The sequence below is a fragment of the Micromonospora sp. NBC_01699 genome, from assembly GCF_036250065.1.
GTDB lineage: Bacteria > Actinomycetota > Actinomycetes > Mycobacteriales > Micromonosporaceae > Micromonospora_G.
The window spans coordinates 6,385,731-6,443,118 of the sequence record NZ_CP109199.1 but is presented as its reverse complement, the minus strand read 5'-3'; the positions used below and the strand labels follow the sequence as shown (position 1 = coordinate 6,443,118).

Annotated in this window: 54 protein-coding genes and 4 pseudogenes (1 of these 58 running past the window's edge); 34 read left to right on the top strand and 24 right to left on the bottom strand. The window is 69.2% G+C overall.

Annotation, left to right across the window (positions count from 1 at the left end):
• The 4 genes from OG792_RS26165 to OG792_RS26150 all read right to left on the bottom strand — a co-directional run.
• A protein-coding gene (locus OG792_RS26165) for a CHAT domain-containing protein (RefSeq protein WP_329111430.1) crosses the window boundary here: on the bottom strand, positions 1-2,064 show its 5' portion. It extends 183 nt beyond the left edge of the window; only the first 2,064 of its 2,247 coding nucleotides appear in the window; it begins with the start codon at positions 2,062-2,064; the stop codon falls past the left edge of the window.
• Positions 2,065-2,214: 150 nt separating this feature from the next.
• A complete protein-coding gene (locus OG792_RS26160) occupies positions 2,215-3,486 on the bottom strand; it encodes a tetratricopeptide repeat protein (protein WP_329111428.1) in 1,272 nt (423 codons plus the stop codon).
• Between the two features lie 542 nt (positions 3,487-4,028).
• Positions 4,029-4,820 (bottom strand): SIR2 family NAD-dependent protein deacylase, encoded by a 792-nt coding sequence (locus OG792_RS26155; RefSeq protein WP_329103241.1) that lies wholly within the window; start codon positions 4,818-4,820, stop codon positions 4,029-4,031.
• A gap of 37 nt (positions 4,821-4,857) precedes the next feature.
• Positions 4,858-5,100, bottom strand: coding sequence for a MerR family DNA-binding transcriptional regulator (locus OG792_RS26150; protein ID WP_329103239.1), 243 nt, complete (start codon positions 5,098-5,100; stop codon positions 4,858-4,860).
• 137 nt (positions 5,101-5,237) lie between these two features.
• On the opposite strand from OG792_RS26150, the gene OG792_RS26145 reads away from it, so the two are divergent.
• The 3 genes from OG792_RS26145 to OG792_RS26135 all read left to right on the top strand — a co-directional run bounded on the left by OG792_RS26145 (position 5,238) and on the right by OG792_RS26135 (position 6,834).
• Complete coding sequence (locus OG792_RS26145) at positions 5,238-5,591, top strand: MFS transporter (RefSeq protein ID WP_329103237.1); 354 nt, start codon at positions 5,238-5,240, stop codon at positions 5,589-5,591.
• Positions 5,572-6,246 (top strand): MFS transporter, encoded by a 675-nt coding sequence (locus OG792_RS26140; protein ID WP_329103234.1) that lies wholly within the window; start codon positions 5,572-5,574, stop codon positions 6,244-6,246. Before OG792_RS26145 ends, OG792_RS26140 begins: the two co-directional genes overlap by 20 nt.
• Before the next feature lie 183 nt (positions 6,247-6,429).
• Positions 6,430-6,834 (top strand): VOC family protein, encoded by a 405-nt coding sequence (locus OG792_RS26135; protein WP_329103232.1) that lies wholly within the window; start codon positions 6,430-6,432, stop codon positions 6,832-6,834.
• 108 nt (positions 6,835-6,942) lie between these two features.
• Here the strand turns inward: OG792_RS26135 and OG792_RS26130 are convergent, their stop codons facing one another.
• The 3 genes and pseudogenes from OG792_RS26130 to OG792_RS34805 all read right to left on the bottom strand — a co-directional run.
• Positions 6,943-7,674, bottom strand: a complete 732-nt coding sequence (locus tag OG792_RS26130) for an AfsR/SARP family transcriptional regulator (protein ID WP_329103230.1) — start codon at positions 7,672-7,674, stop codon at positions 6,943-6,945.
• A 161-nt stretch (positions 7,675-7,835) separates the two neighbouring features.
• A complete protein-coding gene (locus OG792_RS26125) occupies positions 7,836-8,000 on the bottom strand; it encodes an MmyB family transcriptional regulator (protein WP_329103228.1) in 165 nt (54 codons plus the stop codon).
• A gap of 65 nt (positions 8,001-8,065) precedes the next feature.
• Positions 8,066-8,188 (bottom strand): annotated as a pseudogene (locus OG792_RS34805) (helix-turn-helix domain-containing protein); the annotation flags it as partial.
• A 171-nt stretch (positions 8,189-8,359) separates the two neighbouring features.
• On the opposite strand from OG792_RS34805, the gene OG792_RS26115 reads away from it, so the two are divergent.
• Together OG792_RS26115 and OG792_RS26110 are read left to right on the top strand one after the other, a co-directional pair.
• Positions 8,360-9,292 (top strand): SDR family NAD(P)-dependent oxidoreductase, encoded by a 933-nt coding sequence (locus OG792_RS26115; RefSeq protein ID WP_329103226.1) that lies wholly within the window; start codon positions 8,360-8,362, stop codon positions 9,290-9,292.
• A gap of 18 nt (positions 9,293-9,310) precedes the next feature.
• Positions 9,311-9,865 (top strand): hypothetical protein, encoded by a 555-nt coding sequence (locus OG792_RS26110; protein ID WP_329103225.1) that lies wholly within the window; start codon positions 9,311-9,313, stop codon positions 9,863-9,865.
• A gap of 225 nt (positions 9,866-10,090) precedes the next feature.
• On the opposite strand, the pseudogene OG792_RS26105 reads toward OG792_RS26110, so the two are convergent.
• Positions 10,091-10,329, bottom strand: a pseudogene (locus tag OG792_RS26105) (SAM-dependent methyltransferase); the annotation flags it as partial.
• Positions 10,330-10,505: 176 nt separating this feature from the next.
• Here OG792_RS26105 and OG792_RS26100 point away from each other — a divergent pair.
• From OG792_RS26100 to OG792_RS26090, 3 genes and pseudogenes are all read left to right on the top strand, one after another.
• Complete coding sequence (locus OG792_RS26100; protein ID WP_329103223.1) at positions 10,506-10,721, top strand: hypothetical protein; 216 nt, start codon at positions 10,506-10,508, stop codon at positions 10,719-10,721.
• Positions 10,718-11,371, top strand: a pseudogene (locus OG792_RS26095) (NUDIX domain-containing protein); the annotation flags it as partial. The gene OG792_RS26100 and the pseudogene OG792_RS26095, both read left to right, overlap by 4 nt.
• 7 nt (positions 11,372-11,378) lie before the next feature.
• Positions 11,379-11,843, top strand: a complete 465-nt coding sequence (locus OG792_RS26090) for an NrtR DNA-binding winged helix domain-containing protein (protein WP_329111625.1) — start codon at positions 11,379-11,381, stop codon at positions 11,841-11,843.
• A gap of 162 nt (positions 11,844-12,005) precedes the next feature.
• Here OG792_RS26090 and OG792_RS26085 read toward each other — a convergent pair whose 3' ends face one another.
• The 5 genes from OG792_RS26085 to OG792_RS26065 form a co-directional block, all read right to left on the bottom strand.
• Positions 12,006-13,310 (bottom strand): MFS transporter, encoded by a 1,305-nt coding sequence (locus OG792_RS26085; RefSeq protein WP_329103220.1) that lies wholly within the window; start codon positions 13,308-13,310, stop codon positions 12,006-12,008.
• Between the two features lie 347 nt (positions 13,311-13,657).
• Positions 13,658-14,176 (bottom strand): hypothetical protein, encoded by a 519-nt coding sequence (locus OG792_RS26080; RefSeq protein ID WP_329103218.1) that lies wholly within the window; start codon positions 14,174-14,176, stop codon positions 13,658-13,660.
• A 32-nt stretch (positions 14,177-14,208) separates the two neighbouring features.
• Positions 14,209-15,999, bottom strand: coding sequence for an ABC transporter permease (locus OG792_RS26075; protein WP_329103216.1), 1,791 nt, complete (start codon positions 15,997-15,999; stop codon positions 14,209-14,211).
• Position 16,000: 1 nt separating this feature from the next.
• Positions 16,001-16,741 carry an ABC transporter ATP-binding protein gene (locus OG792_RS26070; protein WP_329103214.1) on the bottom strand — a complete coding sequence of 247 codons (741 nt, stop codon included), beginning with the start codon at positions 16,739-16,741 and terminating at the stop codon, positions 16,001-16,003.
• The gene (locus OG792_RS26065) at positions 16,738-17,277 is read right to left on the bottom strand and encodes a PadR family transcriptional regulator (protein WP_329103212.1); all 540 of its coding nucleotides are present in this window, start codon (positions 17,275-17,277) and stop codon (positions 16,738-16,740) included. Before OG792_RS26065 ends, OG792_RS26070 begins: the two co-directional genes overlap by 4 nt.
• A 247-nt stretch (positions 17,278-17,524) precedes the next feature.
• Between OG792_RS26065 and OG792_RS26060 the strand changes: the two genes are divergently transcribed.
• From OG792_RS26060 to OG792_RS26045, 4 genes are all read left to right on the top strand, one after another.
• The gene (locus tag OG792_RS26060) at positions 17,525-18,517 is read left to right on the top strand and encodes a MerR family transcriptional regulator (protein WP_329103210.1); all 993 of its coding nucleotides are present in this window, start codon (positions 17,525-17,527) and stop codon (positions 18,515-18,517) included.
• Positions 18,518-18,851: 334 nt separating this feature from the next.
• Entirely contained in the window at positions 18,852-19,589 is a 738-nt protein-coding gene (locus tag OG792_RS26055) for a VOC family protein (protein WP_329103208.1), read from the top strand.
• A 170-nt stretch (positions 19,590-19,759) separates the two neighbouring features.
• Positions 19,760-20,497 (top strand): GOLPH3/VPS74 family protein, encoded by a 738-nt coding sequence (locus OG792_RS26050; protein WP_329103207.1) that lies wholly within the window; start codon positions 19,760-19,762, stop codon positions 20,495-20,497.
• 206 nt (positions 20,498-20,703) lie between these two features.
• On the top strand, positions 20,704-21,420 hold the full coding sequence (locus OG792_RS26045; RefSeq protein ID WP_329103205.1) for a hypothetical protein: 717 nt from the start codon (positions 20,704-20,706) through the stop codon (positions 21,418-21,420).
• Between the two features lie 204 nt (positions 21,421-21,624).
• On the opposite strand, the gene OG792_RS26040 is transcribed toward OG792_RS26045, so the two are convergent.
• From OG792_RS26040 to OG792_RS26030, 3 genes are all read right to left on the bottom strand, one after another.
• Positions 21,625-22,077, bottom strand: coding sequence for a hypothetical protein (locus OG792_RS26040; protein WP_329103202.1), 453 nt, complete (start codon positions 22,075-22,077; stop codon positions 21,625-21,627).
• Positions 22,078-23,633: 1,556 nt separating this feature from the next.
• Positions 23,634-24,590: a hypothetical protein gene (locus tag OG792_RS26035; RefSeq protein WP_329103200.1), complete on the bottom strand. Its 957-nt coding sequence runs from the start codon at positions 24,588-24,590 to the stop codon at positions 23,634-23,636.
• Positions 24,587-24,943, bottom strand: coding sequence for a PadR family transcriptional regulator (locus tag OG792_RS26030; RefSeq protein ID WP_329103198.1), 357 nt, complete (start codon positions 24,941-24,943; stop codon positions 24,587-24,589). Before OG792_RS26030 ends, OG792_RS26035 begins: the two co-directional genes overlap by 4 nt.
• A gap of 339 nt (positions 24,944-25,282) precedes the next feature.
• Between OG792_RS26030 and OG792_RS26025 the strand changes: the two genes are divergently transcribed.
• Positions 25,283-25,960 (top strand): YoaK family protein, encoded by a 678-nt coding sequence (locus OG792_RS26025; RefSeq protein ID WP_329103196.1) that lies wholly within the window; start codon positions 25,283-25,285, stop codon positions 25,958-25,960.
• A 110-nt stretch (positions 25,961-26,070) separates the two neighbouring features.
• Here OG792_RS26025 and OG792_RS26020 read toward each other — a convergent pair whose 3' ends face one another.
• Both OG792_RS26020 and OG792_RS26015 read right to left on the bottom strand, forming a co-directional pair.
• Positions 26,071-26,511: a MarR family winged helix-turn-helix transcriptional regulator gene (locus tag OG792_RS26020; RefSeq protein ID WP_329103193.1), complete on the bottom strand. Its 441-nt coding sequence runs from the start codon at positions 26,509-26,511 to the stop codon at positions 26,071-26,073.
• Between the two features lie 220 nt (positions 26,512-26,731).
• Positions 26,732-28,510, bottom strand: coding sequence for a beta-N-acetylhexosaminidase (locus tag OG792_RS26015; protein WP_329103191.1), 1,779 nt, complete (start codon positions 28,508-28,510; stop codon positions 26,732-26,734).
• 237 nt (positions 28,511-28,747) lie between these two features.
• Here OG792_RS26015 and ppdK point away from each other — a divergent pair, with 237 nt between their 5' ends.
• Positions 28,748-31,483: a pyruvate, phosphate dikinase gene (gene ppdK / locus OG792_RS26010; RefSeq protein ID WP_329103189.1), complete on the top strand. Its 2,736-nt coding sequence runs from the start codon at positions 28,748-28,750 to the stop codon at positions 31,481-31,483.
• 39 nt (positions 31,484-31,522) lie between these two features.
• On the opposite strand, the gene OG792_RS26005 is transcribed toward ppdK, so the two are convergent.
• Positions 31,523-32,029, bottom strand: a complete 507-nt coding sequence (locus tag OG792_RS26005; RefSeq protein WP_329103187.1) for a roadblock/LC7 domain-containing protein — start codon at positions 32,027-32,029, stop codon at positions 31,523-31,525.
• Between the two features lie 501 nt (positions 32,030-32,530).
• On the opposite strand from OG792_RS26005, the gene OG792_RS26000 reads away from it, so the two are divergent.
• The 4 genes from OG792_RS26000 (at position 32,531) to OG792_RS25985 (ending at position 36,249) form a co-directional block, all read left to right on the top strand.
• Entirely contained in the window at positions 32,531-32,893 is a 363-nt protein-coding gene (locus OG792_RS26000; RefSeq protein ID WP_329103185.1) for a VOC family protein, read from the top strand.
• Between the two features lie 83 nt (positions 32,894-32,976).
• On the top strand, positions 32,977-34,206 hold the full coding sequence (locus tag OG792_RS25995; protein WP_442932502.1) for a deoxyguanosinetriphosphate triphosphohydrolase: 1,230 nt from the start codon (positions 32,977-32,979) through the stop codon (positions 34,204-34,206).
• 93 nt (positions 34,207-34,299) lie between these two features.
• Positions 34,300-35,328 carry an alpha/beta hydrolase gene (locus OG792_RS25990; protein WP_329103180.1) on the top strand — a complete coding sequence of 343 codons (1,029 nt, stop codon included), beginning with the start codon at positions 34,300-34,302 and terminating at the stop codon, positions 35,326-35,328.
• Between the two features lie 81 nt (positions 35,329-35,409).
• The gene (locus OG792_RS25985; protein WP_329103178.1) at positions 35,410-36,249 is read left to right on the top strand and encodes a siderophore-interacting protein; all 840 of its coding nucleotides are present in this window, start codon (positions 35,410-35,412) and stop codon (positions 36,247-36,249) included.
• Positions 36,250-36,253: 4 nt separating this feature from the next.
• Here OG792_RS25985 and OG792_RS25980 read toward each other — a convergent pair whose 3' ends face one another.
• Positions 36,254-37,456, bottom strand: coding sequence for a low temperature requirement protein A (locus OG792_RS25980; RefSeq protein WP_329103176.1), 1,203 nt, complete (start codon positions 37,454-37,456; stop codon positions 36,254-36,256).
• Positions 37,457-37,471: 15 nt separating this feature from the next.
• Positions 37,472-38,365 carry an NAD-dependent epimerase/dehydratase family protein gene (locus OG792_RS25975; RefSeq protein ID WP_329103174.1) on the bottom strand — a complete coding sequence of 298 codons (894 nt, stop codon included), beginning with the start codon at positions 38,363-38,365 and terminating at the stop codon, positions 37,472-37,474.
• A gap of 157 nt (positions 38,366-38,522) precedes the next feature.
• Between OG792_RS25975 and dnaG the strand changes: the two genes are divergently transcribed.
• Together dnaG and OG792_RS25965 are read left to right on the top strand one after the other, a co-directional pair.
• Complete coding sequence (gene dnaG, locus OG792_RS25970; RefSeq protein WP_329103172.1) at positions 38,523-40,391, top strand: DNA primase; 1,869 nt, start codon at positions 38,523-38,525, stop codon at positions 40,389-40,391.
• Between the two features lies 1 nt (position 40,392).
• The gene (locus OG792_RS25965) at positions 40,393-40,932 is read left to right on the top strand and encodes a hypothetical protein (RefSeq protein WP_329103170.1); all 540 of its coding nucleotides are present in this window, start codon (positions 40,393-40,395) and stop codon (positions 40,930-40,932) included.
• Positions 40,933-41,029: 97 nt separating this feature from the next.
• Here the strand turns inward: OG792_RS25965 and OG792_RS25960 are convergent, their stop codons facing one another.
• Positions 41,030-42,079: a sugar phosphate isomerase/epimerase family protein gene (locus OG792_RS25960; RefSeq protein WP_329103168.1), complete on the bottom strand. Its 1,050-nt coding sequence runs from the start codon at positions 42,077-42,079 to the stop codon at positions 41,030-41,032.
• A 332-nt stretch (positions 42,080-42,411) separates the two neighbouring features.
• Between OG792_RS25960 and OG792_RS25955 the strand changes: the two genes are divergently transcribed.
• A complete protein-coding gene (locus tag OG792_RS25955; RefSeq protein ID WP_329103166.1) occupies positions 42,412-43,344 on the top strand; it encodes an ABC transporter ATP-binding protein in 933 nt (310 codons plus the stop codon).
• A gap of 89 nt (positions 43,345-43,433) precedes the next feature.
• Here OG792_RS25955 and OG792_RS25950 read toward each other — a convergent pair whose 3' ends face one another.
• Complete coding sequence (locus OG792_RS25950; RefSeq protein ID WP_329103164.1) at positions 43,434-43,772, bottom strand: winged helix-turn-helix transcriptional regulator; 339 nt, start codon at positions 43,770-43,772, stop codon at positions 43,434-43,436.
• A gap of 422 nt (positions 43,773-44,194) precedes the next feature.
• Here OG792_RS25950 and OG792_RS25945 point away from each other — a divergent pair.
• Positions 44,195-44,278, top strand: a pseudogene (locus OG792_RS25945) (DUF397 domain-containing protein); the annotation flags it as partial.
• Positions 44,279-44,420: 142 nt separating this feature from the next.
• Here the strand turns inward: OG792_RS25945 and OG792_RS25940 are convergent.
• Positions 44,421-44,867: a hypothetical protein gene (locus OG792_RS25940; protein ID WP_329103163.1), complete on the bottom strand. Its 447-nt coding sequence runs from the start codon at positions 44,865-44,867 to the stop codon at positions 44,421-44,423.
• A 304-nt stretch (positions 44,868-45,171) separates the two neighbouring features.
• Here OG792_RS25940 and OG792_RS25935 point away from each other — a divergent pair, with 304 nt between their 5' ends.
• The 12 genes from OG792_RS25935 to OG792_RS25880 all read left to right on the top strand — a co-directional run bounded on the left by OG792_RS25935 (position 45,172) and on the right by OG792_RS25880 (position 57,074).
• Entirely contained in the window at positions 45,172-45,564 is a 393-nt protein-coding gene (locus OG792_RS25935; RefSeq protein ID WP_329103161.1) for a hypothetical protein, read from the top strand.
• A gap of 115 nt (positions 45,565-45,679) precedes the next feature.
• Positions 45,680-46,849: a low temperature requirement protein A gene (locus OG792_RS25930; RefSeq protein ID WP_329103159.1), complete on the top strand. Its 1,170-nt coding sequence runs from the start codon at positions 45,680-45,682 to the stop codon at positions 46,847-46,849.
• Between the two features lie 39 nt (positions 46,850-46,888).
• The gene (locus OG792_RS25925) at positions 46,889-47,290 is read left to right on the top strand and encodes an ArsR/SmtB family transcription factor (RefSeq protein WP_329103157.1); all 402 of its coding nucleotides are present in this window, start codon (positions 46,889-46,891) and stop codon (positions 47,288-47,290) included.
• Complete coding sequence (locus OG792_RS25920) at positions 47,287-47,946, top strand: SRPBCC family protein (protein WP_329103155.1); 660 nt, start codon at positions 47,287-47,289, stop codon at positions 47,944-47,946. Before OG792_RS25925 ends, OG792_RS25920 begins: the two co-directional genes overlap by 4 nt.
• An 87-nt stretch (positions 47,947-48,033) precedes the next feature.
• Positions 48,034-48,813: an ABC transporter permease gene (locus OG792_RS25915; RefSeq protein ID WP_329103153.1), complete on the top strand. Its 780-nt coding sequence runs from the start codon at positions 48,034-48,036 to the stop codon at positions 48,811-48,813.
• Positions 48,814-48,826: 13 nt separating this feature from the next.
• Entirely contained in the window at positions 48,827-49,633 is an 807-nt protein-coding gene (locus OG792_RS25910) for an ABC transporter permease (RefSeq protein ID WP_329103151.1), read from the top strand.
• 77 nt (positions 49,634-49,710) lie between these two features.
• Entirely contained in the window at positions 49,711-50,730 is a 1,020-nt protein-coding gene (locus OG792_RS25905; RefSeq protein WP_329103149.1) for a YihY/virulence factor BrkB family protein, read from the top strand.
• Between the two features lie 158 nt (positions 50,731-50,888).
• Positions 50,889-52,067 (top strand): ROK family protein, encoded by a 1,179-nt coding sequence (locus OG792_RS25900; RefSeq protein ID WP_329103146.1) that lies wholly within the window; start codon positions 50,889-50,891, stop codon positions 52,065-52,067.
• Positions 52,064-53,626, top strand: coding sequence for a sugar ABC transporter ATP-binding protein (locus tag OG792_RS25895; protein ID WP_329103144.1), 1,563 nt, complete (start codon positions 52,064-52,066; stop codon positions 53,624-53,626). Before OG792_RS25900 ends, OG792_RS25895 begins: the two co-directional genes overlap by 4 nt.
• Entirely contained in the window at positions 53,623-54,693 is a 1,071-nt protein-coding gene (locus OG792_RS25890) for an ABC transporter permease (RefSeq protein WP_329103142.1), read from the top strand. The genes OG792_RS25895 and OG792_RS25890 overlap by 4 nt, the downstream gene beginning before the upstream one ends.
• A 95-nt stretch (positions 54,694-54,788) precedes the next feature.
• Positions 54,789-55,838 carry a substrate-binding domain-containing protein gene (locus tag OG792_RS25885; protein ID WP_329103140.1) on the top strand — a complete coding sequence of 350 codons (1,050 nt, stop codon included), beginning with the start codon at positions 54,789-54,791 and terminating at the stop codon, positions 55,836-55,838.
• 18 nt (positions 55,839-55,856) lie between these two features.
• Entirely contained in the window at positions 55,857-57,074 is a 1,218-nt protein-coding gene (locus OG792_RS25880) for a Gfo/Idh/MocA family protein (RefSeq protein ID WP_329103138.1), read from the top strand.
• Positions 57,075-57,388 lie beyond the last annotated feature (314 nt).

The window sequence follows — 57,388 nt, the reverse complement described above, 5'->3', positions numbered from 1 at the left end:
GCCGAGTTGGACGGCGCGTGTGATGTGGCCGGTGGCCTCCGGGTGGTTGTGGACGGCCTTGACGGTCTCGGCGGGTACGGGCAGTTCGACGACGTTGACCTTGGCGAGCATCTTTTGCAGCTCGGGGGTTTGGGAGTTGAGGAGGTTCCTCGCCAGGATCGTTTCCCGGCGGAACCGGTCGGCTTCCCGCTCGATGGCGGTGATGAGGCCGTCGATGTCGAGGCTGGTGTCGGCGACGATCAGGTCGAGCCAGTCGAGTAGGCGGGGGTTGCCGGCCGCGGCCTGGATGGCGCGCTCGCGGATGTCAGGGTCGATGGTCGAGCCGGGGCGCAGGTTACGCAGGTTCGCGAGTTTCTTGGCCTGTTCGGTTCCGGTGAGGGTTTCGAGTGACTCGACGACGATCGTGGTTGCGGCGGGAGCGGGGAAACGGTAGCGGCTGGTGATGATGACTCGGCTGGGGCTGCCGGTTTCGCGGATGGCCTTGAGTAGGGCGGGCAGGATGTCGGCCATCTCGGCGGAGAGCACGTGTGTGCCGTCGCGTTTGTCGAGGTTGCCGTCCTCGAAGTCGTCGAACACGAACAGGCAGGGGGTCTGCCCGAGAGGTCCGTCGACATCGAGCAGGTGGCGCAGGCGGGCGGCGAGGGGGGCCTCGTTGTTGTCGAGCAGTTGGGCTGCCTCGATCTCCTGCTCAAGGGTGGGGAGTTTGACCTTGGTGGCGAGTTCTCGGAACCTGGTCAGGTCGACGCCGCCGTACCAGACGACACGCTGGTGGGTGGGCATGCGTTCCAGCAGCCGGGAGGCAAGACTGCTCTTGCCGAGGCCGCCCATACCGTGCAGGACGAGGGCCTGCGCCGCGCCGTCGTGACCGTGGGGTTGTTTGAGGGTACGCAGGCAGCGCTGGATGACCCGTCGTCGTCCCACGAAGGCGGCCCGGGTGGCGACCCGGGACAGCTGGGTCTGCGGGTCGAGGAAGTCCTGGTCGGCGGGCCGGATGTGGATCCGTGCACGCCCCTTGGTGTGTAGAGGGGTGACCATGGGCGCCAGCGGGGAGTTGTCGGCGTAGACGCGCAGCAGGTGCCAGTTGCCACGCTTGTGGGCGTACAGGTGCTGTCGGGCTTCGACGAGGGCCCGGTCGAGGGGCTCACCGTCAGCCAGTGTGCGGTAGAACTCGGTCGCGGAGACGTCGCCGACCGGCAGCGCCCACCCCAGTACGGCGGGGGCTCCGGCACGGACGAGGCTTTCGCTCATCGAGGGGAACGTGCCGGCGTCGGGGGCGTTCCCGGTGAGGCAGCCGGAGACGAACACCAGGCGGGGCCAGTGTCCGGCCATGGCCCGGGCGATCTGGTCAGCGGTGGCGTGGGCGAGCCCGCCGAACTCGTCCTCCACCAGGAAGGTGGGTTGGCCGTTCGCGTTGATGGTGGCGTGGCCGCTCAGATGCAGGACGTCGAAATATCCCGCGCCGTAGTCACGACTGAGAAAGCGAAGCCCTTCCAGGGTGCCGCTTTCCTCGACGACCAGGTCGGTGCCGGTACGCGAGGTCGCCGACAGGATGGCCGCCTCCTCCGCCTCGTAGTTGAGCACGGGTTCGACACCCTCCGGGGAGGTGGCCATGAACAGCACCCGCAGGGGTCGGTTTCCAGGGGCGATCGGGGTCTTGAGGGCCGTGTTGGTGCCGATGGCCCGTACCGGTAGCAGCGGAGCGTGGCTGGCGACGGTCAGGTACGAACCCTCTCTGGCGAGCAGTTCCCAGGGCAGGTGCCGTAGCCGTTCCGCGGCCGTGATTCGAAGCGTGGCACCGGACGGATGGTCCAGGACCGGGGTCAGCCACCGTTCATCGCCGTCGAGAAAGGTGGCCAGTTTCGTACCGAGGGCACGTAGCTGCGGGGCACCGAACACCTTCTGAGCGACCGCATCCTGGCTGTAATCGCGTTCAACCATCGCGATCAGGTGATCGATAGCTGTGTTGTCCAGGCCACGGGTCTTCGGCGGGCCTCCGCCGGTCGACAGGCGCAGTTCCCAGTAGCTCGACGTCTGCTCGAAGATCTTCAGCTCGTAGCTGTTCATCTCGCTCACCCGGCTTGTCTCCGCCCTCAGCTCTGCTGCGATTCGTCCTGCCGGAAAACGATCTCCAGCTGGCCCCGACTGACGTTGGCCGAGTCGACGTCGGCTAACACGGTCCCGATGACCCCCAGGTGTGGCAGTGGCCACTGTCCATCATTTCCTTGTCTGTTCGAGCTCGACGAGGAACGCGCGCATCTGGTCGAGTGCCGGATGGCTTGTCTGCTCGGCCAAAGCGATGGCCTGGCGCTGGAACTCGGTGGCGTCGTCCACTCGCGCCATCTGCAAGAGCACAACGGCCATATTGAAGTGTGTCGCTGCCTGTGATCCGCGATCACCGATCATGCGAAATATCCCGAGGACTTCGTCCAAGGTGTCCTTCGCCTCGGCGAAATGGCCCTGCTGCGACCGGATTGCACCGATATTGTTGAGGATGGCCGCTTCGCCGGCGCGGTCGCCGACGTCCCGTTGGATGGGGAGGGCCCGTTGGTAGTAGGTCAGGGCCTGCTGCTGGTCCCCGAGGTTGTCGTACACGAAACCGATGTTGTTGAGGGTGCTCGCTTCGTCGGCGCGGTTGCCGATTTCCCCCAGGATGGGGAGGGCCTGTTGGTAGTAGGTCAGGGCCTGCTGCTGGTCCCCGAGCCCGTTGTATGCGGCGCCGATGTTGTTGAGGCTGGTTGCTTCGCCGGCGCGGTCGCCGATCTCCCGTTGGATGGGGAGGGCCTGTTGGTAGTAGCTCAGGGCCCGTTGCTGGTCCCCGAGCCCGTTGTATGCGGCGCCGATGTTGTTGAGGCTGGTTGCTTCGCCGGCGCGGTCGCCGATCTCCCGTTGGATGGGAAGGGCCTGTTGGTAGTAGGTCAGGGCCTGCTGCTGGTGCCCGAGGTGATCGTGGACGCGACCGATGTTGTTGAGGGTGGTTGCTTCGCCGGCGCGGTCGCCGATCTCCCGTTGGATGGGGAGGGCCTGTTGGTAGTAGGTCAGGGCCCGTTGCCGGTCCCCGAGCCCGTTGTATGCGGCGCCGATGTTGTTGAGGGTGGTTGCTTCGCCGGCGCGGTCGCCGACGTCCCGTTGGATGGGGAGGGCCCGTTGGTAGTAGGTCAGGGCCTGCTGTCGGGCCCCGAGGTGGTGGTGGACGCGACCGATGTTGTTGAGGGTGGCGGCTTCGTTGCTGCGGCCACCGACCTCGCGGTACAGATGCAGGGCTCGCTCGTAGTTGTCCAGGGCCTGTCGGGGTTGCCCCGTGGAGGATTGGGCCCAGCCCAGGCTGTAGAAGGCATCGGCGTCCGGGCCGAGAGTCAGGGTGGCGTTCGTGAGGGCGGCGACGTCCGCGAACCGGGACCTGGGCAGCCACACCCCCGCCAACCGGTTACTGACATCCCGAGCAATCACCGTCTCCCGAGAGGCCACCGCCAGCCGGTGCACCTCCATCAACTGCACGACGGTCGCGGCCGTCCTACCGCGCTCCAGAGGCTCCGGTTTCCCGGCCCGCCCGCTGTCGGCCGCCGAGTCTGGACCATCCGTCAACCTGGCACCGTCCCTGCCTCGCTGCGACCCCCGACACCACACAATCTCGACGAGTGGCTCGCGGAGAAGCGAACCGTACACAGTTCCGACAACCAGAACCAGCAAGTCCTCGCAATCGGCGTTGCCAACCACACGACACCGACGAAGGCCACGTCCCAAACTGATTTGTAGACTCTCACCGTCGCCCTCCAACCCGAAGTCCACAGCGACCCGAAACGCCCACGCCGCACCACGCAGCCCGGCCACGGCCGGTCACCGTCGTCTGGCAAACGGAACCACTCCACAACGGCCAGCACGATACAACCGACACCGATCCGGTAAACCGCGGCGACCATGATCCGACACCCGAGACCACGCCCCAGGGCGGCCTGTCTGATCACAGCCGTCGCCGATGACGCTCACGCGACCATCCGACAACACTCTTGGCCCAGACGTACGGGCGTTGGTCATTCCTTTTCGGTGATGTCCCGTGCGGCCTCGACCAGGACCGGGAGAATCTGCGCGGCGGGTCCGCGCAGATTGACGGCGCAGATCCGGTCGAGCGACGTCGGTTGCGGGTTTATCTGTATGACGGAGGCACCGGAGCGTGCCGCGATCCGGGGGATCTCCGCGGCCGGGTACACGAGGCCGGAGGTGCCGATGGTCAGCAACACGTCGCACGCGGTGGCGACTTCGACCGCCGCGGTTAACGCCGCCTCGGGTAGCGCCTCACCGAACCACACCACGCCGGGACGGACGAGCGCTCCGCAGTGCGTACAACGGGGTGGCGCCATCCGGCCGCCGTCTCCCGGGTCGACTGCCTCGTCGCCCTCCGTGTCCGGAAGGACGGCCGGGTGGGCGGCCTCTGACACACAGCGGGGTGCGAAGAGACTGCCGCGCAGGTGGACCGGCGCCCGGGAGCCAGCCCGCTCGTGCAGGTCGTCCACGTTCTGGGTAATGACGACGCTGCCGGGGATCAGGTCCTCGATGGCAGCCGTGGCCAGGTGCGCGGGGTTGGGCTGAGCGCGGCGTACCCGTGCACGCCGCCACTCGTACCAACCCCAGACCAGATCCGGGTCGGCGTGGAACGCCTCCGGGGTGGCGAGTCGCTGGGCGTCGAAGCGAGCCCACAGGCCGGTGAGGTCGTCACGGAACGTCGGCACGCCGCTCTCGGCCGAGATTCCGGCGCCGGTGAAGACGACGACCCGACGAGCCTGACCGAGGAGTGCGGCGACACCCGACGGCAGGCCACTTTCCATCCGGAAGATTCTGCCATTACACCGAGGCGCTTCCGGGTCAACGTCCCGCAGTCCGCCTGGGGGAGATAGGGCGACGAGGTTGGTGCGGGCGCGGGCGGCGACGTCGTCGGGTGCGGCGTCGATGACTGTCGGAGTATTCGCGGTAGCCGCTGGGACAGCGGGTGGGCCGGAGCAGTTCCTGTTGTTCGTAGTAGCGCAACAGGCGTTCGTGGACGTCGGTGCGGCGCGACAGTTCCCCGATCCGCACGTGACCTCGTTCACTCGGGCTGGACTCTGACATTCGTGTCAGAGTCCAGCGTCCGGTTCATGCGGAAGAGTTACGCCATTCTGGCGGCGCTGTGCGCCAGTGTTTTTGTCGTCGGCACCTCCGAGTACCTGATTGCCGGGTTGTTGCCGTAGGTCGGCGAGGACCTCGGCGTGTCGGTGGGCACGGCCGGGCAGGCCGTGACGGCGTACGCCCTCGGGGTCGTGATCGGCGGGCCGTTGGTGACGATCGCGACGGCGCGGCTGCCACGCAAGGGTCTGGCCCCGGGGCTGATGCTGCTGTTCGCGGCGGGCAGTGCGTTGAGTGCGTGGTCGCCGTCGTTTCCGGTACTGCTGGCCGGGCGGGTGGTGTCGTCGCTGAGCCATGCCGCGTTCCTGGCGTTGGCGCTGATGACGGCGATGCGGGCGGTGCCGGCCGAGCGGGTCGGCCGGGCGATCGCGACGGTGGTCTCCGGGTTCACCGTCGCCACCCTGCTCGGGGTGGCCGTTGGGTGCGCTGCTGGGTGAGCGCGCCGGGTGGCGGTTGCCGTTCGTGGTGTTGACGGTACTGGCGCTGGCGGGCACCGGGTTGCTGGCGGCGGTGCTGCCGAAGCAGGCCGCGCAGCGGGCCGGTATCGGGGAGGAGCTGCGGGTGGTGACACGGCGACCGGTGCTCGTGTCGATCGCCACGACCGCGGTGGGTTTCGCTGGTGTGTCAACGGTTTTCACCTATCTTGCGCCGCTGCTGACGCAGGTCAGCGGGTTCGCCGCGCCGGTCGTGTCCGTCCTGCTGCTGGCCTACGGCGCGGGCAGCTTCGCCGGAAACCTCGCCGCTGGCCGGCTGACCGACCGGTCGTTGAGCGGGACCGTACGCGGAGTGTTCGGCGGGCTGACCGGGGTGCTGGCGCTGTTCCCGTTCATCGTCGTGTGGAAGCCGTCGGCGGTGCTGGCGGTGCTGGCGCTGGGACTGTTGGCGACCGCGACGATCGCCCCGCTTCAGGGCCTGATCCTCAGGCACGCCGGTGCGGCGCCGATGCTGGCGGTGTCGGCCAACGTTGGCGCGTTCAACCTGGGTGCGGCCCTCGGCGCGGTGCTCGGCGGCGCCATCGTCACCCTCGACGGGACGCTCAGACGTGGTGCTCCCTTCGTGGCAGTGCGGGGCTGGCAGGGGCCGCAGGGATAGCGTGTGCTCCGCTCTGCCTCGATCGACCACCACGACACCCACCTCGGCAGGTCCGGACGGCAGCCTGGTCACATGCATGACGCCGGGTGGCGCTCGGGTCGCGGCAGAGCGTACGCCCGTCTTGACCTAAAGTTTGGTTGAGCTTGCATGGTGGTCGTCGACTGAGAGAACGGAGCTACTCGAATGATCGACCCTACGTCGGCGATTCGCCTTGCTCGGCCTACCGGTGATCTGGCGGCGGCTGAACGGTTCTATGTTGAGGGGCTCGGGTTGCATGTGCTTTATCGTGCACTTGCCGAGTCTCCCGGCGAGCATGATCTGGTCATGCTCGGCTGGCCACAAGCGTCATGGCATCTCGAACTTGTCGGTGGCCCCGAACTGGAGGTCCCACCGTCACCGACAGCCGAAGACCTGCTGGTGCTGTATCTGTCCGCGCCGGTCGATGAGTCTTTGATCGCCAGGCTTGAGAAGGCCGGCGGCCGGCGGATCGCCCAGGGCGCGTATTGGGACCGATGGGGTGTCACGGTGGAGGACCCTGACGGATACCGACTGGTGCTGTCCAGCCGCGCCTGGTCCAACACCAGGTAGCCGATTGCACGCGTCTCGGCACAACCGTGCACCGGAAGCGCTCCTGCGCCTCGCATGATGACGCGCGGTCGACGGCAGATCCGGACTTCCGACCTTGACGACCGCGCGTCAGCGTTCTGCCTCCTCCACGTACACCGCGCCGTTGCGCAGGTACGCCGTCCAGCTGTGCACCTTGTCGAGCCAGGTCGGGTTCGCGTGCTCGGCGAGCGCCAGCCAGGCGCAGGCGCGGTGAAGGCCGCTTTCGGTAGTGAGTGCCGTCCGGGCCTGGGCGCGGTCTGCGCTGGGAACGGCGTACAGCCTGAGGGAGCAGCGTGGACGCTTGGGTGGCCGGTGAACCAACTGGTCGCGATCCGTTTTGGCGGCATGGGCGGCCGCGATCCAACGGATGTAGAGAAAGTCGGCCGCCTGCGCATCTCGGCCGAGGTGGCGAGCCAGGTGCTCGGCGCGCTCCAGCACATCGAACGCCGAGCCCTGGTACTGCGCCTGCCGCCTGACGACGATGGCGAGCAGCGAGAGGGCAGACTGTTCCAGCGCCGCCAACCCCGCGGAGCGTGCCAGTTGTACGGCTGACTCCGGTTGCCGGTTCGCAGCCTCGAACGCGGCCATGTTCGCCGCGCGGCGGGCCGCGCGTACCAGCGCCTCCGTGGTGCGGGCCGGGTCCGCGAGAGCGCTGGCCGGAGAATCCTCACCCCAGATCAGATCGATCAGCCTACTGGTGCTGACCGGCTGGCCCGCCCGGGCCAACAGCAGGGCGAACAGATATGCCTGCCGCGGTGGACCGGCGTCCAGCTCCGTGACGCCGCGCCAGAGCCGCAACGGGCCGAGTATCTGGATACGCACGGGGCTGCCCAAGGCCGGTCGAACCTCCTAGCCGGCGACGGATCGGCCATCCAAGCCGCTGAACTCCCAGCTTGTCGACAGGTAGCCGAGAGTACCGACGCTCGGTCGTACCATCGCCGATTCCCGCTGGTCACCTGCATCGGCCAGAACGCGGGTCGAGGCTAGTCAACGAGCATCTGGGTGCCCAGGACGACGGCGAGGGCGAGGCGTTCGGCGTCCTCGGTGCCCGGCTCGGCGGTATAGACGGTGATGCGCAGATCGTCCAGGGCGACGACGAGCGTGTCGCAGTCCAGGGTGATGCGCCCGACCGCCGGGTGGTCGACCATCGGTACAGCAGGTCACGTTCGGTCTCGGCCAGGCGCAGCGCCCGGGCCAGGGCCTCCACCACCTGCGCCGAGGGCGTGGTCGCGCGGCCCTGTTCGAGCCGGGTCAGGTAGTCGGTCGAGATGCCGGCGAGCGCGGCCAACTCCTCGCGGCGCAGCCCGCTGGCCCGGCGGCGGCGCCCGACCGGCACGCCGACGTTCTCGGGCGCTACCCGGTCCCGCCAGCGGCGCACCGTACGGCCGAACTCCCACGCTTCCACGCCGTCCAGTATTCGCGAGCCCGCCGGGGTTGTCCTGGTCCTGGCAGTCCTACGAAAACCGAACGACTGCCTGACGCCGCGCCGCGCTCGCAGACTGACACCATGACTTCCACCGGACCCGGAACCGTTCTGATCACCGGCCCGACGCGTAACCTGGGCCGCCACGCGACGCTGGCCCTGGCCGAGCGGGGCGCCGACCTGCTGCTGGTCGGCCGCGCCGGGCCGGACCTGACCGCGGTCGCCCGCGAGGCCCGCGCGCGCGGCGCTCGCGTCCGCGAGATCGACTGCGACCTGTCGCGACTGGCCGCGGTACGCGCCGCCGCGGCCACCGTGCGCGACCTGCTCGCCGCCGGCACCGTACGCCCGCTGCGCGCGCTGGTCGCCAACGCCGGCGCCATGTCGGTCGATACCCGCCGGGCCTCCGCCGACGGCTACGAAATGACCTTCGCCGTCAACTACCTGGCGCACGCGCAGCTCATCGGCGACCTGCTCGGCTCGTTCACCGCCCCGGCCCGGGTCGTGCTCGTCGGCTCGAATACCTACAGCGCCAACGTGTGGCGCCGGCTGCTGCGCGTGCCGGAGGCCAGGTGGGCCGACCCGGTCGAACTCGCCCATCCCGCCGACGGCGACACGAACCCGGGCATGACCGAGTCCGGGATCGCCTACTCCAACGCGAAGCTGGCAATCCTGTACTTCGCCCACGAGCTGCAACGTCACGCTGGCGCCAAGGTCAACGTGTCGGTGTTCGAGCCCGGCTGGATGCCGGGTACCGCGCTGGGCCGTGGCGCTCCCGCGGCATTCCAGGCAATCGGCCGCGCCCTCGGCCACCTTCCGGGTGTGTCGACCCCACAACGCTCAGGGCCGCTGCTGGCAGCGATAGCCGTAGACGAGAAGTGGGCGCACTTGCGCGACGGCGCGTTCGTGGTGAAGACGAAGCCGACCGAGGTGCAGTTCGTCGCCCACGACCGCGACCGGGAGCGGCGTTTGTGGGCGGCCACCGCAGAGCTGCTGGAACGGGCGAGAGCGGCGCTCTAGCGTTGATCTTGACTGTCCGTGGTCCCGACGACGCCCGATGCCGTCGTGCATCACCATGCCCGGGTCGCGGCAGAAGCGGATACCCGATCCGGTCCGGATGGCGAGGAAAATGTTCGTATGCCTGCTGAAGATCTCCGTCCGCTGTTCACGGCGCTTAGCGCGGCCAAGGTTCACGCCGGGCTGACAATGCATGTGGTCGGTCAGGTTCCCCGCCTTGCCCTGGACGCGGATACGATCGGGCTGCTCCGCGACGGGCTGGGGTTCTTCGATATGGAGATCCGGTGGGTGGCCCATCTCAATGACTCCGACGTGCTCCGGCTCTGGCGATCATGGACTGGCTATCAGGTCTATGAGGCTCAGGTCGAAGTCGATCGTTCAGGGACTCGGGCGAGCTTCACCTACTTGAAGGTGGAGCAGCACACAGACCGTCACAGCGGACGTCTGCCCGAAGAACCGAGCCTGTTCGAGCGTGTGCTGATCTCAACGGTCAACCACCTCAGATACTTCCGGGCCGGCCACACGCCGTACGGACCGTCACCGAACGCCGGACCCGCACCAGTCCCGTGGCCATGACAGCAGGCCCGCGTGAAGTGCGCAGCCCCGAGCTGCACGGCTTTCGTCAGCGGTCACGAGCGGATCGCGGCATGAGCGGAAATGTGATCCTGTGCTGCTGATGGCAGCTGAGGCGGCACGCCATGGTCATGCAGAGCCGACCCGCTCACCGGATCCGACGGTCTGTCACCCCAGGTGATTCCGCCAGGTCGCCCTGGGCACCACCATGCCGGGGCAGGGCTACAGCTACGCGCTCCCGAAGGCGGTCTTGCGGACCAGCATGTACCCGTATGGAGGCCCCGATTCTTCAGGCGGGTGCTGCCTTCGATGACCAGGGCGAAACCGGCGGCGGCGATGCGTTCCCCCATCTCTATGGCCGAGAGCCAGTACCGATCGAAGTCGACACCAAGATCGGTGCTGAACCCGTTGCGACGCAGGGTGCCGTCGCCGTGTTTGAAGGCCGTCACCAGGTATCCGCCCGGCTGTGAGCGATCCGTCACCGAGCGCCGCGACCAGCGTTCAGGGGGGACGGTGTTCGTCGCCGTCCGACGGAGGACTGACGAACCGTGGTGGCCGGCAAGTGACGTACCGACGTGGGCACCGGCGTCGTGGGTTTTGGCCGGCGCGACCATTACGCCGTTAGCGACGGAGGCCCCAGCGTGTGAACATCGTCGGCATGAACCGTCATCCGTTGCGAGCCCTGTCGATTCTGGCCGTCTTCGGCCTGGCTTTCGTCATGATCTTCAAGGGGTACGACGCCGCAGTCATCACGGCCGTGGTGACGGCCACGGCGCTGGCAGCAGCCGATCTTGCGGGCCGGCTCGGATCGGACAAGAAGGGAATTGGATCCGAACAGAAGGGTCAGGACTCGCTGTGACGGCACAGGCAATCTCGTTGATCGGTAGTTTCCGGCAGTATTACCGAGAAGTGCGGCGAGCGGCCGAGGCCTTTGTTAACGCCGGACTGGAGGTGCGGTCGCCGACGATTTGCGAGATAGCAAACGAAGGCGCGGAGTTCGTGAGGTTCAAATCCGACCCTCCGACCTCATCGGACCACCATATCCAGGCGGCTACGTTCGATAAGATCCTCTCGTCGGACGTGATCTACGTAGTCGCGCCGAACGGTTACGTCGGCCCAACGACGAACCTGGAACTTGGCCGGGTCTTGGAGCGCGGCCTGCCGGTCTTCTACTCCGAACGGCCAAAGGATCTGCCGATACCGGTGCCAGACAGCGCCGTGCTCCAGCCGCGCGGCCTCATCGACCTGCTCGCGCGGGAACGACTGCCCCGGCCGCGGGTCCGTCCGTACGCGACGGCTGACCGGGTCGTACTCAGCGTGCGAGACGTGCGGCTGCACGTGCTTCTCGTCCGTCGCGGTACCCAGCCGTACCGTGGCATGCTCGCGTTGCCCGGCGGTTTTGTCCGTCCAGGCGAGAGTCTCGCCGAAACTGCTCGCCGGGAGTTCGCCGAGGAGACCGGCATCGAAGATGCCGACCTGCCGCTGCGGCAGCTCCGCACGTATTCGGACCCGGAGCGTGACCCGCGCGGCGTCGTTCATACCACCGCCTTCCTGGCAGTTTCCGCAGCCCAGCCCAGCCCAGCCCGAGCCTGCAGGCGGAAGCGACGCTGCCAGCGCAGACTGGGTCGAGATCGAGCCGACACTGCGCACACGGCTGGCCTTCGACCACGCCGTGATGCTGGATGACGCCGTAGCCGAGGTCCGCAGCCTCGTCGAGTACACCCCGCTCGCGCTGAGCTTCTGCCCGGACCTGTTCACGCTCACCGACCTACGCCGGGTGTACGAGGCGGTGTGGAATGTCGAACTCGACGCCGGCAGCTTCAACAAGAAGCTTACCGACCCGCACCGAGGGCTTACCGAGCCGACGTCTCTTACCCGCCAGGGCGACCACGGCCGCCCGAGCAAGCTATATCGGCGTGGGCCGGCGTCGTGCGAGTCGTACATCTCGCCGCCCATACTGCCGCCGCGGCGCATCGACTGAGCGCACATCGCGGACGAGTGCGGCCAGGCGCTGGTGAAAGCTGGAGGGCGCGGGTCGCTTTGATCACGTGCGCGCTCATCGGCAGATTCGGATGCCGGGCGTCATGAACGCTGACAGGGTGCGACCGCTCGGCGTTTGCCTGCGTGCGCGGTCGGCGGCAGATCAGTGCGTCTGATCATGAGCCGCATCCGGTGATGGAAGCGTCGGTCCCAGGCGGGCGAGCGGGGACATCGCCATCACCACGGGTGACAACAGCATGCCGGCGGCCGTGACCAGTAGAGCCGTGCGTATTCCCCAGTGTTCGGCGAGGAGGCCGCCGAGCAGTGAGCCGAAGGGCGTCAGGCCCATGCCGGCGAAGGTGATCGTCGCGGTGACGCGGCCCTGCATCGGGTCCGGGGTGGCGGCCTGCCGGACGGCGATGATGGCGACGTTGACCAGTTGGCCGAAGGCTCCGAACACGAGGTTGATCGCGATCAGTGCGGAAACGGTGGACACGGAGGTGCCGTGCAGTGCGGGCACGCACAGCATCACGCCGTCACCGATGACTGCCGCTGCGACGAGCACCGGTCCGTAACCGAGGCGGGTCGGGAGGCGGGCGGCGAGTAGGGAGCCCACGACCGCGCCCGGCCCGGTCGCGGCGAGCGCCAGTCCGATGGCGGTGCCGGACAGGTGCAGTTCCCGTGGCAGGAAGAGCAGGTAGCTGGTCATCGTGGCCGCGAAGAAGAATTGGAATGCGGCCGAGGCGAGGCATACGGCACGTAGCGAGGTGTCGCGGACGACGAAGCGGAGGCCCTCCTGGAGCTGCCGCCAGATCCGTCGGGAACCGCCCGGGTGCTCCGGGATCGACTCGTAACGGCGGATACGGGAGATGCCCAGGACCGACACCACGAAGAACAGGGCGCTGGACGCGGCGGCGATCGGCGCCGACAGCAGGGACATCATCGTCCCGCCGAGGGCGGGACCGCCGATCTGGGCCACGGACCGGCTTGCCTCGATCGCGCTGTTGCCCCGCAGCAGTTGATCGCGTCCCACCAGGCGTACGACAGAGGCTTGGTAGGAGACGTCGAAGAACACCGACAGGGCCCCGACGGCGAAGGCGATGGCCACCAGTGCTGGCAGGCCGAGGCCGCTCACGAGCGCGGCCACGGCGGCCCCGCCCAACGCCAGGGCTCGACCGAGGTCGGCCAGGACCATCACGGTACGGGTGCGCCACCTGTCCACCCACACGCCGACGAACAGCGCGAGCAGCAGTTGCGGTGCCTGCCCCACCGCGCGCAGGACGCCGAGTTGGTCCGCGCCGACGTCGAGGGTCAGGACAGCGATCAACGGCAGGATCACCAGGCTCGCATGCTCGCCCAGTTGCGAGGCCGTCTGGCCCAACCAGAGGCTGCGGAAGTCGGAGTTGCGCCACAGGCTCGGCGTAACGGATCGAGTGGAATCGGAGACGGCGGAGTAACCAGACGACACAAAGACCCCTTGGAGCGCTGCGGACAGGGCGCACCGACCGCCGTACGACAAACGCACTGACGGGGCAGGTTGAGAAGGCTTGCTGTGCCGCGCGATTCAAGGGCAGCACGCGATGACGGGCCGATTACGGCCCAGGACGTCAACGCGCGCTCGGACGACCGGGCATGTCTCAGCTCCTCGTGGGTAACTCGTCGGCCACACTAGCCGCCGGCGGTCCGGCGGGAAAGGCGAATACTCCTACGGACGGTTACCGAGTCCTGGACACCGACCCGCGCGGTCTCCGGCCGGACAAGGTCGGAGGCTGCCTCGTCAGCGCGGGTGACCCGGGTGGTGTCAGCCTGGGGGCGTCAGTCGAGCGAGGCCACGAACTCCTCGGCCCGGCGGGCGAACAGGTGGGTCTCGCGATCGGCGGACCAGGCTCGGGCCGCTTCGGCGGCGGCCCGTACGACGTCGGCGGACTCGCCCCGAGCATGCAACAGGCGTGCTCGCAGCAGGCGGATGAGTCCTTCGGCGTAGCGCTGGCCGTGGGCCTCCAGCGCCCGGTCGGCCCGGTCGAGGGCGGTGCCGGCCTCGTCCGGCCTCCCGGCGGCCAGCCACATCTCGGCGAGCAGTCCGTTGTGGTACGCGATGCCCCACCTCGGCGGGTCGACCAGTGTCGCGGCCAGCAGTTGCTCGGCCTCCGCCGCGATCCCGGCCGGATCGTCGCTGGTGAGGGCCCGAGCCCAGTACCAGTTCAGCCGTACGTAGTGCTTCTGCTGGACGGCGGTGCGGCCGGTGCCCATGGCCATCCACCGCTCGATCGTGCGCATCACCCAGCCCGCGTCACCGGCCATGGAGGCGATGATGGTGATGTAGTAGGCAGGCACGGGGAAGCGCCGCCCGGGACCGGTGACGGGTGTCAGGTCGGTGCGGACCGGAGGGTGTCCGCGACGGGATGACGCGCGGCGGCCAGGGCGGGGATGGCGGTGAGCGCGGCGACGGCGAGCAGGATTCCGAGTGCCGTGGCGAGCATCCAGGAGGCGGGTACGTACTGGAAATCGCCGCTGCCGAAGAATACGTACAGTCCGATGCCGATCGGCATTCCGGCGGCGGCGCCGGGTATGGCGGGTAGCAGTTGTGCTACCGCCAGGCCGGTGCCGGCCTGTCCGGGAGTCGCACCGAGCGCGCGGGCGACGGCCAGCGGTTGCCGGGTGTCGAGGACGGCGGTCCAGCTGCTCACGATGGTGTTGAGCAGCGCGAGTACGCACGCCACGACGGCGACGAGGAGTATGGCCTGGACGATTCGCTCGTCGCGGCGGTCGGGGAGTGTCGAGTAGCCGAGTGGTACCGGGGTGTGATCCTGCGCCTTCGCCATGAGCACGGCGGCGAGCGTGGCCGAGGTGATCAGGGTGTTCACCGTGACGAGCCGGGCGCGGTGCGGCCGGCGCGCATTGATGCGTACCCCGATCAGCAGGGGGGTGGGCAGCCGGCGGGACAGCCAGATGGCCCACCGGCGACGGCGTGGTGGCGTGGCGGCGTCGGCCAGCGTGTGAATGGTGCTGGTGGCGGCGGCGCGGATGACCGGTAGCAGGGTCGCCGCGAGGGCGATGCCGAGGGCGAGGGCGGTGGCGGCGGCCACCACGCGCAGCGGTGGGTGGATGCCGACGGAGCCGATGAGTCCGGCGGTCGGGCGGAACAGTGGGGGAGCGGCGAGCCAGCCGGCGGTGAGGCCGGTGCCGGCGGCGGCGAGTCCGATCACGAGGTATTCGGCGAGGTGGACGGCGGCGATCATGGCGGGCCCGGCGCCGACGGCCTTGAGCAGCCCCACCCGGCGGCGCTGGCCGATGATCCGACCCGCGACGATGCCGGCGACGCCGGCCAGCGCGAGGACGGTCAGCAGCCAGCTGCCGATCAGCAGGGCCTCCTGCGCCTTGTGGTTCAGCCGGCCGTTGACCTCCGCGATTTCCTGCCAGGTTTTGAAGCGCCACCCGCGAAACCCGGGGTCGCCGTGCGACGGGTCGATGACCGAGATGCCGGCTCGCGGGTCCGCCAGCTTCAGGTTCAGGCCGTACGTCAGCGGCTGAGTGCCGGCGAGCGTGGCGATGTCGCCTCGATCGACCCAGACCAGGCCGCCGGCCTCGCTCAGGATGCTGCCCGGCAGGTGCCAACCGGCGTACGGGTATGCGGGCCTGGCCGCGGTGATCGCGATCCCGGTCACGTGCAGTGGGTGGCCGTCGACGCTGATCGTGTCGCCGGTCCGTACGTCGAGGGCGTCGGCGAAGGCTCGCTCGACGACCACGCCGCCGGGGCGTACCCAGGTTCCGTTGGTCACCGCCGGTCGGTCGAGTGTGGCCGGGGTGCCGTCGCGGCCCTCGATGACGACCCGGACGGTCAGGTCGCGGGCGGTCAGTGCCTTGAACAGCAGCGGGTAGGGGCCGCTGTGTCCGGTGACGCCGGGTGCCGTTGTCAGTGGTGTGAGCGCGGCCAGGGCCTCCGGGCCGGTGCGTGCCGGCTCCACCACCAGGTCCGGGCCCGCGGTGGTGGCTCTGGTCTGCTCGTACGGGCGGCTGACGAGTTCGTTGAGGGCGAGGCCGAGGGTCAGCGTCGCGGTCGCGGTGGTGATGGCGACCAACAGCAGTACGGTCTCGGTCCGGCGCCGGCGCAGGTCCCGGACCAGCAGTCGGCAGATGAGCAGTAGGCGACCGGTCACGTCAGCGCCGTCCGTCGTAGACGGTGCTGGTGCTGGTGAGCCGGCTGTCGTCGGCGAGCAGGCTGTCGTCGGCGAAGGCCCCGTCGCGCATGGAGATCACCCGGTCGGCGACCGCCGCGATCCGGGCGTCGTGGGTGACCACCACCAGTGTCTGCCCGGTGCTGCGCAACTCCTCGAACAGGCGCAGCACGTCCAGGGTGGCGGCGCTGTCCAGATTGCCGGTGGGTTCGTCGGCCAGCACGATCAGCGGTTCGTTGCTCAGCGCGCGGGCGATGGCGACGCGTTGGCGCTGCCCGCCGGACAACGCCGAGGGCAGGTACGCGGCGCGGTCGGCCAACCCGACCCGGTCCAGCAGGTGCAGCGCACGTCGGCGGGCCCGACCGGGCGGCTGACCGGCCAGCAGCGCGGCCGTCTCGACGTTCTCCACCGCGGTGAGTTCGTCCATGAGGTGGAACGACTGGAAGACGAACCCGACGGTGTTGCGCCGCAGCCGGGCCAGGGCCCGTTCGCTCATCGTGTCGATCCGGTGGTCGGCCAGCCACACCTGCCCGTCGGTCGGGCGCTGCAACCCGCCGAGCAGGTGCAGCAGGGTCGACTTGCCGCAACCGCTCGGTCCCATGATCGCCAACGCCTGCCCGTCGGGCACGTCCAGGTCGACCTCGTCGACCGCGCGTACCAGCGCGTTGTTCCAGCCGTACCGTTTGGTGAGCCCGCGCGCCCGTAACGCCGCAGATCCGGTCATGCCCCCGCCTTCCGTTCGGTCCGATCGCGCTCGGTCCACACCCGCTCGCACGCCTGTAGCCACTCCAGGTCGGCCCGCAGCCGCAGCACCACACCCTCCAACAGCAACCCGGCCACCGGATCCACCGACCGGTCCAGCGCGGCCCGCTGGGTGTCGCGCAGCCGGCGCAGCACCTCACGTCGCTGCGCGTCGACCAACGCCACGGGATCGGCCAGCCGACCGGCCGCGGCGGCCACCAGCTTCAGGTGGAACTCGGTGAGGTCCGGCTTCGGCCAGCTCACCTCGGCCAACCAGCCGGCGACCCGCTCCTGCCCCGCCGGGGTCAGCGCGTAGACCCGGCGGTCGGGCCGGTCCGGCAGGCCGTCGGCCCGTTCCGAGGTCACCAGTCCGGCCTTCGCCAGCCGGGCCAGGGTCACGTAGATCTGCCCCGCGTTCATCGCCTCACCGAGCGGGCCGAGCACGACACGCATCCGACTTCGCAGCTCGTACCCATGCGCCGGCTCCTTCGCCAGCATGGCCAGCACCACGTCCTGCACCCGGGCACACCCCTTCGGACAGACAGACCGCTAATAGATAACCGGTAGCTATAGAGGTGTCAAATCCACCGGCGGGTGCGACGGACCCGGCAGGATGGCGGCATGACCGCCGTGACATTCCGTAACTAGCGACACGACCTCGGCGGAATGGCCCGGTCGACCTCGCCTGGGCCGTCTCCCGAGATTGCCGGGCGACCTGATCGGGGGGCTTGTATCTCAAGCCGCTTGAGATCGCACAGTGGTCGTCGTGGACATGAACGAGCTGTACGCCATCGGGGATGTCGCCCGGCGGACCGGCCTGAGCGTCAGCGCCGTCCGGTACTACGCGGACGCCGGTGTCGTCACGCCGGCCGCCAGCACCCCGGCCGGCCACCGCCTGTACGACGTGTCCGCCATCGCCCGGCTGGAACTGGTCCGGACGCTGCGGGAACTCGACGCCGGCCTGGACGAGATCCGGCGGGTGCTGGCCGGCGAGGCGACGCTGCGCGAGCTGGCCGCCACCCACCTGGCCCTGCTGGCACGGCAGGAGGCACGGCTGCGCAGCCGTCGCGCGGTGCTGTCGGCCATCCTGCGGCAGGACTCCACGGCCGAACAGGTCACGCTGATGCACAAGCTGGTTGGCATGCCGGACGAGGAACGCGACCGGCTGATCGACGAGTTCTGGACCGAGGTCTCCACCGGCTGGGAGCCGCCGGAGCGGATGGTCGAGTGGTGGCGGGCGGCCCGGCCGGAGCTGTCCGAACATCCCACCGCGGCCCAGTTGGAGGCGTGGATCGAGCTGGCCGAGCTGGTCCGGGACACCGAGGTCCGGCAGGCCGTACGCCGTGAGCTGTACGAGGTGTGCACCACCGGGGCCGGGCCACTGATGACCTCGTCGCCGATGCTGGACGCCCTGGAAGAGGGTGCGGCGATCGGCCAGCCGGTGATGGACGCGGCGCGGGAGCAGGTGCCGCCGGACTCGCCCAGGGGGCGGGAGATCGCCGACCGGTGGATCAAATGGCTGACCGGCATCTTCGCGACACCGGACAGCCCCGGGATGCCGGACACGCCCGAGTTCCGGATCGAGGCGGCCGACCACATGCTGGCGGGCGCGGAGTGGGATCGCACGCCGCCGGAGCCGGAGGGACCGTTCGACCGGTACATGGAGCTGGTCACCGCCGTGAACAACGTGCCGCCGGAGCGGTTCCCGTTCGAGTGGCTGGCCGCAGCACTGCGCGCGTCCGCCGTACCGGCTCCCTGATTGGCATCACGTCGCCGTCGAAAGGGAAAATCCTCAGCCCAGGCATCCCCGGCTCCGGCGCGTCGCCCGACGATGCGTTCACCCTCTGCCGTCTCGATGGGGTGCAGGCTCAGTCGCGGCGTTTGAAGGTCGGTCACGGGCAACACCGAAGCAGCCCTCGACACTGCGCAGAAGCCGATTACGCCACCTCGGAAAAAGCCGGTCGCGGAACCCCCTTGGGACACGCGCACATGCCGGCGAGCGGGTCGGCTTCCGCACGAGTGGCAGGCATCCGGACATGCCGAGATCAGTAAGGCTGATCTTGACATGCCAGACTGCCGTTAGCATCGTCGGCATGGCAACCCGGCTCGTTCAAATCAACATGAAGGCTCGGGACGACGCTGCGCTGGGCGCTTTCTGGGCGGAGGCGCTGGGCTGGGGAGTCTCCAGCGAGGGACCGGGCGTGACCAACCTCGAACCCGAGGGCTTCGTCTATCCCGACCCCGTTGCCGTCTGCCTCGACCTCATCGCCTCCCAGGAACCCAAGACGGTGAAGAACCGCGTGCACGTCGACCTCGCCACCACCTCGGCGGCCCATCAGGCGGAGGTGGTCACGCGCCTGAACGATCTCGGCGCAACATCCACCGACATAGGCCAGGGCAACGTCCCATGGACGGTCATGGCAGACCCAGAGGGCAACGAGTTCTGTGTGCTGGACCCCCGACCGTTCTACCGAGACACCGGACCGATCGCTGCGGTAGTGGTCGACTGCGCGGATCCGCGAGCCGTGGCCCGCTTCTGGAGCAAGGCGATGGACTGGGCCCTGCACGAGGTGACCGACGACAAGGCGGTACTGCGCTCTGTCAAGGGCGTCGGCCCATATCTGGAGTTCCTCCGCACACCCGACGTGAAGACCGTGTGGAACCGCGTCCATCTCGACGTCCGCCCATACCCGGGTGACGACCTGGAGGCCGAGGCGGTCAGACTGCGGACTCTCGGCGCCACCGCCATCGACCTGGGCCAAGACGATATCCCGTGGACCGTCCTCGCAGACCCGGAAGGCAACGAGTTCTGCCTCCTCACCCCTGGCTGACCCCCACTGACTCCGGCCTACGCCATGCTCGACGCCGGGGTCAGCCTCCGCGACGTGCAGATCGCCGCACGCCACGCCGACCCGCACGCCACGTTGCGCTACGACCGCGCCCGCAAGAACCTCGACCGCCGCTCCAACTACATCCTCGCCGCCTACATCGCCTCCGGGACATGACGACGGAGGCGGCGAGCGGATCCGTTGCGGAGATCAGTGCGCGGATCGTTGCCGGCGATGGTTACGGTTCAATCATGGCCAATGTGTCACTTGCCGAGTTGATCGCGTTGCTTGCCTACGACAACGACGGCCTGGCCAGAGGCACCGACGCGCACCTCGACTATGGCCTGGCCGGCGCGCTGCTCATAGACCTGGCCCTGGCGGGACGCATCGACGTTGCCGGTAGGTACATCGTCGTCACAAATCCGGCCCCCACCGGTGACCGGCTGATGGACTTCGCGCTTCACCGCTTGCAGCACGACCGCAGGGCCCGCGAGCCCAGAGACTGGATTATCCGGTTTACCAAGGATGTACGCGCGGCCGTGCTGAGCCAACTCATCGACGCAGGCACACTGGGGCGCGAAACCGACAAGATGTTGAAGGTGTTTCCCCGTACCCGCTATCCCACCCACGACGGCTCGGAACCACCAGCCAAGGCAGAGGCCCGCCGACAGATCCGGGCTGCCGCGACCCAACCGGACCATGTTGATGCACGGACAATGGCTCTGTGTGGCCTGGTCAGTGCACTGGGTTGGGAACCACACGTCGTACCGGATCTACCGCCCATGCAGGTGCGCAACCGCTTCGCTGAGTTTCGACGATCGGTGTGGGCTGCAAACGCGGTCCAAAGGATAATCGACGACGCCCGTGCGGCGTCAACAGCAGCGGCAACCGCTGCCGGCGCGACAGCCTGACCTGCCCCGTCCGCCACCAGCGGGAGCTGTCACCCATCGTGGGTAACCCCGGTGCCGGCCGGCACCCGGAACTGCCGGGATCCGTTCACTGCCGGCCGTACCCAGGATCGGTTCGTTGCCAGGGGGTGGTCTCTGCGGCGAGCAGACGTTGAGGTGGGTAGGTGAGGCGGCGAGTGTGTGGTCGGCCCTTCAGACATGATTGCGCGGTGCAGGACTGGGCCGACGGTGATCTCGCGGTGGAATTCGAGCAGCGGCTTGACGCGCTGCTCGCCGATCTCCACCCCGGGTGGCAACCTGCGGAGCTGCCCGAGCCGTACCGTAGCGACCAGCGTTTTTGTGACTATCATCGCCGCAACGCCAAGCGCGCCGAGGTCGGCGATGTCCTGAAGGCCCGGCCGGACGCCGCAGCCGCCCACGCGGACCGGGTGCTCGCAGCAACCGCCTGCGACGAGGACGTGTCCTTCAACAAGCAGCTTCTCCACCCGGTGCAAGATGCGGTGGGGCGGCGTACCGTTCAGCGTTACCTGATTTCGGTCGTTGATCACGGGCTGGCCCACAAGAAAGTCTGCGCCGTGCGCGCTTGGTACTGGTCCCAGGCCAGCCTGGTGTACGACTCGGCCGAGGCGCTCCGCCAAAACCGGCCCACGCGAGCCAGCCAGGCGGCCGACGACAGCGTGGCGGATCTGCGTGGTGAGTATCGGATCGCTTGTCTAAGAGCGTTCGTGGCCTCTGAGCACGAACCGACCCGTGAGTGGCTGGCTTGCGGCTTTCTGCTTGTCGAGGAGTACTACCCACCACATTTGCACCACCTCGTGGCCCAGGCCAGGGCTGTCGCCGAGGTGCACCCCAGCCAGTACAAGGACCTCCTCGCCAGGAAACACGACGGAACCAACATGGCGCAGCTCAGACCCACCGACTCGTAGCCGCACGCGACAATCGGGGCACCGACGCTGCCGCTCGTCCGGGGCGTGGGAATCAAGACATCTCGATCCAGCGCCAGCACATGCCGCCGACCGTGCGCGCCCGCACCGGGAGCGCTTGCCACCCTCGGTAGCCCTAGACGCTGGTGCGCGCAGGTGGGAGGACGTCCGGACATGCCGAGTTGAGTGCGCCTGCCTGACTGGGCGTCAGGTGTCGTACTCACCGCTGTCCCATGGGTCGGTGAAGGCCATGTAGTCGCCGGGCTGCAGGGTGACCCACCATGCGTCGTCGTCCTCCTCTGGCTCTCTTGGGATGAGGCCGAAGGTCGTACCGAACCGCTTGATTGCGAAGGGTTCGACTTCGATGCGGGTGAATGTGACCTCCCCAAGTTCCTTCAGCCGGGCGTCGTATGCCGCCCGGCGCGCCGCGCGGTCCATCCGGGCTCTGGGACCGAAGGCATCAATCCGGGCCTCCAGAAACCGGCCATCGGCGCCGAAGAGGTATAAAGCGACAAACTCCTGACCATCTTCCTCCGCACGGATGGCGGGCTCGAAGGGGGTGGTGAGGAAGAACTGTCTTCCATCAGCGGTGCGCCCCACATGCTCGGCGTGATAGTCGTCGTGATCGATAGCGAGACGGCTCGGCGGTCCGACCCTCATCCAAATCGTCCTCTCCACGCGGACGGTCTGAGCCGTCGCGATCGCCAAACCAGCATCCTGCCTTCCAGGTACGACAGGCAACGGGGCGGCACTCAATGCAAGGCGGCTGGTCTTGTCGCAGCGTTCTCATCACCGCGTGCTCCTCTGCGGCAGGTCGCGCTCGGGAGTCCGCATCGTAAGGTGACCGCCGTGGGTCATATCCTGCAAGACGTCCTCGGGGTCTGCCGACCGTGCGCGACGCCAGGCCCACGTGTCGTCACGCACGGTGGTGCTTTCCGGCATCCTGTGGCACACGGAACTGCCGAAAGGCGGACGCAGCCCGTCATCGACGCTGAGGGGCGTACGACCGGGACGCCCAGTGCCGCGTAGTCGATCTCCTGCTCGACCAGCTTCGCCCGCTGGTTGAACCGAAGCACTCGGTAGCTGAGCGTCAACGCGCCGACCAGTACCGAACTCCTACCCCGACCACCGCCCACGTCCTCAACTACCACGACGTCCGCCCGCTTGAGCCGGGCGGTCACCGCCGCATAGAACGCGGGCTTCGCCATATGAATCATCGGATACAGCACGAACTGCATGACGCACCGTGAGGTATGACTACCTCTCCCGCTTCCGGTCCCGGTGCCGTCTCTCCTGATCGCCGCGTTCTCCGTGCGGCGGTGGCCGCCTACCTCGGTCGGCATTCACCCGCCGACTACGTCCGCAGACCGGTGGTCCCACCCGAATCACCCACCCTCGGGCTCAGCACCTCCAGTTCGAAGCACTGATCACCACCGCACGACAGTCCGGCAACCCGAACGACTTCGCGTTGGTCTCCATGCTCGGCCTGCTGGGGCTGCGGATCTTCGAAGCCTGCGGTTCGAACATCGGCGACCTCGGCGAGGAGCACGACCACCGTGTCCTCCGGGTACGCGGCAAGGGCGGCAAGGTCGTCCCTAGCGCCAGCAGTGGCGAGGGCCGTGGACCGGGCGGTCGACGGCCGATTCGACGGCCCAATCCTGCGCAACACCCTCGGCACCAGGATGGACCGGCACGCCGCGACCCGCCGGCTCAAGCACCTGGCCGCCAGCGCCGGGATCCGGACGCCGAGGATGCACCCGCACATGCAGGCGGCATCGTTTAGGCGCGCGACTCGGAGTCCGGTAACGGCATCCTTCATCTGCCGCCGATCGGGCGCGCCGTTGCTGGAGTACCTGTCACCCTCGGTAGCCGTAAGTGATGGCCCGTCCAGGTCCGAGAACGTCCGATCGTGCCGAGTTCGTGCATTGGCCCGCAGCCTACGGCGATTCCTGTAGCGCCGGCGGCACCCTGCACCGCTCTCGATCGTTGAGACCGGACGGTGCAGCGCCTCATCCTCGACAGTGGTGCCGATGCTGGCCGGCCTGCCACACCTCGGACGGCTGATCGACCGTACGCGAAGGAAGCCTTCGCCGGTCCACGGAAGCACCACCACGAGCATCGACGATCCGGGAGCCGACGGCATAACGATCGCCAACCTGGCGTGGTGTCGTCGCCGGCGATCCTTCGTCAGAATCCATGCGAAGCGACCATACAACCTATAGGGCGACATGCTGGCGGGCGGCCACCGTGCTGACAGCGACGTTGATTGCGAAAATCCCGGCCAAGGCGCCCAGGAGTACAGTCCGGATGCTCAATTCCCAAAACTCGGGCTGCCAGTTCATCGACTGGTAGGACAACACGGACAGGATTGGCACCAGAAGGAGCCCGCTGGCCACGATCGATATCCGGACGTCAAACACCGCGCCCACAAGGGCTGCCACCAGACCGGCGGTCACGATAATTGACAACGTGAACCGGCTCTGCCATCCGTTGAGCGGATTCGGCGTCATGATCGTCACAACGATCACTACGCCGACAAGCCAGAGCCACGGCAGCGCGGCCCGTGGTTGGCGCGATCGCAGCAGCGGGACCATCGTCAGTACCGCCAACAGACCGGCCCAGGTCGGAAGTTGCTCGGCCAGGTGGAGGAGGACCCCCTTAAGTTCCAACTGGCGTTGCTCGACCCCCATCTCTAGCTCTGCCGCGTACCACCCGGAGTACCAGATCTTTACGCCGAGAGCACCGACGGCCATGGCGAACGCGAGGCGATACCGAGCCCATGCCGCACTGGCCAACGCGAGAAGCAACAATCCGGGTATGGCCAGGCTTCCCGCGAAATTCCCAGAGTCGAAGGGGATCCAAGGCAAAAACAACTGCACCACGACGGGCTGGGCCCCAACGGCGATGCCACACACGAGCAGGGACAACACGGTCAATCGCAGCGCGGAGTCCAGCAACGCCGCTCGGGACCCGAACCGGTCCACGCCGGTACGGACCCGCAAACCTCCCACCACGAGTGCCATGGACTCCCGAAGGCTCAGGTGCCTCCGGTCCGACTCCCCCACGCCTAGCAGCGTGTCCAGCATCTCCTCGGCGCGGTACTGCCGATAGGCCCGAGGGTACGCACGCAGCAGCCACCGGTAGCGCCGCTCCAGGTCGCTCATGCCGGTCATGCCGGCACCGTCCGCACCGTCGGAACCATCGACCGTGTGGGACGGTCTCGAACGATCCGAGCCGCGGCGGCCATCCGTGCCGCCTCCTCCTGTAGCGCCGACAACCCGCGCTCGGTCAGCTCATATGTACGGCGGGCACGGCCGTTGACCACCGTCTCCTCGGCCACCCGCACCAACTCCTCACCGGTGAGCCGGTCCAACGCGGCGTACAGCGTCCCGGTCGTCAACCGCACCCGCCCCTCGGACAGCTCCTGCGCGCGCTTGACGATGGCGTAGCCGTGCAACGGTTCGTCCTGCAACGCGGCGAGGATGAAGTACGTGGGCTCGCGCATTGGCGCCGAGGGCTTAGTCATGTCATCAACATAAGCAGATCAACAACGTATCGGTCAAGCTTGGATATCCGATACGCGGCACGCAGAGCGCCACTGCCAGTCGGGATCGTCATCCTCATTTGCCGCGATGCGAGCTGGTGCTGGGCGGGGTGTAACGCCGCGACCGGCCCCCACCTTGCGTACGGGGTCTGTTGGGGGTCTCACTCTCGCCGCGCCCGAAGCAGGGCAATTGAATCATCTTCAAATTCGATGACAGTGTGGTCCGATGCAGGTGGACGACCGGTCGCACGCCCTGCCGTCGGCGGTGGGGCCGTACGCGTCACGGCCCGGCCGGGCCGGTCGCTGCACTAAGCTGAGGCGGTGACCGAGCGGCGTCCGCAGGGGCCCCTGCCTGGGCTTTTGGTCGGTCTGACCGTCGTCTCCGGGCTGGTGGACGCGTTCAGCCTGTTGGGCCTGGGCCGCGTGTTCGTGGCCAACATGACCGGCAACGTGGTGTTTCTGGGTTTCGCCATCGCCGGGACGGGCGGGGTCTCGATCGAGGCGAGTCTGCTGGCATTGGCGGCCTTCGCGCTGGGCGCCCGGCTCGGCGGCCGGTGGGCGGCCGACCGGACCCCGCACCGGGGCCGCCTGCTGGCGGTCGCCACCGGGGTACAGGCCGGGCTTGTCGTCATCGCCGCGATCGTGGTCAGCGTCGTCGGGGTACCGAACCTGGCTACCCAGCTCGGACTGCTCGGGCTGCTGGGGCTGGCGATGGGCGGGCAGAACGGCGTGGTTCGTCGTCTCGGTGTGCCCGGTCTGCCCACCACCGTGCTGACCCGGAGCATCACCGGCCTGGTGGTGGACGCCGGCCATGCGCCGCTGTCGCCTCGGCCGCTGCTGTCCGTGCTCGCGTTGCTCTGCGGTGCGATCGTGGGTGCCGCCCTGCTGCGCTGGCTGGCCCTGCCCGCGCCGTTGTGGCTGGCCGCGCTGCTGCTGGTCGGGTACGGGATGGCCGCCAAGATGGCCGCCACTCGTCCCCGTGCGGACGACTGGCACTGACCGGCGGTGCCGCGCCCCTCCGGGCCCGCTCCTGGCCGGTGGCGACGCCGGAGCCGGCCACCTTACCGAGAATTCTGGTCCTACTGGTCGACCCCGCCATGGAGCCCGGTCTAGGCCCGCTGGTGGTACGTGAGCAGTTGGCTGAGCAGGCGGGTCAGGGTGTCCCTGTCCTCGGCCGGAAGGGGTTCGAGCAGGTCGTCCTGGACCTTGTCGAGTGCGCGGTCCAATCGTCGGAGTTGCCGATCACCCGCCGCGGTGAGGGTCACCATGTTGCGCCTTCGGTCGCCCGGGTCCGGCGTCCGTTCGACAAAACCCCGCTCGGCCAGTTCGTTGATCGCCGCCACCACGTCGCTGCGGTCCATGTTGCACCGGCGACCGAGTTCGGCCTGGCTGGCCACCCCGAACTCGTCCAGCGCGGACAGGATCCGGTAGTGGTATCCGCGCGCGCCCACCTCGCCGAAGCCGTCGGAGGCCAACCGGTGGGCGTGCACTGCCAACTGGGTGAGCAGCCAACTCGGCTTCCCGGCCAGGCGTGCGGGTGTCTCTTCCACGACAGCCACCATACATCGTTGGCGCGGCCAATGAATTTCTGTATGGTTGGTGGCGCCAACGTTGGATGATCCAACGAAGAAGGGATGCCATGTCCACGGATACTCCGATCGCCGGCACCCCACCTGACGAGCGGCCTGCGACTGACCTGCGCCGCGGTGCGTACGTCGGCGGGCTGGCGGCTCCGCGAGTCACGAACCATGGTCCTCTGGATGCAGGAGGTCAACCGGCAGTGACGCGGTCGGTGCCGTCGAGTGGCCCGTTCCCGTCCACCGGGCCGACCTCCCGGCGGGGTGCCGGTACGGTGGCTGCCTCGTCGGCCGGAGCCGGCCAGGGGACCTCGGGCGAGCGGTAGAAGTTGATCCCGCCGACCATCCATCGTGGAGCCTGGGCGGCCAGCCGGAGCCGGAATCCGTCCCAGTCCCGTGCGGAAGCCGTCGACCAGCCCAGCTCGGCGATTGCCACCAGGCGGGGGAAGGCCATGAACTCGATCTCGGCCACGGTACGGATCGTCTCCGTCCACAGCGGTGCCTCGACACCGAGTACGGCCTCCGCCGGCACCCCGTCGAGATAGGCCCCCGGATCCCAGTCGTACGCGGCGCGCACCTCGATCAGGCCGGCCCAGTCCTGCCCGAGCGGGGTCTCCTCGGTGTACTTCATGTCCAGGTAGGTGCGGTTGCCCGGCGACATGATCACCCGCGCGCCGTGGCGTACCGCGGTTGCCACGGGCTCGTCGCTCGTGGTGGTGCCCCAATATTGCAGCACCCGGCCCGGTACGTGGTCGACCGGGGCGAGCTGGTGCCAGCCGACCACCGTCCTGCCCTTGGCGGTGACGATCCGCTGCACCCGGTTCATCACCGTCGCGTAGTCGGCGGCGTCGACCTTGAACGCCTCGTCGCCGCCGATGTGCAGGTACGGGCCGGGCGTCAGGGCGGCCAGCTCGCCGAGCACGTCGTCCACGAAGTCGTACGTCCGCTCGCTGGCCACCGCCACGGAGCTGAACCCGACGTCGGTGCCGGTGTACGGCGGCGGCGCGACCCCGTCCGGCGAGAGTTCCCCGTACGCGCTCAGTGCGGCGTTGGTGTGGCCGGGCAGGTCGATCTCCGGTACGACGGCGATCCGGCGGGCGGCGGCGTACTCGACGATGGTCCGGTAGTCGGCCTGGGTGTAGTAGCCGCCGGTGCCGCCGTCGACCTCGGTGGCGCCGCCGATCTCGGCCAGCCGGGGCCAGGAGTCGATGGCGATCCGCCAGCCCTGGTCGTCGGTGAGGTGCAGGTGCAGGTGGTTGAGCTTGTAGCGGGCGAGTTGGTCCACGAAGCGGAGCACGTCCGGTACCTCGAAGAAGTGCCGGGAGACGTCGAGCATCGCGCCCCGGTAGGCGAACCGGGGTGCGTCGACTATCCGCCCGCCGGGCACCGGCCACGGGCCGGGTCGGGGCGTGGCGCCCTCGATCGCCGCCGGCAGGAGCTGCCGCAGCGTCTGTACGCCGTAGAACAGGCCGTCGGCGGTCGCCGCCCGGACGACCACGCCCCCGGCGGTCACGTCGAGCCGGTAACCACCCGCAAACCCGTCGCCCGTGCCGTCGGCAGAACCGGCGGGGGTCGGCAGCGCGGCCGGGTCGAGCAGCAGGGCGATGCCGTCGTCGGTCGGGGCGGTGCCGGCGGCGAGGTCGGTCGGGCGAGGGGGAGCGGCGGCGGCCAGCTCGGCCGGGGGAGGGGCCGTGCCGGCGGCTACCGGGGTGACCGGCAGTGGGTAGCCGGTGGCCGGGCGGAGCAGGTCGGCCAGGTAGTTGCCGACCGCGCCGGCGGCCGGGTCGGCACTGGTCCGGATCACGGTCGCGGCGGTGAGCGGGTAGTGCACGCCGGGGCTGGGGTGTACCTCCACCGGGGCGGGGATCACGTCGGTGAGCCGGGTCCCGGTGCCGTCCGCCGCCGGTTCGTCCGATCGCGGTCGGGGCGCCGGGGGGTGCGTACGGGATGACTCCAGGGGTGCACTGCTCATCGTCAGTCAGCTTCCTCGCGGCCGGGTCCGGGGGTGTGCCGTACGGGTGCCGTACAAGGTTAGCGCTGCTCGGATGCGTGGTCGTGCACGTGGAAGCGCTCCCATAAACCGGTGCGAACACGGACAGGGACGACGCCTGTGCCGATTGTCACCCAATGCTGACGGGTCGCCCCGGCCTCGCTTAACCTTCGCGGACCAACCGAACCTTCGTTCAGCGTCGTACGTGGGAGGCTCCTGGTGGCATCGAGGAAAACCGCAGCGAGGGAAAACACCGCAGCGGGGGAAACACGAAAATTCGTGTACGACTTCGCCGAGGGCAACATGGGTCTCAAGGATCTGCTCGGCGGCAAGGGCGCCAACCTGGCCGAGATGACCAATCTCGGCCTGCCGGTGCCGCCCGGCTTCACGATCACCACCGAGGCGTGCCAGGCGTACCTGGCCACCGGAACCGCCCCCGCCGAACTCGCCGAGCAGATCACCGGGCACCTGACCGCACTGGAGCGGGCGATGGGCAAGCGCCTCGGCGACCCGGCCGACCCGCTGCTGGTCTCGGTCCGCTCCGGGGCGAAGTTTTCCATGCCGGGCATGATGGAGACCGTCCTCAACGTCGGGCTCAACGACGTCAGCGTGGCCGGGCTCGCCGCCCAGGCCGGCGGCAACGAACGGTTCGCCTGGGACTCCTACCGGCGGTTGATCCAGATGTTCGGCAAGACCGTCTGCGAGGTGCCGGGCGAGGAGTTCGAACACGCGCTGGACGAGGCCAAGCGGGCCAGGGACACCACCGACGACCTCGATCTCGACGCGGCCGACCTGCGGGCGCTGGTCGACACGTACAAGACGATTTTCCGCAAGCACACCGGGCGGGACTTCCCGCAGAACCCGCGCGAACAGCTCGACCTGGCCATCTTCGCCGTCTTCGGCTCGTGGAACGCCGACCGGGCGGTGCTCTACCGCCGGCAGGAGCGGATCCCGGCCGACCTCGGCACCGCCGTCAACGTGGTGGCGATGGTCTTCGGCAACCTCGGCCCCGACTCCGGCACCGGGGTCGCGTTCACCCGCGACCCGGCCAGCGGCGCCCAGGGAATCTACGGCGACTACCTGGCCAACGCCCAGGGCGAGGACGTGGTCGCCGGCATCCGCAGCACCGTCCCGCTGCAAGACCTCGAAAAGCTCGACACCCGATCGTACGGGGAACTGCTCGGCATCATGGCCCGGCTGGAGGAGCACTACCGCGACCTGTGCGACATCGAGTTCACCATCGAGCGCGGCAAGCTGTGGATGCTCCAGACCCGGGTCGGCAAGCGCACCGCGGCGGCGGCGTTCGTGATCGCCGGGCAACTGGTCGACGAGGGGCTGATCGACCTGGACGAGGCGCTGCACCGGGTCAACGGCGCGCAGCTCGTCCAGCTCATGTTCCCGAGGTTCCGGCTGGAACACGACATCGCGCCGTTGGCCGCCGGGGTCGGCGCCTCACCGGGCGCGGCCGTCGGCAAGGTGGTCTTCGACGCCGCCCGCGCGGTGGAGCTCGCCGGTCAGGGCGAGGACGTGATCCTGGTCCGCCGGGAGACCAGCCCGGACGACCTGCCCGGCATGATCGCCGCCCGGGGCATCCTCACCTCGCGCGGCGGCAAGACCAGTCACGCCGCCGTCGTGGCCCGGGGGATGGGCAAGACCTGCGTCTGCGGCGCCGACGCGCTGGAGGTGAACGTACGCGGGAAGCAGTTCACCGCGCACGGGCAAGTGGTGAAGGAGGGCGACGTCGTCTCGATCGACGGCACCACCGGTCGGGTCTACCTGGGCGAGGTGCCGGTGTCGCCGTCGGAGGTGGTGCGCTACTTCGAGGGCAGCCTGAACGCGCAGGAGTCGGACGATCCGCTGGTGCAGGCCGTACACCGGATCATGACGCACGCCGACCAGCGGCGGGTGCTGCGGGTCCGGACGAACGCCGACACCGGCGAGGACGCGGCCCGCGCCCGGCGGTTCGGGGCCGAGGGCATCGGCCTGTGCCGGACCGAGCACATGTTCCTCGGTGACCGGCGGGAGCTGGTCGAGCGGCTGATCCTGGCCCGGACCGACACCGAGCGGCAGGATGCGCTGGCCGCGCTGCTGCCGCTGCAACGGGCCGACTTCGTGGAGATCTTCCGCGAGATGGACGGCCAGCCGGTGACCGTACGGCTGATCGACCCGCCGCTGCACGAGTTCCTGCCGCCGCTGGAGGAGTTGGCGGTGAACGTCGCCGTCGCCCAGGAGCGCGGCCAGGACGTGGCCAAGCAGGAGGCGCTGCTGTCGGCGGTACGCCGGATGCACGAGCAGAACCCGATGCTCGGGCTGCGCGGGGTCCGCCTCGGCCTGGTCATCCCCGGCCTGTTCGCGATGCAGGTGCGGGCGATCGTGGAAGCCGCCGTGGCGTGCGCCCGCGAGGGCCTGGTGGCCGAGCCGGAGATCATGGTCCCGCTGGTCGGTGCGGTGCAGGAGCTGGAGACCGTACGCGCGGAGGCCGAAAAGATCATCACCGAGGTGGTCGGCGACAGTGGCGTGAAGGTGCTGGTCGGCACGATGATCGAGGTGCCCCGGGCGGCGCTGACCGCCGGGCAGATCGCCGAGGCGGCCGAGTTCTTCTCCTTCGGCACCAACGACCTGACCCAGATGGGCTGGGGCTTCTCCCGCGACGACGTGGAGGGTGCCTTCTTCTGGCGTTACCTGGAGCTGGGCATCTTCGGCATCTCCCCGTTCGAGTCGATCGACCGGGACGGGGTCGGCCGACTGGTGAGGATCGCTACCGAGGAGGGCCGGGCCGCCCGACCCGGACTGAAGATCGGGGTCTGCGGCGAGCACGGTGGTGACCCGGAGTCGGTGCACTTCTTCCACGAGGTCGGGCTCGACTACGTCTCCTGCTCACCATTCCGGGTGCCGGTCGCCCGGCTGGAGGCCGGTCGCGCCGCGATCGAGACCACCGGGTCGGACAGCCGCTGACCGATGGACTGTCCACCGGGGACTGTGCTGCCGACGATGTCAGTGCAGCCCCGGTGGGCGCAGGCCACCCGTTTCGGCCCAGAGGTCGGCCGGCAGGGTGGCCATCGGCGTGCGTACGGCCAGTGGGGCGGTCGGGTCGACGGTCGGGATGGTGGTGGTCATCGTCGTCGCGTGCCGCATCGAGTCGACCATCGTGCCGAGCCGCTGCGCGGCCGCCCGTGCCTCCGGGTGGATCCGTTCCACGTTGCTGTCCGGATAGGTCACCAGGGTCAGCAGCCCGTACGCCCCGGCCGGGTAGGTGATCACGCAGCCACCGGCGCTGCGTACGACCGACTCGTGCAGCGCGCCGTGCCCGGCCGACTGGGCGAACCGGTGCCCGAGGCCGAGCGTCGCCGCGGAGAGCGCGGCGAGGTGGTGCGGGTCACCGGCGGTCAGGTCGCAGGCGACCATGAGTCCGTCCACTCCGCCGAGTACCGCGCCGGAGAGATCGGGCAGCCGGCGGCGCAGCCGGTACAACTCGGCCCGGATGGCGGCGTCAGCGTCCACGGGAAAGTCTCCTTTAACTGTCCTGCCGAAGGGTCCGGACGGCCGGGCTGGTCCGGCGCGGTGGCGGTGGCGCGGTGGCGGTGGCGGTGGCGTGGGGTGGTGCCGTGGTGGCGCGGTGGCGGTGGCCCGGGGTGGAGCCGTGGTGGCGGTGGCGCGGTGGGCAGCGCTGGGCGTGCCCCGTCGTCTGGTCGCGGCCTGCCGGCAACGCGGATGGTCGCGTGTCGCGGGTGGGACTGCGGGCTGGTCGGCCGCACGCGGACCGCCGGTATCGCCGCCGGCTGGTGACCTTCTGTTTACGGCACGCTACACCTGGCCATTGGTCGATGTCATCCCGTGACGGTCGGCAATTGGACAGCAACTCTGGTCTGATCGGTGGTTGCGCGGGATCACCAATTCACCGCGCTCAGTGTCGTCCACTCGGCGGTGCATCGCCCCGGACGGGCGGGCGTAACCTGGTCGTCACCCAAGCTTCGCCACCCGATCGTGATGGAGGTTTCTGCCGTGGGCAGTCTCTGGGAGAACCTCGTGGTCGACGCCCGGGACCCGGCGCGACTGGCGCGCTGGTGGGCCGAGGCACTCGGCTACCGGATCACCTACGAGAAGCCCGACGAGGTGGAGATCCGCCGGTCCGCCGACGAACTGCCCGGCCTCATCTTCGTGCCCGTGCCCGAGGGCAAGGAGACGAAGAACCGGCTCCACATCGACCTGCGCCCGGCCGACCAGGAGGCCGAGGTGGAGCGGCTGGTCAACATGGGCGCCCGGCACGTCGACGTCGGGCAGCGGCGCAGCGACCGGTGGACCGTACTGGCCGACCCGGAGGGCAACGAGTTCTGCGTGTTGCAGGCGCCGTCGACCGTCCCGTGACGGGGTGACAGGCTGGGCGGGTGAACCACGACGCTGGGCCGGTGAACCGCGACGCTGGGCCGGTGAACCGCGACGCTGGGCGGGTGGACCGCGACGGCGATGCCGAGCGGCTGGTCGCCGAGCCGCCCAAGGGCACCGGTGACGGGCGCGGGCCGTACCAGCGGGATCGGGCCCGGGTGCTGCACTCGGCCGCCTTCCGTCGGCTGGCCGCCAAGACCCAGGTGCACACCGCCGGCACCGACGACTTTCTGCGTACCCGGCTGACCCACTCGCTGGAGGTGGCGCAGATCGGCCGGGAGATGGGTCAGCGGCTCGGCGCCGACCCGGACGTGGTCGACGTGGCGGGGCTCGCGCACGACCTCGGGCACCCGCCGTTCGGGCACCACGGCGAATCGGTGCTGGACGGGCTGGCCCAGTCCTGCGGCGGCTTCGAGGGCAACGCGCAGACGCTGCGCGTACTGTCCCGGTTGGAGGCCAAGGTGTTGCGGCCCGACGGCGCGTCCGCCGGCCTCAACCTGACCCGCGCCGCGCTCGACGCTACCGGTAAGTATCCCTGGCCGCGCACGCCCGGCCAGCGCAAGTTCGGCGTGTACGCCGACGACGCCGAGGTCTTCGCCTGGCTGCGCGCGGGCGCCCCGGACCGGGTGGTCTGCCTGGAGGCGCAGGTGATGGACTGGGCCGACGACGTCGCCTACTCGGTGCACGACGTGGAGGACGGGGTCTACCGGGGCTACCTGCGCCTGCCGGACCTGCTCGTGGACGTGCACGAGCGGGCCGCGCTCTGCGCCGACGTGGCCGCCAACTACTCCGGCGAGTCTGCCGCCGACCTCTCGGTGGTGCTGGTCGAACTGCTCGCCGACCCGGTGCTGACCCCGCTGGCCGGTTACGACGGCAGCCACCGGGCCCAGGTCGCGCTGAAGGCGACGACCAGCGCGCTGACCGGCCGGTTCGTCGCCGCCGCGGTTGAGGCCACCCGAGCCCGGTACGGACCCGGCCCGTTGCGCCGCTACGCCGCCGACCTCGTCGTACCCCGGACCGTCCGGGCCCAGTGTGCGCTGCTCAAGGGCATGGCCCTGCGGTACGTCATGCGCCGCCCCGGCGCCGACCGGTGGTACGCCCGCCAGCGCGAGGTGATCACCGAACTGGTGCACGCGCTGACCGTACGCGCGCCGGACGCGCTCGATCCGGTCTTCGCGCCGCTGTGGCGTTCGGCCGGCACCGACTCGGCCCGGCTGCGTGTGGTGATCGACCAGGTGGCGTCGCTGACCGACCCGGCGGCGATCGCCTGGCACCACCGCCTCGCCGCCGGCTGACCCGTGCACGGGCGAGGCGGCACCACCGCCTCGCCGCCGGCTGACCCCGCGCGCGGGTGATGCGAAACGTCGCGGCGTGGTTGTATCGAGGACATGCTGCCCTGGGACACCGAACTGGCCGGTCGGCTCGAACGCCACGTCATCTCCTCGGAACTGCTGCGCGGCAACCCGCTCGGCGACCCGCACGAGCGACCGCTCTGGGTCTACCTGCCGCCGGGCTACGACGACGACCAGCGGGCGCGCTACCCGAGCGTGTACGTCATCCAGGGTTACGGCGGGCACGTGGCAATGTGGGCGAACCGACAGCCGTACCGGCAGCCGTTCGTCGAGACCGCCGACCAGGTCTTCGCCTCGGGTGAGGCGCCCGGCTGCGTGGTGGTGTACGTCGACGCCTGGACCGCGTACGGCGGCTCGCAGTTCGTCGACTCGCCCGGCACCGGGGCGTACCACTCGTACCTGTGCGACGAGGTGGTGCCGTGGGTGGACGGGCGGTACCGGACCATCGCCGACCGCGAGTCTCGGGCGATCGCCGGTAAGTCGTCCGGTGGCTTCGGCGCGATGGTCACGCCGATGCTCCGGCCGGACCTGTTCGGGGCGCTGGCCAGCCATGCCGGCGACACCCTCTATGAGCTGTGTTACGTGCCCGGCTTCGGCCAGGCGGTCCGCTACCTGCGCGAGTACGACCAGGACATCTTCCGCTGGTGGGCGGAATTCCGGTCGCGCCCGTCGTTCACCAGACCCGGTGACGAGACGCTGCTGAGCCTGCTCGGCTGCTCGGCGTGCTTCTCGGCCGCCCCGGACGGCACCCCCGAATTGCCGTTCGACCCGCGTACGGGGGTGTTGCGGCCGGAGGTGTGGCAGCGCTGGCTGGACTGGGATCCGGTCCGGATGGTCGAGCGCCACCGGGAGGCGGTCGGTTCGCTGCGCGCGGTCTGGCTGGATGCCGGCACCCGCGACGAGTGGTTTCTCGACCTCGGCACCGAGGCGTTCCGGGCCGAACTCGCCCGGATCGGGGTGCCCGACGACCGGGTGCGGTTCGAACTCTTCGACGCGGGCCACGGTGGCATCGACTACCGCTACCCGCTGGCCCTGTCCTGGCTGGCCCACCGGCTGGCCCGCTGAACGGTCCGCGGTCCGACGTGACCCGCGCCTCGATCGGGGCTCGGGCCGGCACGCCGGAGGAACTTAGGTTAACCTAACCTCATGACGGACCGTAGAGCGCGTGCGCAGGTCACCCACGCTACCGTGAGCCGCACCGAGCGACTCACGCCGCACATGATCCGGGTCGTGCTCGGCGGGCCGGAGCTGGCCGGGCTCGACCTCGGCCGGTGTACCGACCACTACGTCAAGCTGCTCTTTCCCCGGCCGGACGTCGACTATCCGGTGCCGTTCGACCTGGAGACGGTCCGCCGCGACCTGCCGGCGGAGCAGTGGCCACGGCTGCGCTCGTACACCGTGCGGGCCTTCGATCCGGCGGCGGCGGAACTGACCATCGACTTCGTCTACCACGGCGACGAGGGGCTGGCCGGGCCGTGGGCGGCCCGCGCCCGCACCGGCGACCCGGTGATGTTCCTGGGCCCCGGTGGCGGCTACGCCCCGGACCCGGACGCCGACTGGCACCTGCTGGTCGGCGACGAGAGCGCCCTGCCGGCCATCGCCGCCACCCTGGAACGGCTGCCGGTGGACGCCACCGTCCGGGTCTTCGTGGAGGTCGCCGGGGCGCAGGAGGAGCAGAAGCTGGCCACCGACGCGGACGCCGAGATCGTCTGGCTGCACCGGGGCGCCGGCGCCGTCGGCGAAGCCCTGGTCGCCGCCGTCCGCGCGGCCGACCTGCCCACCGGTACGCCGCACGCGTTCGTGCACGGCGAGGCCGCCTTCGTGAAGGAACTCCGGCACCTGCTCCGGGTCGAGCGCGAGCTGAGCCGCGACCGGCTCTCCATCTCCGGCTACTGGCGGCTCGGTACGGACGACGAGGGCTGGCGGGCCGTCAAACCGGAGTGGAACCGCCAGATCGAGGAGCAGGAGGCCCGCGAGATCCGCTGACCGGTCACGCCGGGTCGGCGGTGCGCGAATTGTTCAGGTGCACGATGTGCCGGCTGACCGCGATCGCGTACCCGATCATCAGCAGGGCGAGCAGGGTGAGCAGGGTCATCGGGTCACTCACCAGGAACGCGATCAGACCGACCGGGGCGACGCCGCACACCCCGATGATCGCCCGCGAGCGCGGAATGTAGCCCAGCGAGACCCACTGGAGGCAGAGCCCGCAGAGCATCCAGGTGACCAGGCCCAGCGCGAGCAGCCAGCGCAGCCGGTGCGGCAGTGCGTGGGCGTGCACGCTGACCTGCCCGACGACCTCGCCCAGTGCCCAGCCGAGCAGCAGCAGCGCGGCGCCGAGGATCGAGTGCACGTACGAGTAGGCGAGTCCGGCGTTGAGCCGGGGCAGGGCCAGGCCGGTGGTCACGAACGTGGTGTAGACCCACCACACCGCCGCCGGGATGATCAGCGCGATGCCGGCGGCCACCACCACGTCGACCTCCGGGCGCGGGGCGATCGCGTCCCGCAGGTCGGTCAGGGTGGTGCCGAGCAGGATGATGGTGAACTGGCCGATCCGTTCCGGCAGGTGCGAGGTGTCGACCGGAATCGTGGCGGCGTGGGACCGGTTCAGCCACGGGGTGACGAACTCGATCGCGAGGGCGAGCGCCCACAGCACCGGACGCAGGTGCTCGGGTACGCCCAGCGAGGCGATCCAGACCAGTACGCCGGCACCGAAGCCGATCAGGTAGACCGTGGTGAGCCGGTGGGTGACCGGACCACTGTTGCGTACCCGCAGGTAGAGCCCGATCAGCATGCAGCGTACGACGATGTAGCCGACTGGCAGCAGCAGCGTGTGCGGGGCACTGCCGGCGCCGATCGCCATCGCCCCGGCGCCGACCATGCCGATCAGTACGGCGAGCCGGTGCAGGATGTCGTCCGGGTCGAACCGGGTGTCGTAGAACGCCTGCCCGATCCAGGCCAGCCAGACCACCGCGTAGAGGCCGAAGGTGGCGCCGAGGTCGCCGAGGTGCGGGGTCGGCGAGTCCAGCCGGTTCTGCACGGTGGCCAGGGCGAGCACGAAGACCAGGTCGAAGAAGAGTTCGAGCCAGGTGGCGTGCCGTTCGTCCTGGTCGAGCGGGAGTTCGGACTCGTGCAGGCCGAGCCGGAGCCAGCCGATGCCCCGGCGGCGCACCTTCGCCAGGTTCCACCAGCGCACCGGGTCTCCGCCCGGTCAGATCCGGCGCGCGTACGAGCCGGTCTCGATCTCGTCGAGCAGGGACGGGCCGATCGGCTTCCAGCCGAGCTCGGCGCGGGCCAGGTCACCGGTGGCCTGCTGGTCGAGGCCGAACGCCTCGGCCAGCGGTCCCAGCCGACGGCGGGTCTCCTCCGGCGGTTCGGGGGCGATCCGCCCGTTCAGCCCGAGGGTCCGGCTGGCGGCGGTGGCGATCTCGCGCATGGTCGGGTTCACGCCGTTGACCGCCAGGTAGTACGAGCCCGGCTTGGCCCGTTGGACCGCTGCCGCGTACAGGGTGGCCACGTCGTCGATGTGGATCCCGGTCCAGTGCTGGTCACCGGTGCCGGGGAAGAGCAGGGCCGGTTCGGGATCCGACGACTGCGGCCCGTCGACGATCATCCGGGGCAGGCCGGAGCCGTGGCCGTAGACCACACCGGGGGAGATGATCACGGTGCGGATGCCGCTGGCGTTGCGTACCCGGTCGAAGATCGCCGGCCGCCAGGCGGTGACCTCCGGCGGGTCGAACGGCGAGCCCTCGTCGGCGACGCCGTTGGTGTTGCCGTGCACCCAGATGCCACCGCTGTGGATGTAGAACTTGCCGCTGCCTGCCAGCCCGACCAGGACGCCGTCGACCACCGAGTTGTCCAGCGCGTCACTGATCTGCCCGCCCGGCGTGACCAGGTGGATCACCCCGTCGGACTCGCGGGCGGACTGGCTGAGCAGGGCGCTGTCGGTGACGTCGCCACGTACGGCGGCGGCGCCGGCGGCGGTGACGGTGGCGACCGCGTCGTCGCTGCGGACGATAGCGGTCACCTCGTGCCCATCGAGTAGCAGCGCGGGCAGTACGGCGGAGCCGAGGTATCCGCTTGCACTGGTGAGCAGAATGCGCATGGTTATGACGATGCCATGCTATTGATCCCTTGATGGGTGGTCCGGCTGATTCACCCCCACAGCCCCGACCCGGCGGCGGACGGGCGTCCCCGATGCCACCCGAAGCGGGCCGGATCGGTGCGACAGGGCAGGATGTACCGCTGAGGGGGTGGCGCGAATGGCGGGGCGGATCAGGGACGAGGACATCACGTTGGTCCGTGAGCGCACCTCGATCTCGGACGTGATCTCCGAGACGGTGACGCTCAGGTCGGCCGGTGGCGGCAACCTCAAGGGCCTCTGCCCGTTCCACGACGAGAAGACGCCGTCGTTCACCGTGTCGCCCGCGCGCAACGTCTACTTCTGCCACGGCTGCGGCGCCGGTGGCGACGCGATCAAGTTCCTGATGGACGCCGAGCACCTGTCGTTCCTGGAGTCGGTCGAGCGGCTCGCCGGCCGGGCCGGAATCCAGTTGCGCTACACCGAGGCCGGGCCCGCACCCGTACGCCAGCAGCAGGGCCAGAAGCAGCGGCTGGTTGCCGCGCACGCCGCCGCGGTCGAGTTCTACGCCGGGCAGCTCGGTGCCGCCGGGGCCCGCCCGGCCCGCGAGTTCCTGGCCCAGCGCGGCTTCGACCGGGCCGCCGCCGAGCGCTACGGCTGCGGCTTCGCCCCCGACGGCTGGGACCTGCTCACCAAGCACCTGCGGCAGCGCGGCTTCAGCGCGCAGGAGATGATCACCGCCGGGCTGGCCCGTGAGTCGCGCTCCGGTTCGTTGATCGACCGGTTCCGGCGCCGGCTGCTCTGGCCGATCCGGGAGCTGACCGGGGACGTGATCGGCTTCGGCGCGCGCAAGCTGTTCGACGACGACGACGGCCCGAAATACCTCAACACCCCCGAGACGCCGATCTACAAGAAGTCGCACGTGCTCTACGGCATCGACCAGGCCAAACGGGAGATCGCCAAGCAGGGGCGGGCGGTGATCGTCGAGGGTTACACCGACGTGATGGCCTGTCACATGGCGGGCGTACCGACGGCGGTGGCGACCTGCGGCACGGCCTTCGGGGCGGACCACATCGGCGTACTGCGGCGGCTGCTGCTGGACACCGACGCGGTGGCCGGTGAGATCATCTTCACCTTCGACGGGGACGCCGCCGGGCAGAAGGCGGCGCTGCGCGCGTTTGAGGACGACCAGCGCTTCGTCGGGCGTACGTTCATCGCCGTCAGCCCCGACAACATGGACCCGTGCGACCTGCGCCTGGCAAAGGGTGACATGGCCGTCCGCGACCTGATCGCCCGCCGCGAACCGCTTGTCGACTTCGCGCTGCGGCACGTGCTCAACCGGTTCGACCTGGACACCGTCGACGGCCGGGTGGAGGCGATGCGCCAGGCGGCGCCGCTGGTCGCGAAGCTGAAAGACCGGGAAAAACGCCCGGAGTACGTCCGCAAGCTCGCCGGTGACCTCGGGATGGAGATCGAGCCGGTGCAGCGGGCCGTGCTCAACGCCGCCGCCGCGCCGACCAAGCCGACCCCCGGCGGTACGGCCCCGGCCCCGACCCGCCCCGCCCCGCCCGCGGTGGACAACCCGCAGGTGATGGTGGAGCGGGAGGCGTTGAAGCTGGCCCTCCAGGAGCCGGTGCTGGCCGGGCCGATGTTCGACGCGCTCGGCCCCGAGGTCTACCTGCACCCGATGCACCACGGCGTCCGGGAGGCGATCACCGAGGCCGGCGGCGCGGCGAGCGCGGCCAGCGGCGCGGTCTGGATCGAACGGGTACGGGACGCCTGCACCGACCTCGGCGGGCGGGCACTGGTCGGTGAGTTGGCGGTGGAGCCGCTGCGGATCGACGGCGAGCCGGACCCGCGTTACGTCTCGATCACGCTGGCCCGGTTGGAGTGGGCGTCGGTCACCACTCGGATCCGGGACCTGAAGTCGAAGGTGCAGCGGATCAATCCGGTGGCCAACAAGGACGAGTATTTCGCGCTCTTCGGTGAGCTGCTCTCGTTGGAGCAGCACGCGCGGGCGTTGCGCGAGCAGGCTGCGGGAGGTTTCTGAGGTGGGTCTGTTCAACCGGAAGCCGAAGCTGGCGGCGGACAAGCGTCCGCCGCTGGAGCGGGACGAGCGGATGCTCTCCTGGGCGGCCACGTCCAACGGCGACGGCGTCGTGGTGGTGACCAACCGGGGGCTCTGGCTGCCGGGTCGGGCGCACCGGCTGGGCTGGCACGACGTCAACAAGGCGGTCTGGTCCGGGCGCGAACTCGCGGTCACACCGGCCGAGACGATCGCCGAGCGGGACGGTTACCTGGTGGTGGCCGACCTGCCGGTGGAGACGTACCTGCTGTTGGAGCCGGGAGACGTGCCGCACCAGGTACGCGCGCGGGTGACCTCCTCGGTGTCGTACACTGCGCACCACAGACTGGCGGCCGGCGGTGGGGTACGCGTGGCCGCCCGGCGGGTCAGCGGTGTCGACGGTCTGCGCTGGACGGTCCGCTACGACGTCGGTACGTCGACCGACGAGCCGTCGGTGCTGGAGCAGACCGCCGCGATGGTGGCCGGAGCCCGCGACACCGGCGATCCGGGCGCCCTGCCCGACTGAGCGCTCACCGCCCGCGAAAAACGAAGCGGCCCGCCGACCGGGGAGCGGACTCCCCGGCCGACGGACCCGGCGACCCGTGCGCGGATCGCCATCGAACTCAGAAGCGGGTCGCCTTGATGGCGTTCACGCTGCGCTCGGTGGCGCCCCAGACGCCGCCCTGCTCGACCGGGGTCGAGCCGGCGTTGTCCTGCTCCCAGATGTAGTGGTGCGCGTCGAGCGACTTCAGGCTCTTGAAGAAGTCCTCGAACGGCACGTACCCGCCCGGTACGCCGAACTCGGTCATCGAGAGGCTGGTGCCCTCGGCGTTGAGCAGGCCGTCCTTGACGTGGAACAGCGGGAACCGGTCCTGCTTCTGGGCGATCGTCTTGATCGGGTCGAAGTTGTCCCGCCGGGTGGCGCCGAACTCGTCCACGTAGGTCTTGAACCGTACCTGGGCCTGGTACGCCCAGTAGATGTCCATCTCGAAGTAGACCAGCTCCGGGTCGGTGAGGCCGAAGAAGTACTCCAGGCCGCGCTGTCCGGTGGAGCGGGTCGGCTTGCCGTTGGCGTCCAGCGGCCCGGTGTCGAGCAGGAAGTTGTACTCCCCGTCGTGGTTGTGCTGGTAGAACTTCAGCCCACGGGCCTTCGCGGCCCCACCGACGGCGTTGTAAGCGTCGGCCGCGGCCCGCCAGTCGTTCTTGTACCGGCTGCCGGTCGGCGCGTTCGCGGTGCCGACGAACTTCATGCCGAGCATCTCGGCGATGTCGAGCTGCCGGGTCAGGTCGGTCTGGAACGAGCCGAAGCCGACGTGCGAGCCGACGGCCTTGAGGCCGTTGTCGTTCAGCAGCTTGCGGATGGCCAGGATGTCGGCGTCGGTCGGGTTGGTGCCGTAGCCGGCGAACTCGATCTCCTTGAAGCCGAGCTGGGCCAGCTTCGGCAGCTTGTCGGCGAACGGCGCCGGGTCGCTGCGGACCGAGTAGAGCTGGATGCCGATCTTGCCGACCGGCAGCCGGTGGCCCTGGCTGTCGCGTACCTCGCCGCCGTCGGCGGCCTGGGCCATCCCGCTGAACGGGCCGGCGACGGTGATCGCGCTGGCGGCGGCGCAGGCGGACAGGCCGAGGAACCCTCGGCGGCTCCAGGCGGGGATGGTGGTGTCTGGTGAGGCCATGGTTGGCTTCCCTTTCAGCTCTCGGTGGGCAGGTGTGGTGCTGGCGTGCGCCGATTCGCCGAAGTGCGGAGCCGACCCGGGGCTCTGTGCCACCAGAGCCTGGGACCCTGCGCCAACAGGGCCGGGGGAGACCCTGCGCCAACAGGGTCCGGGATTCCGAGCGGGTCGATCTCCTGTTGCGGACCGTACCCGCGATCAAGGTCAAAAAGAAAGGGTCATCTGACGGGAAACTTTCTCTCCGCAAGCGACAAAGTCGCGTTCATGAAAATGACATTCGTAACCTGCTGGAAACTCGGTGGGAGCTGTCGTACCGCCGGGCTAGGGTCGTCGCCGTGGCCACGGAACAACCTCTCATCCAAGCTCGCGGACTGGTCAAGCGGTTCGGCGATTTTACCGCCGTCGATGGGATCGACGTGGAGGTGCGGCGCGGTGAGGCGTTCGGCTTCCTCGGCCCCAACGGCGCCGGCAAGAGTTCGACCATGCGCATGGTCGGCTGTGTCTCCCCGCCCAGCGGCGGCGAGTTGCGCATCCTCGGCATGGACCCGTTGCGCGACGGCCCGGCGATCCGGGCCCGGCTCGGCGTCTGCCCGCAGACGGACAACCTCGATCCCGAGCTGACCGTGCGGGAGAACCTCACCACCTACGCCCGCTACTTCGGCATCCCGCGCCGGGTCGCCCGCGAGCGTTCCGTCGAGCTGCTCGACTTCGTCCAGCTCACCGAGCGGGCCAACAGCAAGGTCGAGCCGCTCTCCGGCGGTATGAAGCGCCGGCTCACCATCGCCCGTGCCCTGGTCAACGAGCCCGAGATAGTGCTGTTGGACGAGCCGACCACCGGGCTCGACCCGCAGGCCCGGCACCTGGTCTGGGAGCGGCTGTTCCGGCTCAAGCAGCAGGGCGTCACGCTGGTGCTCACCACCCATTACATGGACGAGGCCGAGCAGCTCTGCGACCGCCTGGTGGTGATGGACGGCGGCAAGATCGTCGCCGAGGGCTCGCCCCGCGAGCTGATCGAGCGCTACTCCACCCGCGAGGTGGTGGAGCTGCGCTTCCCGACCCGGTCGCAGGAGGAGTTCGCCGGCAAGCTGTCCGGCATCGCCGAGCGCATCGAGGTCCTACCCGACCGCATCCTGCTCTACGTCGACAACGGCGACGCTGCCCTCAGCGAGGTGCACAACCGCGCCCTACTCCCATCCAGCTCCCTGGCCCGCCGCAGCAGCCTGGAAGACGTCTTCCTCCACCTAACCGGCCGCACCCTCATCGACTAACCCCCACCCCCACCCCCACCCCACCCCACCTGGCGTTGATCATGAAGTTAGCGACCGATTTTCGCCCGAAAACCGCGCTAACTTCATGATCAACGAGGGATTGGCGGGGGGAGGGGGGCTCGTTGGCCCCAGCGGTCGAGTTCGCGGAGGACGGGGGCTAGCTGGTGGCCCCAGGGGGTTAGTTCGTACAGGCGTACGGAGTCGGGGGCGGGGAGGTCGCGGTATTCGACCACCTCGAACTCGACCAGTTCGCGGAGGCGTTTGCTGAGCACGTTGGGGCTGATGCCGGGCAGGCCGGCGAGCAGGTCGGGGAACTGCTTCGGGCCGGGCAGCAGGTCGCGCACCACCAGCAGTCCCCACCGCTCGCCGACCACGTCCAGGCCACGGGCAATGCCGGACGGATCTCCATAACTACGGCTACTGGTCACAGCCGCAGGCTACGCGGTCCCGCCGCCCCGAGTTCACTCCGTCCGCATGATCCACGCGCGCGGACCTGCTGTCGGCGCCGCCCCGCCGACAGCTCGGCGCGCGTCGACCGTCAGATCGAGCGAAGCCCCCGCCGCCGGAACGACGGCTCGGCGATCCAACCGAGAAAACGAGCATCGATCTGCTCCCGCATGAGCCCGTCCAACTCCGCCGCCGCCCGATCGCGGAAGTGGCCCACACCGCCCGTAACCCACTCTCGACCTACGGTCGGCGCCTGCCCCGTCCCTCAACCGGGCAGGGCGGGCGCCGGCCGTTTGTCTGGTCCGAGCCGTTCCGACCCCTGATTGTCTCCGCGTTCAAGTGTGAGAGTGGATGACGGCTGTCGATGTGTCAGTCGCTCGATCCCGAGCCGGAAATAGAACCCATGGATCTGACCGGTGCCCACTGGCGCAAGTCCACCCGTAGTAACTCCAGTGGCGGTGACTGTGTCGAGGTGGCGGACAACCTGACCGCACCGCACACCAGGCGGCGCGACGATCTTGCACTTGTGGTGGTGAACAAATCCGGATGAGGGCCCCAATCCGGGCGCCACAAGTGCAAGATCGTCGACGAGATCGGCGGGGCGAGGTGAGTCTCGATCGATGGGGGGCTCAGCCGACCCGGGTGATCCGGCGTTGGTTGAGTGGGCTGCCGCCGCACACTGTGCTGGTGTGGCTGGAGACGACGACATAGCCGGGCGGGATCGGCGAACTCTGGCAGACGTATTCGACCGCGCCGGGGATCTTGATGGTTCGTTGGTTGAGGGGCGAGCCGCCACAGACGCTGTTGGTTTGCTGGGCCACCACGACGTAGCCGGAGGGAATGGCGGAACTCAGGCAGACGTTCTCGATCGCGCCGGGCGTCTTGATGGTGCGCTGGTTCAGGGTGCCGCCGCCGCAACCGGCACTCGTCCGCACGGAAATGACGACCCAGCCGGCCGGCACCGCCTGGTTGCCACAGATGTTGACCGGATCGGCGCTCGCCGCGCCGGGGGCGACGCCGATGGCGGCCATCGTCAGCAGCGTGGCTACGAGCAAAGATCGCAACAGGGTACGCACTCCGCCATGTTACGAAGCCGCCCCGGTCCGATCGATCGTCAGCATTGGACGGATACCCGACTCGGCCCACGCACGCGCCGATCGCGGTTGCCCGCGACGTTCCTGCGGGGCGGTGATGCGGCCGGCGAACAGTCGGCTACCCGCTAGTTAAATGCCCTCTGACCTGGGAAGATGAGGCCCTGATTGACGTCGGTCGAAGGTGAGATGGTCAACGGCTCGACCGCATGAACGGAAGTGAGAGTTCCCTGATGATCGTGCGCAGGATGTTCGTGGACGGTCAGTACCGACGAGCGCAGATGAAGACATGACGGTGACGGGTTCGTCGGGTGAAGATGAGGCGTACAACCGTGGGATGATCGCGGGACGGGTCGAGCAGCGTCTACAGGGTCATGATGACCATTTCCGGAAGATAAACGGTTCGATCGACTCGATGACGGGTGCGTTGCGCAGCCTCACCGACGAGTTGCGCGCGAACGTCACGATGTTCAGCGCCAACGTGACCTCTGATCGGCGCGATGCCGAAGAACGGGATAAGGTCGTGGTCACGGTCGCCGCCGCCCTGATGGAGAAGGCGAATGAAATTCGCGCCGGGGAGACGAGTCGGTGGGCGGCCTGGCAGCGATGGCTTATCGTCGTCGGCTCGATCGTCCTGACCAGCAATTTCGCCCTGGCGTTCTACCTCGTGTTCGGCCGCTGATCCGCGCCACGTCGCCAGGGTCGTCCGCCATCCTGGCGCCCGGCCGAAACGCCCCACCCGTCCATCACCGCGTGGTACGAATATCGGCGGTGGATGAGGTGAGGCGGACGGGTTGGTGGCGGGTCACCAGGCGGCGAGGCTGTTCCGCAAGCGAGAGCATCCGCACCAGGCGTCCGCGCTCGAACTCTTCTTCGACCTGGCCTTCATTTTCGCGCTCAACCTGCTGACGCGGCGACTGTTCGACAACCTCTCCTGGATCAATCTGCTCCAGACGCTGATCCTGTTCGCCGGCATCTACTGGATCTGGATCGCCACCGCCTGGTCGACGGACTGGTACAACCCCAACGAGCCGGTGATCCGGGGACTCGTACTCAGCGTCATGTTCGTGGGCCTCGTGATGTCGGCCGCGGTGCCGACCGCGTTCGGGCCGCACGGGCTGATCTTCGCCGGCGCGTACGTCTTCGTGCATCTCGGCCGGGGTGCCCTGCTGCTGTCGTTGCTGCGTGGGCACCCGCTGCAACGCCGTTCGCTGCTGGTCGCGATCTGGTTCGCCGTCTCCGCCGTGCCCTGGCTGGTCGGCGCGTTCGTGCCGGGTACGGCGCGGGTGGTGCTGTGGTTGATCGCGCTCGGCATCGACTACGGAATCGCCTGGCTCGGCTGGCCGACGCCGTGGCTCGGGAAGGTGCCGGACGAGAATCTTCGCAACGTCGGCGAGCACCTGTCCGAGCGGTACCAGCAGGTTTTCATCATCGCCCTGGGCGAGGTCGTCCTGGTGAACGGGCTGGCCTACGCGAGCACCGGGATCCGTCCGGCGACGACCGTCGCGTTCGCGCTCTCCTTCCTCACCGTGGTGCTGCTGTGGCGCGGTTACCTGGTCCCCGGGGGTCTGCGGATCGGCGGCATCCTCGACCAGAACCGGCCCCGGATGGCGGTGTCGGTCGCGTTCTGCCACGCGGTGGTGCTCGCGGGGGCGCTGCTCACCGCCGTCGGGAACGAGGTGCTGATCACCGAGCCGACGACCGGGGCCGACGAGCGATGGGTGATGCTGATCGTGGGTGGCGCGGCACTCTTCCTCGTCGGCCGGTTCATGTTCCACGTGGCGGTGTTCCGACGGCTGCCGTGGCCGGGGCTGGTCGGGCTGGGCATCCTCGGTGGCCTGGTGCCCGTTCTGCTCAGGCTGCCCCCGATCGGCGTCTCGGCGATCACCAGCGTCGCCCTCGCCGGAGCCATCGCCGTCGACATCCTCCTCATCCGGCGGGACGAGAGGTCCGACGAAGATGACTAAGCTTTGACTTATATAAGCGACGCCTGATAGCTTCGCCGCGTGCACGCGTTCGACGTACTCGGGGATCCGGTGCGGCGGCGGATCCTCGAACTGCTCGCCGAGGGCGAGCTGACCTCCGGTGCGATCACCACGGTGATCTCCGACGAGTTCGGGATCAGCCAGCCGGCCGTCTCGCAGCACCTCCGGGTGCTCCGCGAGCACGGCTTCGCGACCGTACGACCACAGGGCACCCGCCGGCTCTACGCGGTGAACTCCGAACCCCTGCGGGACGTCGACGTGTGGCTGGACCGCTTCCGCCGGTTCTGGACCCCGCACCTGGCCGCGCTCGCGACCGAGGTGGCCCGGGGCAAACGGGAGCGCCGCCTGCACCCACCCGAGACGCAGCCAACCGGCGGGGACCCGTCCCCGGACAACCCGACAGAGCAGAGGAAAGACCCATGATCGATGTGAACCAGCAGATCAACGCCGTACAACGGCAGGTCGGCAGGCGCGTGCTGGAGGCGGGGGAGGCGCGCGTACAGACCATCAGCCAGGTCTACGACACCACCCTCGAAGACCTCTGGGACGCCTGCACCAAGCCCGAGCGGATCGCCCGGTGGTTCCTGCCCGTCACCGGTGACCTGCGGCTCGGCGGTCGCTACCAGCTCGAAGGCAACGCCGGTGGCATCGTCGAACGCTGCGACCCGCCCAAGGGCTTCGCCGCCACCTGGGAGTTCGGCGGCCAGGTGAGCTGGATCGAGGTCCGGCTGGACAGTGAGCCGACCGGCGGCACCCGGTTCGAGCTGGAACACGTCGCCCACGTCGACGACGACCTGTGGCGCCAGTACGGTCCGGGCGCCACCGGCGTCGGCTGGGACGGCGCCCTGATGGGTCTCGGCCTGTACCTCGCGGCAGGCGGCGACGCACCCGTGGACCGGGGCGCGGTGCAGGCGTGGTCCGCCTCCGACGAGGGCCGGGAGTTCTTCACCCGCAGCAGCGAGCGCTGGCGCGACGCGAGCATCGAGGCCGGCACCGACCCGGCCGAGGCGACCGAGGCCGCCGCCCGTACGACCGGCTTCTACACCGGCGTGCCGGAGGCCGGCACCGAGCCGCGATAAACACGGCGAAAATGTCCGGGGCTGGCCGTACAGTTCCGGCGGTACGACGACCGGGTCGTACCGCCGAGCTGTGCGGAGGCTGACGTGATGCGGTGGCCAGCGAGTGGGCCGGCGGCGGCGCTGGCCGTACTCGAATATCACCTGGCCGACTATCGGCGGACCTGGCGGTCCAGCGCGGTCTCGTCGTTTGTGCTGCCGCTGCTGACCATGGTCGGCTTCGGGCTCGGCGTCGGTGCCTACGTCACGCAGGGCGTCGACGGCGTCGACTACCTCGACTTCCTCGTGCCCGGCCTGATCGCCTCGACCGCGCTCCAGGTGGCGGTCGGCGAGGCGACCTGGCCGGTGCTGAGCGGCTTCAACTGGATCAAGAGCTACTTCGCCCAGATCGCCGCGCCGCTGCGGGTGCCCGACATCCTGGGCGGACACGTGGCCTTCGTGGCGTTCCGGGTGCTCGCCAGCAGTGCCGCGTTCCTGCTGGTGGCGGCGGTCTTCGGCGCGCTGCACTCGGTCTGGGCGCTGGCCACCCTGCCGCTGGTGGTGCTGATCGGGCTGTCCGTGGCCACCCCCGTCTTCGCCTACGCCGCCTGGGTCCGCAGCGACAGCTACCTGGCGATCCTGTTCCGGTTCGCGATCATCCCGATGACGCTGTTCGCCGGGGTCTTCTTCCCGGTCGAGTCGCTGCCGGTCGGGCTGCGCTGGGCGGCATACGTCTCACCGCTCTGGCACGGCGTGGACCTGTGCCGGGCCGCGACCCTCGGCATCGCGCCGCAGTGGTCGATCACCGGGCACCTGCTCTACCTCGCCGCCTGGGTGATCGGCGGCTGGCTGCTGGCCGTGGTCGCGTTCCGCCGCCGGCTCGTGATCTAGGAAAGGGATACCCGTGGTCAGCCTCCTCCTGCCCCGGTTGATCGGCTTCGAGGGAGCCCGTCGATCGGTCTCGGTCGCCGAACGCAACGTCGCCGCGCTCAAGTCCGCCTACTGGGTGGTGCTCGTCTCCGGCTTCTTCGAGCCGCTGCTCTACCTGCTCTCGATCGGCGTCGGCGTCGGCGCGCTGATCGGCGACCTCACCCTGCCCGGCGGCCAGGTGGTGACGTACGCGGCGTTCGTCGCCCCGGCGATGCTCGCCTCCTCGGCGATGAGCGGCGCGCTGTCGGAGACCACCTTCAACTTCTTCGGCAAGATGAAGTTCATGAAGCTGTACGACGGGATCCTCGCCACCCCCGTACGGCCGTTCGAGATCGCGCTCGGCGAGCTGGGCTGGGCGATGCTGCGCGGCACCCTCTACTCGGCCGCGTTCCTCGCCGTCATGGTCGCGATGGACCTGGCCAGCCCGGTACGCGCGCTCGCCGCCTTCCCGGCCGCGGTGCTGGTCGGCTTCGCCTTCGGCGCGCTCGGCATGGCGCTGTCCACGTTCATGCGCAGCTGGCAGGACTTCGACCTGATCGGGTCGGCCCAGTTCGCCCTGTTCCTGTTCAGCGGCACCTTCGTGCCGGCCCAGGGTTACCCGGTGGTGCTGCGCTGGATCGTGGAGCTGACCCCGCTCTACCGGGCGGTGGACCTGATCAGGGGGATCACCACCGGCAGCGGTGGCTGGCTGCGGATGGTCGACGTGCTGTACCTTCTCGCCGCCACCCTGGTCGGCCTGCTGGTCGCTTCCCGCCGGATGGGCCGGATGCTGTACAAGTGAGCTGACCAGGTGGGTTACCCCGGCTGCCGGTGGGGCATCAGGTGGTGACCGTGCCCGCAGACAGGAGGGAGGCCGCCATGGCCTCGGACCAGACGTCCGGTCCACCGCCGGCCCCGGACGAGACTTCCGGTCCGCCGGCCCCGGACGAGGGACCGTCGAGCCCGGTCCGGCTCCCCGGCACCTCCTGGTGGGCGGCGCTGCGGCGTACGGTCAGCGAGTTCCGGAAGGACAACCTGACCGACCTGGCGGCGGCGCTGACCTACTACAGCGTGCTCTCCATCTTCCCCGGCGTGCTGGTGCTGGTCTCCCTGCTCGGGCTGCTCGGCGCCCAGACCACCGACGACGTGCAGGGAACCATCCGGGACGTGGTGCCGCAGAAGGACATCCGCAACATCCTCGACGGCGCGATCAAGCAGGTACGCGAGAACAGCGGAACCGCCAGCCTGGCGGCCATCTTCGGTCTGCTGACCGCCTTCTGGTCCGCCTCCGGCTACATCGGCGCGTTCATGCGCGCGTCCAACGCGATCTATGACGTGCCCGAGGGGCGGCCGATCTGGAAGACCCTGCCGATCCGGCTCGGCGTGACCGCGGTGATCGGGGTGATGCTGCTGGCCAGCGCCCTGATAGTGGTCTTCACCGGTCGGTTGGCGGAGGTGGCCGGCGACGTGCTCGGGATCGGCGGTGCGGCGGTGACGGCCTGGGACATCGCCAAGTGGCCGGTGCTGTTGCTGCTGGTCAGCCTCATGTTCGCGATCCTCTACTGGGCGTCGCCGAACGCCCGGCAGGGCGGCTTCCGCTGGATCACGCCGGGCGGGGTGGTCGCCGTGGTGGTCTGGCTGCTCGCCTCCGGCGGACTCGCCCTGTACGTGGTCAACTTCGACTCGTACAACAAGACGTACGGCACCCTGGCCGCCGTGGTCGTCTTCCTGGTCTGGCTCTGGCTGACCAACGTGGCGATCCTGATCGGCGCCGAACTGAACGCCGAACTGGAGCGGGGACGGGCGATCGCGGCCGGCTACCCGGCGGACCGTGAGCCGTACCTGGAGCTCCGCGACGATCGCACACTCCGCAGGGACACGCGTCCGCCGAACGAATGAGTTTTCTTGATCAGGACGCTGCTTTTGCTGGAGAAGACAAAAGTTCGTTCCAGATCTCCTGAAGCTCTAGACAGAGCCGCCGGAAGGCTCCTACTGTGTCGGGCACAACACCTCGACGTTGCGCCGATGTGAACAGACCCGACCGGAGGTGAGTCCACGTGCGTACGGCGGAAGCACTCCACCTCCGGTTGCTGCGACTGCTCCGTGACCAGGGAGCCGTCTCGCGCGCCGAGCTCGCCGACCGGTTGGAAATGCCCCGGCCGCGGCTGCTCGCCGAGCTGGACCGATTGGTCAACGCCGGCTACGTCGCCGAGGCGGGACTCGCCGCCAGCCGGGGCGGACGCCGGTCCACACTGGTGGAACTGAACCCCGCGCTGCGGTTCGCCGCCGTCGACCTGGGCGCCAGCTCGATCGACGTCGAGGTGGTCAACGGCCGCCTCGAACCGGTGATCGCGTACGCCGAGGCCAGCGACATCCGGTCCGGCCCCAAGGTAATACTGCAACGGGTGAACGAACTGTTGCACAAGGCCAAGGTCGAGGGCGCGTACGAGCGGCTCGACGCGGTCGGCATCGGCGTACCCGGCCCGGTGAGCTTCCGGGACGGCGTACCGGTGTCCCCGCCGATCATGCCGGGCTGGGACCGCTTCCCGGTGCGTGAACTGCTCACCCGTGAGCACAACTGCCCCGCGGTGGTGGACAACGACGTCAACATCATGGCGATCGGAGAACGGCACGGAGGGGTCGCCCACTCGGTGGACGACTTCCTTTTTGTCAAGATAGGCACCGGCATCGGGTGCGGGATCTACCTGACCGGCGAGGTCTACCGGGGCACCGACGGATGTGCCGGCGACATCGGCCACATCCAGGTCGACTCGCACGGTCCGATGTGTTCATGTGGCAACGTCGGCTGCCTGGAAGCGCTGTTCAGCGGCGCCGCCATGGCAAAGGACGCCACGGTCGCGGCTCGCAGTGGCGCATCACCGGTGCTGGCCGAGCGGCTCGCGGCGAGCGGTGCGGTCACCGCCCTGGACGTCGCCGAGGGCGCCGTCGAGGGGGACGTGACCTGCATCCGGCTCATTCGTGACGGCGGGCGCCGGGTGGGCGGAGTTCTCGCCGGCCTGGTCAGCTTCGCCAATCCATCGATGATTGTCATCGGAGGGGGGCTGGCCCAGTTGGGTCACATCCTGCTCGCGGAAATTCGCAGCGTGGTCTACCGGCGGTCGCTGCCGTTGGCCACCGGCAACCTGCCGGTGGTGCTTTCCGAACTCGGCCCACGGGCCGGGGTCACCGGCGCCGCGGTACTCGCCAGCGACGTCGCCTTCGGGGAGGCATTGTGAGCGAGCACGTCAGCACCGAACAACAGACAGAATCCGCACAATCCAATATCGTTCTGCGGCTCACCGACGTGGTGAAGACGTTCCCCGGCGTACGCGCGCTCGACGGCGTGCAGCTGGAGGTACGGGCCGGCGAGGTGCACTGCCTGCTGGGCCAGAACGGCGCCGGCAAGTCCACCCTGATCAAGATCCTGTCCGGCGCGCACCAGCCCGACTCCGGGCAGGTCGAATGGCTCGGCGAACCGGTCAACTTCGCCAACCCGCAGGCCGCGATGAAGGCCGGCATCGCCACCATCTACCAGGAACTCGACCTCGTCGACGACCTGTCGGTGGCGGAGAACGCCTTCCTCGGCCACGAGCCGCGCAGCTTCGGCTTCGTCCGCCGGGCCAGGATGGAACGCCAGACCAACGGCATCCTCGGCCGGCTCGGCCACGGCGAGATCCCGTCGAGCCGGATGGTCCGGTCCCTGCCGGCCGCCGGCAAGCAGATCGTCAGCATGGCCCGCGCGCTCTCGCACGACGCCCGGCTGATCATCATGGATGAGCCGAGCGCGGTGCTGGCCCACGACGAGGTCGGCAACCTGTTCCGGATCATCCGCGAACTGACCGCACAGGGCATCGCGGTCATCTACATCTCGCACCGGATGGACGAGCTGCGCGAGATCGGCGACCGGGTCACCGTACTCAAGGACGGCCGGACCACGGCGGCGAACCTGCCCGCCCGGTCCACCCCGACCAAGGACCTGGTCAGCCGGATGACCGGCCGCAACATCGAGTACGTCTTCCCCGACCGGCGGGCCGCGGCGACCGATACCGACGAGCTGCTCAAGGTCGACGGGCTCTGCCGCGAGGGCGAGTTCGCCGACGTGTCGCTCAACGTTCGCGCCGGTGAGATCGTCGGCATCGCCGGGCTGGTCGGATCCGGCCGCTCGGAGCTGCTCGAATGCATCTACGGCGCCCGTCGGGCACAGTTCGGCACCGTCACCATGAACGGGCGGAACCTGCGTCCGGGCAGCGTGGGCGCGGCCGTGAAGGCCGGCATGGGAATGGCACCGGAGGAGCGCAAGAGCCAGGCACTACTGCTCGGCGAGCCGATCTACCGCAACGTCACCCTGGCCACCTTCGCCCGGTACGCCACGTTCGGCTTCACCAACGCGGGCAAGGAACGCGCCGAGGCGGAGCAGATCGCCGACTCACTGGAACTGCGCCCGCGTGACGTACGCCGAGCCGTACGCACCCTCTCCGGCGGTAACCAGCAGAAGGTGGTGGTCGGTCGCTGGCTGCTCGGCGACACCAAGCTGCTGCTGCTGGACGAGCCGACCCGGGGGGTCGACGTCGGCGCCCGCGCCGAGCTGTACCAGGTGATCCGTGCCCTCGCCGAGCGCGGGGTGGGTGTGCTGCTGGTCTCCAGCGAGGTGCCCGAGGTGCTCGGCCTGGCCGACCGCGTGCTGGTCATGCGGGAGGGGCGGGTCGTGCGCGAAGCGCCGGCCGGCGAGCTTGACGAAGACACTGTGCTCGACCTCGTCATGTCGGGGTCGCTGATGGAAGGTGCGCCAGCATGAGTGACGCGACCGCGACCGCGGTGGCCGAGACCCCGCAGCACGGCGGCGCCACGCCCCCGGCCAAGGGTGGCAAGTGGCGTGGCGACCTGGGCGAGTCGATCACCCGGAACCTGGGCCTGGTGGGCGTACTGGCGCTGCTGATCATCATCGGCGCGGTCACCCAGCCCGACCTGTACGGCAACTCGACCTGGGTGTGGAACAACGTCCTGTCGATCCTCCAGCTCGCCTCCGTCGTCGGTGTGGTCACCGTCGGGATGACCTTCGTGATCATCGGCGGCGGTATCGACCTGTCGGCGGGCGCGATCGTCGCGCTGGCCGGGGTGTGGGCCACCACGGTCGCCACCCAGAGCTACGGCGCCGTCGGCATGATCTTCACCGCGATCATCGTCGGTACGATCGTCGGTCTGGTGAACGGCGTGCTGATCTCGTACGGCAAGCTGGTGTCGTTCATCGCCACCCTGGCGATGCTGGTCGCCGCCCGAGGGCTCGCCGCCCAGATCTCCGGCAAGCAGACCCAGGTCTCCGGCAACGCCACCATCAACGGGATCGCCGGTGAGAAGCTGCTCGGCATCCCGATCCTGGTCTACATCTTCGCCGGGGTGGTGATCGTCGGCTGGGTGCTGCTCAACCGCACCACCTTCGGTCGCCGTACGGTCGCGGTCGGCGGGAACCCCGAGGCGGCCCGGCTCGCCGGAATCAACGTCAAGTGGCACACCCTCATGCTCTACGGGCTCTCCGGCCTCTGCTGCGGCATCGCCGCGATCATGCTGACCGCTCAGGCCAACTCGGCCCAGGCGGCCATGGGCAACCTTTACGAACTCGACGCGATCGCCGCCGCGATCATCGGCGGCACGCTGCTCAGCGGGGGTCGGGGCACGATCGTCGGCTCCCTGCTCGGCGTGATCATCTTCGCCACGATCACCAACCTGTTCGCGATCAACAACCTCCCGGTCGAGGTCCAGAACATGGTCAAGGGCGGGATCATCGTCGTCGCCGTACTGATCCAGCAATTCCGGTTCCAGACGATCACCCAGTTCTTCGCGCGGAACAAGGTCACCACGACCTGAGGCACCGCAACCCTCCAGGTGACGCCGCAACCGGGCGCTCGCCGGACCCAACATATCCGCACACCCCACCCTTTCAAAGAAAACAGGAGGTCGTTATGACCCAGCAAGCGCGCGACCTGTCGCGCCGCCGGCTGATGTTCGGCGGGGCCGCGCTCGGCGCCGGTGCCCTGCTCACCGCCTGCACCAGTAACGAGGCTTCCGCGCCGGAGGGCCAGACCAAGGTCGCCGACGCGTCCGCCGCCGCACCGGGCAAGCCGGTCACCATCGGCTTCTCCGCCCCGGCCGCCGACCACGGCTGGATGGCCGCGATCACCAACAACGCCAAGGCCCAGGCGGCGCTCTACTCGGACGTCACCTTCAAGACGGTCGAGGCCGGCGCCGACGCCCCGGCACAGCTCGCCGCGCTCCGCGCGCTGATCGGGCAGAAGCCGGACGTCATCGTCCTGCTCCCGCACGACGGCAAGGAGCTCAACGCCTTCGGCCTGGAGGCCATGAAGGCCGGCATCCCGGTGGTCAACCTGGACCGGGCGTTCCCGGACGCGCTGGCCTACCGGTTGCAGATCAAGGGCGACAACTACGGCATGGGCGTCTCCGCCGGCAAGTACATCGGCGAGCAGATGAAGGCCAAGGGCATCGCAAACCCGATCATCGCCGAGATTCCGGGTATCGACTCGCTGGAGCTGACCCAGGAGCGCTCGGCCGGCTTCAAGGCCGAGCTCGCCACCTTCGGCTTCACCGTGGCCAGCCGGATCCCGGCCGAGTTCACCGCGGACAGCGGCCAGAAGGCGGCGTCGCAGCTGCTCCAGGCGCAGCCGAAGATCGACGCGATCTGGAACCACGACGACGACCAGGGCATCGGGGTGCTCGCCGCGATCACGCAGGCCGGGCGCAAGGAGTTCTTCATGGTCGGCGGCGCCGGCTCCAAGGCGGCGATCGACGCGATCGCGGCCGACAGCGGCGTGCTGAAGGCGACCGTCACCTACAGCCCCTCGATGGCATCCTCGGCGATCACGCTGGCTCGCCTGATCGGACAGGGCAAGGGCATGTCCGACCTGGTCGAGTTGCAGGTCCCGAAGGAGATCACTCTCACTTCGGAGACCATCACCAAGGAGAACGCGAGCACTTACAGCAAGCTCGGGTTCTGATCTAAGGGGAGGCCCACCTTGTCCACTGTAGATAGCGAGCTGCGGGTCGGCATGGTCGGCTACGCGTTCATGGGCGCCGCGCACTCACAGGCGTGGCGCACCGTGAACCGCGTGTTCGACCTGCCGACACGAGCCCGGATGGCCCTGATCTGCGGCCGGGACGAGTCGAAGGTGGCCACGGCCGCCGATCGGCTCGGCTGGGACGGGTACACCACCGACTGGCGTGACCTGATCAACCGGGACGACATCGACGTGATCGACGTCTGCACCCCGGGCGACAGCCACGCCGAGATCACGATCGCGGCGTTGGCGGCGGGCAAGCACGTACTGTGCGAGAAGCCGCTGGCCAACACCGTCGACGAGGCTCGTGCGATGGTCGCCGCCGCGGCCAAGGCACAGGCGGTGGGCGTACGGTCCATGTGCGGGTTCAACTACCGCCGGGTCCCCGCGGTCACCCTCATGCGGAAGCTGGTCGAATCCGGCCGGCTCGGCGTCATCCGGCACGTACGTGCGGTCTACCTTCAGGACTGGATTGTTGACCCGCAGTTCCCGCTGGTCTGGCGGTTGCAGCGGGACAGGGCGGGTTCCGGGGCGCTGGGTGACATCGGCGCGCACATCATCGACCTGACCCAGTACGTGACCGGACAACGGATCACCGGGGTCAGCGCGATCACCGAGACGTTCGTCAAGGAGCGGCCGTTGCCGGCGGAGTCCAGCGGGTTGGCCGCCTCCACCGGTAACGGATCCGTCGAAGCCGTCGCCACCGGAGAGGTGACCGTCGACGACGCCGCCGTCTTCGTGGCGCGGCTCGACGGCGGGGCCCTGGCCACGTACGAGGCGAGCCGGTTCGCGACCGGGCGCAAGAACGCGCTGCGGGTCGAGATCAACGGATCGCTCGGCACGGTGGTGTTCGACCTCGAACGCCTCAACGAACTGGAGTTCTACGAGGCCAGCGGGCCAACCGCCGAGCAGGGCTTCAACCGGATCCTGGTGACCGAGGGCGACCACCCGTACATGTCCGCGTGGTGGCCGCCGGGACACATCATCGGGTACGAGCACTCGTTCACGCACGAGATGCGCGACTTCCTGGAGGCCATCGCCACCGGGAACGATCCGACCCCGTCGTTCGCCGACGCCCTCCAGGTCCAGCTCGTGCTGGACGCGGTGGTGCGCTCGGCGGAGCTGGGCTCGTCGTGGACCGAGGTCGAGCCCGCGCTCGTCACGGTCGCCGCCTGACCCGGCACCACCCGACACCCGTCAACATCCATCCGTGGTGGTGCGCCAACACCACCACCCGACCAGCTTTCCGGATCGATCAGCGAGGGTCCGGTCGCGGTTGCGCCCCGCGGCCGGAGCAGGGTCACCCGGAGGGCGTACGCGTCACGGTCCGCCAGGACCACGGCGGCGTACGGAAGTAACGCGGTCGTCCGGTACGGCCGGACCGGGATTCCCCGGTCGTACCGGACGCCCAGTAGCACCACCGGCCCCGACCCCCGGGGTCGCCGATCCACCGCCCACGGCCCCGACCCCCGGGGCTGTCCAACCACCAC

Coding starts and splice junctions, on each gene's coding strand:
- OG792_RS26160 (WP_329111428.1), bottom strand. CDS start 3,486: ATGGAGGTGCACCGGCTGGCGGTGGCCTCTCGGGAGACGGTGATTGCT.
- OG792_RS26155 (WP_329103241.1), bottom strand. CDS start 4,820: ATGGAAAGTGGCCTGCCGTCGGGTGTCGCCGCACTCCTCGGTCAGGCT.
- OG792_RS26150 (WP_329103239.1), bottom strand. CDS start 5,100: ATGTCAGAGTCCAGCCCGAGTGAACGAGGTCACGTGCGGATCGGGGAA.
- OG792_RS26135 (WP_329103232.1), top strand. CDS start 6,430: ATGATCGACCCTACGTCGGCGATTCGCCTTGCTCGGCCTACCGGTGAT.
- OG792_RS26125 (WP_329103228.1), bottom strand. CDS start 8,000: ATGGTCGACCACCCGGCGGTCGGGCGCATCACCCTGGACTGCGACACG.
- OG792_RS26115 (WP_329103226.1), top strand. CDS start 8,360: ATGACTTCCACCGGACCCGGAACCGTTCTGATCACCGGCCCGACGCGT.
- OG792_RS26070 (WP_329103214.1), bottom strand. CDS start 16,741: ATGACCGGATCTGCGGCGTTACGGGCGCGCGGGCTCACCAAACGGTAC.
- OG792_RS26055 (WP_329103208.1), top strand. CDS start 18,852: ATGGCAACCCGGCTCGTTCAAATCAACATGAAGGCTCGGGACGACGCT.
- OG792_RS26050 (WP_329103207.1), top strand. CDS start 19,760: ATGACGACGGAGGCGGCGAGCGGATCCGTTGCGGAGATCAGTGCGCGG.
- OG792_RS26040 (WP_329103202.1), bottom strand. CDS start 22,077: ATGAGGGTCGGACCGCCGAGCCGTCTCGCTATCGATCACGACGACTAT.
- OG792_RS26035 (WP_329103200.1), bottom strand. CDS start 24,590: ATGACCGGCATGAGCGACCTGGAGCGGCGCTACCGGTGGCTGCTGCGT.
- OG792_RS26030 (WP_329103198.1), bottom strand. CDS start 24,943: ATGACTAAGCCCTCGGCGCCAATGCGCGAGCCCACGTACTTCATCCTC.
- OG792_RS26015 (WP_329103191.1), bottom strand. CDS start 28,510: ATGAGCAGTGCACCCCTGGAGTCATCCCGTACGCACCCCCCGGCGCCC.
- OG792_RS25990 (WP_329103180.1), top strand. CDS start 34,300: ATGCTGCCCTGGGACACCGAACTGGCCGGTCGGCTCGAACGCCACGTC.
- OG792_RS25985 (WP_329103178.1), top strand. CDS start 35,410: ATGACGGACCGTAGAGCGCGTGCGCAGGTCACCCACGCTACCGTGAGC.
- OG792_RS25975 (WP_329103174.1), bottom strand. CDS start 38,365: ATGCGCATTCTGCTCACCAGTGCAAGCGGATACCTCGGCTCCGCCGTA.
- dnaG (WP_329103172.1), top strand. CDS start 38,523: ATGGCGGGGCGGATCAGGGACGAGGACATCACGTTGGTCCGTGAGCGC.
- OG792_RS25960 (WP_329103168.1), bottom strand. CDS start 42,079: ATGGCCTCACCAGACACCACCATCCCCGCCTGGAGCCGCCGAGGGTTC.
- OG792_RS25935 (WP_329103161.1), top strand. CDS start 45,172: ATGACGGTGACGGGTTCGTCGGGTGAAGATGAGGCGTACAACCGTGGG.
- OG792_RS25920 (WP_329103155.1), top strand. CDS start 47,287: ATGATCGATGTGAACCAGCAGATCAACGCCGTACAACGGCAGGTCGGC.
- OG792_RS25915 (WP_329103153.1), top strand. CDS start 48,034: ATGCGGTGGCCAGCGAGTGGGCCGGCGGCGGCGCTGGCCGTACTCGAA.
- OG792_RS25905 (WP_329103149.1), top strand. CDS start 49,711: ATGGCCTCGGACCAGACGTCCGGTCCACCGCCGGCCCCGGACGAGACT.
- OG792_RS25890 (WP_329103142.1), top strand. CDS start 53,623: ATGAGTGACGCGACCGCGACCGCGGTGGCCGAGACCCCGCAGCACGGC.
- OG792_RS25885 (WP_329103140.1), top strand. CDS start 54,789: ATGACCCAGCAAGCGCGCGACCTGTCGCGCCGCCGGCTGATGTTCGGC.